Origin of the sequence: Streptomyces sp. NPDC058240 (genome assembly GCF_042882135.1) — a bacterium.
Classification (GTDB): Bacteria; Actinomycetota; Actinomycetes; order Streptomycetales; family Streptomycetaceae; genus Streptomyces.
This window is the reverse complement of record NZ_JBHVWT010000014.1, coordinates 1-57,153: the sequence shown is the minus strand read 5'-3', so window position 1 is coordinate 57,153 and position 57,153 is coordinate 1. Positions and strand designations below refer to the sequence as shown.

50 protein-coding genes, 1 tRNA gene and 1 pseudogene (1 of these 52 only partly in view) are annotated in these 57,153 nt (G+C 70.3%); 22 read left to right on the top strand and 30 right to left on the bottom strand.

The features are described from left to right. From ACFVX4_RS22445 to ACFVX4_RS22340, 22 genes are all read right to left on the bottom strand, one after another. Positions 1-703, bottom strand: partial view of a F0F1 ATP synthase subunit gamma gene (locus tag ACFVX4_RS22445; protein WP_317862146.1) — the 5' portion only. Its footprint begins 212 nt before the window's first position; only the first 703 of its 915 coding nucleotides appear in the window; it begins with the start codon at positions 701-703; its stop codon lies off the left edge, out of view. 3 nt (positions 704-706) lie between these two features. Continuing rightward, positions 707-2,278: a F0F1 ATP synthase subunit alpha gene (atpA, locus tag ACFVX4_RS22440; RefSeq protein WP_389980132.1), complete on the bottom strand. Its 1,572-nt coding sequence runs from the start codon at positions 2,276-2,278 to the stop codon at positions 707-709. Between the two features lie 138 nt (positions 2,279-2,416). Then, a complete protein-coding gene (locus ACFVX4_RS22435) occupies positions 2,417-3,232 on the bottom strand; it encodes a F0F1 ATP synthase subunit delta (protein WP_389980130.1) in 816 nt (271 codons plus the stop codon). Then, a complete protein-coding gene (locus ACFVX4_RS22430) occupies positions 3,229-3,774 on the bottom strand; it encodes a F0F1 ATP synthase subunit B (protein WP_389980128.1) in 546 nt (181 codons plus the stop codon). The genes ACFVX4_RS22435 and ACFVX4_RS22430 overlap by 4 nt, the downstream gene beginning before the upstream one ends. A 37-nt stretch (positions 3,775-3,811) precedes the next feature. Next, positions 3,812-4,045 (bottom strand): F0F1 ATP synthase subunit C, encoded by a 234-nt coding sequence (locus tag ACFVX4_RS22425; protein WP_389980126.1) that lies wholly within the window; start codon positions 4,043-4,045, stop codon positions 3,812-3,814. 72 nt (positions 4,046-4,117) lie between these two features. Beyond that, positions 4,118-4,954 carry a F0F1 ATP synthase subunit A gene (gene atpB, locus ACFVX4_RS22420; protein WP_389980318.1) on the bottom strand — a complete coding sequence of 279 codons (837 nt, stop codon included), beginning with the start codon at positions 4,952-4,954 and terminating at the stop codon, positions 4,118-4,120. A gap of 210 nt (positions 4,955-5,164) precedes the next feature. Then, on the bottom strand, positions 5,165-5,602 hold the full coding sequence (locus ACFVX4_RS22415; RefSeq protein WP_385551132.1) for a hypothetical protein: 438 nt from the start codon (positions 5,600-5,602) through the stop codon (positions 5,165-5,167). Positions 5,603-5,863: 261 nt separating this feature from the next. Then, positions 5,864-7,249, bottom strand: a complete 1,386-nt coding sequence (locus tag ACFVX4_RS22410) for an MraY family glycosyltransferase (RefSeq protein WP_389980124.1) — start codon at positions 7,247-7,249, stop codon at positions 5,864-5,866. A gap of 129 nt (positions 7,250-7,378) precedes the next feature. After that, entirely contained in the window at positions 7,379-8,644 is a 1,266-nt protein-coding gene (gene glyA / locus ACFVX4_RS22405; RefSeq protein WP_389980122.1) for a serine hydroxymethyltransferase, read from the bottom strand. Between the two features lie 171 nt (positions 8,645-8,815). Further along, complete coding sequence (locus ACFVX4_RS22400; protein ID WP_389980120.1) at positions 8,816-9,457, bottom strand: protein-tyrosine-phosphatase; 642 nt, start codon at positions 9,455-9,457, stop codon at positions 8,816-8,818. After that, entirely contained in the window at positions 9,454-10,101 is a 648-nt protein-coding gene (locus ACFVX4_RS22395) for an L-threonylcarbamoyladenylate synthase (protein WP_389980118.1), read from the bottom strand. Before ACFVX4_RS22395 ends, ACFVX4_RS22400 begins: the two co-directional genes overlap by 4 nt. A 64-nt stretch (positions 10,102-10,165) precedes the next feature. Next, on the bottom strand, positions 10,166-11,011 hold the full coding sequence (gene prmC / locus ACFVX4_RS22390; protein ID WP_189542181.1) for a peptide chain release factor N(5)-glutamine methyltransferase: 846 nt from the start codon (positions 11,009-11,011) through the stop codon (positions 10,166-10,168). A 40-nt stretch (positions 11,012-11,051) separates the two neighbouring features. Next, positions 11,052-12,128, bottom strand: a complete 1,077-nt coding sequence (gene prfA / locus ACFVX4_RS22385) for a peptide chain release factor 1 (protein WP_389980116.1) — start codon at positions 12,126-12,128, stop codon at positions 11,052-11,054. A gap of 155 nt (positions 12,129-12,283) precedes the next feature. Then, complete coding sequence (rpmE, locus tag ACFVX4_RS22380) at positions 12,284-12,508, bottom strand: 50S ribosomal protein L31 (protein WP_019764351.1); 225 nt, start codon at positions 12,506-12,508, stop codon at positions 12,284-12,286. Positions 12,509-12,650: 142 nt separating this feature from the next. Beyond that, complete coding sequence (locus ACFVX4_RS22375; protein WP_389980114.1) at positions 12,651-13,754, bottom strand: LCP family protein; 1,104 nt, start codon at positions 13,752-13,754, stop codon at positions 12,651-12,653. A 331-nt stretch (positions 13,755-14,085) separates the two neighbouring features. After that, positions 14,086-16,122 (bottom strand): transcription termination factor Rho, encoded by a 2,037-nt coding sequence (rho, locus tag ACFVX4_RS22370; RefSeq protein WP_389980112.1) that lies wholly within the window; start codon positions 16,120-16,122, stop codon positions 14,086-14,088. Between the two features lie 385 nt (positions 16,123-16,507). Beyond that, entirely contained in the window at positions 16,508-17,425 is a 918-nt protein-coding gene (gene thrB / locus ACFVX4_RS22365; protein ID WP_389980110.1) for a homoserine kinase, read from the bottom strand. Positions 17,426-17,747: 322 nt separating this feature from the next. Further along, entirely contained in the window at positions 17,748-18,818 is a 1,071-nt protein-coding gene (gene thrC, locus ACFVX4_RS22360; protein WP_389980108.1) for a threonine synthase, read from the bottom strand. Between the two features lie 6 nt (positions 18,819-18,824). After that, positions 18,825-20,117 (bottom strand): homoserine dehydrogenase, encoded by a 1,293-nt coding sequence (locus ACFVX4_RS22355; RefSeq protein WP_389980106.1) that lies wholly within the window; start codon positions 20,115-20,117, stop codon positions 18,825-18,827. Positions 20,118-20,212: 95 nt separating this feature from the next. Continuing rightward, entirely contained in the window at positions 20,213-21,604 is a 1,392-nt protein-coding gene (gene lysA / locus ACFVX4_RS22350; protein ID WP_389980104.1) for a diaminopimelate decarboxylase, read from the bottom strand. Positions 21,605-21,630: 26 nt separating this feature from the next. Beyond that, positions 21,631-22,629: an ArgS-related anticodon-binding protein NrtL gene (gene nrtL / locus ACFVX4_RS22345; protein WP_389980102.1), complete on the bottom strand. Its 999-nt coding sequence runs from the start codon at positions 22,627-22,629 to the stop codon at positions 21,631-21,633. 55 nt (positions 22,630-22,684) lie between these two features. After that, on the bottom strand, positions 22,685-23,098 hold the full coding sequence (locus ACFVX4_RS22340; protein ID WP_389980100.1) for a response regulator: 414 nt from the start codon (positions 23,096-23,098) through the stop codon (positions 22,685-22,687). Positions 23,099-23,337: 239 nt separating this feature from the next. Between ACFVX4_RS22340 and ACFVX4_RS22335 the strand changes: the two genes are divergently transcribed. The 5 genes from ACFVX4_RS22335 (at position 23,338) to ACFVX4_RS22315 (ending at position 27,785) form a co-directional block, all read left to right on the top strand. Beyond that, positions 23,338-23,409, top strand: a tRNA-Arg gene (locus ACFVX4_RS22335). Positions 23,410-23,536: 127 nt separating this feature from the next. Continuing rightward, positions 23,537-23,800, top strand: a complete 264-nt coding sequence (locus ACFVX4_RS22330) for a CopG family transcriptional regulator (RefSeq protein WP_389980098.1) — start codon at positions 23,537-23,539, stop codon at positions 23,798-23,800. Next, complete coding sequence (locus ACFVX4_RS22325) at positions 23,797-24,210, top strand: type II toxin-antitoxin system VapC family toxin (protein WP_389980096.1); 414 nt, start codon at positions 23,797-23,799, stop codon at positions 24,208-24,210. Before ACFVX4_RS22330 ends, ACFVX4_RS22325 begins: the two co-directional genes overlap by 4 nt. Before the next feature lie 165 nt (positions 24,211-24,375). Next, a complete protein-coding gene (locus ACFVX4_RS22320) occupies positions 24,376-26,529 on the top strand; it encodes an AAA family ATPase (protein ID WP_389980095.1) in 2,154 nt (717 codons plus the stop codon). Further along, positions 26,526-27,785 carry an McrC family protein gene (locus ACFVX4_RS22315; protein ID WP_389980093.1) on the top strand — a complete coding sequence of 420 codons (1,260 nt, stop codon included), beginning with the start codon at positions 26,526-26,528 and terminating at the stop codon, positions 27,783-27,785. The genes ACFVX4_RS22320 and ACFVX4_RS22315 overlap by 4 nt, the downstream gene beginning before the upstream one ends. Before the next feature lie 281 nt (positions 27,786-28,066). On the opposite strand, the gene ACFVX4_RS22310 is transcribed toward ACFVX4_RS22315, so the two are convergent. Next, on the bottom strand, positions 28,067-28,444 hold the full coding sequence (locus tag ACFVX4_RS22310) for a hypothetical protein (RefSeq protein WP_389980091.1): 378 nt from the start codon (positions 28,442-28,444) through the stop codon (positions 28,067-28,069). 108 nt (positions 28,445-28,552) lie between these two features. Continuing rightward, positions 28,553-29,215 carry an ATP-binding protein gene (locus tag ACFVX4_RS22305; RefSeq protein ID WP_389980089.1) on the bottom strand — a complete coding sequence of 221 codons (663 nt, stop codon included), beginning with the start codon at positions 29,213-29,215 and terminating at the stop codon, positions 28,553-28,555. Positions 29,216-29,402: 187 nt separating this feature from the next. Here ACFVX4_RS22305 and ACFVX4_RS22300 point away from each other — a divergent pair, with 187 nt between their 5' ends. The 4 genes from ACFVX4_RS22300 to ACFVX4_RS22285 all read left to right on the top strand — a co-directional run bounded on the left by ACFVX4_RS22300 (position 29,403) and on the right by ACFVX4_RS22285 (position 34,408). Next, positions 29,403-30,275, top strand: a complete 873-nt coding sequence (locus ACFVX4_RS22300; RefSeq protein ID WP_389980086.1) for a helix-turn-helix domain-containing protein — start codon at positions 29,403-29,405, stop codon at positions 30,273-30,275. Continuing rightward, positions 30,272-30,475, top strand: coding sequence for a DUF397 domain-containing protein (locus tag ACFVX4_RS22295; RefSeq protein WP_389980083.1), 204 nt, complete (start codon positions 30,272-30,274; stop codon positions 30,473-30,475). Before ACFVX4_RS22300 ends, ACFVX4_RS22295 begins: the two co-directional genes overlap by 4 nt. Before the next feature lie 283 nt (positions 30,476-30,758). Next, on the top strand, positions 30,759-32,261 hold the full coding sequence (locus tag ACFVX4_RS22290; RefSeq protein WP_389980080.1) for a hypothetical protein: 1,503 nt from the start codon (positions 30,759-30,761) through the stop codon (positions 32,259-32,261). A 185-nt stretch (positions 32,262-32,446) separates the two neighbouring features. Further along, positions 32,447-34,408, top strand: a complete 1,962-nt coding sequence (locus ACFVX4_RS22285; RefSeq protein ID WP_389980077.1) for a protease pro-enzyme activation domain-containing protein — start codon at positions 32,447-32,449, stop codon at positions 34,406-34,408. A 90-nt stretch (positions 34,409-34,498) separates the two neighbouring features. Here the strand turns inward: ACFVX4_RS22285 and ACFVX4_RS22280 are convergent, their stop codons facing one another. Next, positions 34,499-35,569 carry a Ku protein gene (locus ACFVX4_RS22280; RefSeq protein ID WP_389980074.1) on the bottom strand — a complete coding sequence of 357 codons (1,071 nt, stop codon included), beginning with the start codon at positions 35,567-35,569 and terminating at the stop codon, positions 34,499-34,501. 61 nt (positions 35,570-35,630) lie between these two features. Here ACFVX4_RS22280 and ligD point away from each other — a divergent pair, with 61 nt between their 5' ends. The 8 genes from ligD to ACFVX4_RS22240 all read left to right on the top strand — a co-directional run bounded on the left by ligD (position 35,631) and on the right by ACFVX4_RS22240 (position 45,458). Beyond that, positions 35,631-36,527: a non-homologous end-joining DNA ligase gene (ligD, locus tag ACFVX4_RS22275; RefSeq protein ID WP_389980071.1), complete on the top strand. Its 897-nt coding sequence runs from the start codon at positions 35,631-35,633 to the stop codon at positions 36,525-36,527. 202 nt (positions 36,528-36,729) lie between these two features. Beyond that, entirely contained in the window at positions 36,730-38,895 is a 2,166-nt protein-coding gene (locus ACFVX4_RS22270) for a HEAT repeat domain-containing protein (RefSeq protein ID WP_389980068.1), read from the top strand. After that, complete coding sequence (locus tag ACFVX4_RS22265; protein WP_385329537.1) at positions 38,892-39,215, top strand: zinc-ribbon domain-containing protein; 324 nt, start codon at positions 38,892-38,894, stop codon at positions 39,213-39,215. The genes ACFVX4_RS22270 and ACFVX4_RS22265 overlap by 4 nt, the downstream gene beginning before the upstream one ends. Before the next feature lie 111 nt (positions 39,216-39,326). Then, positions 39,327-40,097, top strand: a complete 771-nt coding sequence (locus ACFVX4_RS22260; protein ID WP_389980065.1) for a hypothetical protein — start codon at positions 39,327-39,329, stop codon at positions 40,095-40,097. Further along, complete coding sequence (locus ACFVX4_RS22255; protein WP_389980063.1) at positions 40,094-41,452, top strand: ATP-binding protein; 1,359 nt, start codon at positions 40,094-40,096, stop codon at positions 41,450-41,452. The genes ACFVX4_RS22260 and ACFVX4_RS22255 overlap by 4 nt, the downstream gene beginning before the upstream one ends. A gap of 100 nt (positions 41,453-41,552) precedes the next feature. Beyond that, entirely contained in the window at positions 41,553-42,932 is a 1,380-nt protein-coding gene (locus tag ACFVX4_RS22250; RefSeq protein ID WP_389980061.1) for an FtsW/RodA/SpoVE family cell cycle protein, read from the top strand. Continuing rightward, positions 42,929-44,386: a penicillin-binding transpeptidase domain-containing protein gene (locus ACFVX4_RS22245; protein ID WP_389980059.1), complete on the top strand. Its 1,458-nt coding sequence runs from the start codon at positions 42,929-42,931 to the stop codon at positions 44,384-44,386. Before ACFVX4_RS22250 ends, ACFVX4_RS22245 begins: the two co-directional genes overlap by 4 nt. A 4-nt stretch (positions 44,387-44,390) precedes the next feature. Further along, positions 44,391-45,458 carry an amidase family protein gene (locus tag ACFVX4_RS22240; protein ID WP_389980057.1) on the top strand — a complete coding sequence of 356 codons (1,068 nt, stop codon included), beginning with the start codon at positions 44,391-44,393 and terminating at the stop codon, positions 45,456-45,458. 86 nt (positions 45,459-45,544) lie between these two features. Here the strand turns inward: ACFVX4_RS22240 and ACFVX4_RS22235 are convergent, their stop codons facing one another. Then, positions 45,545-46,447 (bottom strand): ADP-ribosylglycohydrolase family protein, encoded by a 903-nt coding sequence (locus tag ACFVX4_RS22235; protein ID WP_389980055.1) that lies wholly within the window; start codon positions 46,445-46,447, stop codon positions 45,545-45,547. A 67-nt stretch (positions 46,448-46,514) separates the two neighbouring features. Continuing rightward, positions 46,515-47,624 carry a ferritin-like domain-containing protein gene (locus ACFVX4_RS22230; protein WP_389980052.1) on the bottom strand — a complete coding sequence of 370 codons (1,110 nt, stop codon included), beginning with the start codon at positions 47,622-47,624 and terminating at the stop codon, positions 46,515-46,517. Between the two features lie 178 nt (positions 47,625-47,802). Between ACFVX4_RS22230 and ACFVX4_RS22225 the strand changes: the two genes are divergently transcribed. The 4 genes from ACFVX4_RS22225 to ACFVX4_RS22210 all read left to right on the top strand — a co-directional run bounded on the left by ACFVX4_RS22225 (position 47,803) and on the right by ACFVX4_RS22210 (position 52,452). Continuing rightward, positions 47,803-48,738, top strand: a complete 936-nt coding sequence (locus ACFVX4_RS22225) for a diiron oxygenase (RefSeq protein ID WP_389980049.1) — start codon at positions 47,803-47,805, stop codon at positions 48,736-48,738. A gap of 33 nt (positions 48,739-48,771) precedes the next feature. Then, the gene (locus ACFVX4_RS22220; protein WP_389980046.1) at positions 48,772-49,524 is read left to right on the top strand and encodes a TetR/AcrR family transcriptional regulator; all 753 of its coding nucleotides are present in this window, start codon (positions 48,772-48,774) and stop codon (positions 49,522-49,524) included. A gap of 17 nt (positions 49,525-49,541) precedes the next feature. Beyond that, complete coding sequence (locus ACFVX4_RS22215) at positions 49,542-49,808, top strand: hypothetical protein (RefSeq protein ID WP_389980043.1); 267 nt, start codon at positions 49,542-49,544, stop codon at positions 49,806-49,808. Between the two features lie 85 nt (positions 49,809-49,893). Next, on the top strand, positions 49,894-52,452 hold the full coding sequence (locus ACFVX4_RS22210; protein ID WP_389980041.1) for a PQQ-binding-like beta-propeller repeat protein: 2,559 nt from the start codon (positions 49,894-49,896) through the stop codon (positions 52,450-52,452). On the opposite strand, the gene ACFVX4_RS22205 is transcribed toward ACFVX4_RS22210, so the two are convergent. Continuing rightward, the gene (locus ACFVX4_RS22205; RefSeq protein WP_389980038.1) at positions 52,431-53,522 is read right to left on the bottom strand and encodes a Dyp-type peroxidase; all 1,092 of its coding nucleotides are present in this window, start codon (positions 53,520-53,522) and stop codon (positions 52,431-52,433) included. The two genes, ACFVX4_RS22210 and ACFVX4_RS22205, sit on opposite strands and share 22 nt — an antisense overlap. Before the next feature lie 218 nt (positions 53,523-53,740). Between ACFVX4_RS22205 and ACFVX4_RS22200 the strand changes: the two are divergent. Beyond that, a pseudogene (locus ACFVX4_RS22200) lies at positions 53,741-54,136 on the top strand (tyrosine-type recombinase/integrase); the annotation flags it as partial. Positions 54,137-54,165: 29 nt separating this feature from the next. On the opposite strand, the gene ACFVX4_RS22195 reads toward ACFVX4_RS22200, so the two are convergent. Both ACFVX4_RS22195 and ACFVX4_RS22190 read right to left on the bottom strand, forming a co-directional pair. After that, positions 54,166-54,519, bottom strand: a complete 354-nt coding sequence (locus ACFVX4_RS22195; RefSeq protein WP_389980035.1) for a hypothetical protein — start codon at positions 54,517-54,519, stop codon at positions 54,166-54,168. Between the two features lie 841 nt (positions 54,520-55,360). After that, complete coding sequence (locus ACFVX4_RS22190) at positions 55,361-56,596, bottom strand: helix-turn-helix domain-containing protein (protein ID WP_389980032.1); 1,236 nt, start codon at positions 56,594-56,596, stop codon at positions 55,361-55,363. Positions 56,597-57,153 lie beyond the last annotated feature (557 nt).

Sequence of the window (57,153 nt, the reverse complement as noted above, 5' to 3'; positions counted from 1 at the left end):
GGCTCTCGACGTACCGCGGAAGCAGGGCGTCGAGGACGTCCTCCGCCGACGGCTCGAAGTCGAACAGCGGCAGGATCTCGCCCTTGCCGTCCTCGTCCTTCGTGGCATCGAGACTGAGCGGCAGCATCCGGTCGTCGACCGGGTTCTGCGTCATCATCGACACGAACTCCGTGAAGACGATGTGCAGCTCGTCCACGCCGCCCTCGGCGGTCTCCTGGGTGACCGCCTCGATCAGCGGGGCCGCAGCCCGCTTCGCATCCGCGTACGTCGGGCTGTCGGTGAAGCCCGTCCACGAATCCGCGAGCTTGCGCTCACGGAAGCCGTAGTAGGCGACACCCTTGCGGCCGATCACATACGTGACGACCTCCTTGCCCTCACCGCGGAGCCGCTCGGTCAGTCGCTCCGCGGCCTTGATGGCGTTGGAGGAGTAACCGCCGGCCAGACCGCGGTCGCTCGTGATGAGCAGGATCGCGGCCCGTGCCGGAGTCTCGGCCTCGGTGGTCAGCGGGTGCTTGGTGGTGGAGCCGGTCGCCACCGCGGTCACCGCACGGGTGAGCTCGGTCGCGTACGGCGTCGACGCCGCCACCTGGCGCTGCGCCTTGACGATGCGCGAAGCGGCGATCATCTCCATCGCCTTGGTGATCTTCTTCGTGGCGGTGACGGAGCGAATGCGGCGCTTGTAAACGCGAAGCTGAGCGCCCATCGATCAGCCCTCGCCCAGGAGCTTGCCGTCCGAGGTCTCGAACTGCTGCTTGAAGGCGGCGACCGCGTCGGCGACCGACTGCAGCGTGTCGTCGGACATCTTGGCGCCCTCGGCGATGCTGGTCAGGAGGTCCTTGCGCTCACGGCGCAGGTACTCCAGCAGCTCGCTCTCGAAGCGACGGATGTCCTCGACCGGGACGTCGTCCATCTTGCCGGTGGTACCGGCCCAGATGGAGACGACCTGCTCCTCGACCGGGTACGGAGAGTACTGCGGCTGCTTCAGCAGCTCGACCATGCGCTTACCGCGCTCCAGCGACGCCTTCGAGGCCGCGTCCAGGTCGGAACCGAAGGCGGCGAACGCCTCCAGCTCGCGGTACTGGGCGAGGTCGACACGGAGACGGCCGGAGACCTGGCGCATCGCCTTGTGCTGGGCGGAGCCACCGACGCGGGAGACCGAGATACCGACGTTCAGGGCCGGACGCTGGCCGGCGTTGAACAGGTCGGACTCCAGGAAGCACTGGCCGTCGGTGATGGAGATGACGTTGGTCGGGATGAACGCCGACACGTCGTTCGCCTTGGTCTCGACGATCGGGAGGCCCGTCATCGAACCGGCGCCCATCGCGTCGGAGAGCTTCGCGCAGCGCTCCAGCAGACGCGAGTGGAGGTAGAACACGTCGCCCGGGTAGGCCTCACGGCCCGGCGGACGGCGCAGCAGAAGCGACACGGCGCGGTAGGCGTCGGCCTGCTTCGAGAGGTCGTCGAAGATGATCAGGACGTGCTTGCCCTGGTACATCCAGTGCTGGCCGATGGCCGAACCGGTGTACGGCGCCAGGTACTTGAAGCCGGCCGGGTCGGACGCCGGGGCGGCGACGATGGTCGTGTACTCGAGCGCGCCGGCCTCTTCGAGGGCACCGCGCACGGAGGCGATGGTGGAGCCCTTCTGGCCGATGGCGACGTAGATGCAGCGCACCTGCTTGTTCACGTCGCCCGAGCGCCAGTTGTCGCGCTGGTTGATGATCGTGTCGACGGCCAGAGCGGTCTTACCCGTCTGACGGTCACCAATGATCAGCTGACGCTGGCCGCGGCCGATCGGCACCATGGCGTCGACGGCCTTGTAGCCGGTCTGCATCGGCTCGTGCACCGACTTACGGACCATGACGCCAGGGGCCTGCAGCTCGAGGGCGCGGCGGCTGTCGGTCGCGATCTCGCCGAGACCGTCGATCGGGTTGCCGAGCGGGTCGACGACGCGGCCGAGGTAACCCTCGCCGACGCCGACGGAGAGCACCTCACCGGTGCGCTGCACCGGCTGGCCCTCTTCGATGCCGCTGAACTCGCCGAGGACGATCGCACCGATCTCGCGCTCCTCGAGGTTGAGGGCGAGACCGAGGGTGCCGTCCTCGAACTTCAGCAGCTCGTTCGCCATGGCCGAGGGAAGACCCTCGACCTTCGCGATGCCGTCGCCGGCAACGCTGACCGTACCGACCTCCTCGCGCGAGGCCGCGTCCGGCTTGTACGACTGGACAAAGTTCTCCAGCGCGTCCCGGATCTCCTCCGGCCGGATCGTGAGCTCCGCCATCTGGGTTCCCTGCTCTCCTTGTTGGGCCCGAAGTTTCTTAAGGGGGTCTGGGGGCCGACCCCCAGGAATCTTCTGCAATTTCTGCACGGCCCAACCGGGCCGCTGGTCTTGCTCTGTTCTGTTGCTGCTCGGCGCTGGTCAGCCGGCCATGCGACGGGACGCCTCTTCGAGGCGCTCCGAGATGGTGCCGTTGATGACCTCGTCACCGACCCGCACCACGATCCCGCCGAGGACCATGGGGTCCACATCGAGATTCAGGTGCATCGGGCGGCCGTAGATCTTCGCCAGTGCGTCGCCGAGACGCTGCTTCTGCCGATCGCTCAGCGGAACCGCCGAGGTGACCACGGCGACCATGCGCTCCCGGCGCTCCGCGGCCAGCTTGGAGAGGGACTCGAGTCCCTCTTCCAGGCTACGTCCACGCGGCTGGGTGACAAGCCGCGTGACGACGCGCTCGGTGGCGGGCTGCGCCTTGCCGCCGAGCAGGCTGTGCAGCAGCTGCCCCTTGGCGGACGCGGACGCGGACCGGTTGGTGAGCGCGGCGCGCAGCTCCTTGTCGGAGGCGACGATCCGGCCGAACCGGAACAGCTCGTCCTCGACGTCGTCGAGGTCTCCGCTGTGCTGGGCGGCGGTGAGGTCTGCGGTGTTCGCCAGTTCCTCGGCCGAGTCGACCAGGTCACGCGACTGCGACCAGCGGGAGCGGACCATGCCGGAGATCAGGTCGACGGTCTCGCCGCCCACCTGGCCGCGCAGCAGTCGTCCGGCCAGCTCCGCCCTGGCCTCGCCGGGCTGCGACGGGTCGGTCAGGACCCGCCGCAGTGAGACCTCGCGCTGGAGCAGCGCCGTTACGGCGGCCAGCTCCTCGGCGAGCTTCGCCGCGTCGACCGACGTGTTGTCGGTCAGCGCGTCGAGGGACTCACGTGCGGTAGCCAGTGCCTCGCGGCTCGCGCCGTTCATCGGACAGCCTCGGCCTTCGCCTCGAGCTCGTCGAGGAAACGGTCGACGGTGCCGCTCTGCCGGGCGTGGTCCTCGAGGGACTCGCCGACGAGCTTGCCGGCCAGGTCGGTGGCGAGCTTGCCCACGTCCTGACGCAGCGCGGAGGCCGCGGCCTTGCGGTCGGCCTCGATCTGGGTGTGGCCGGCAGCGATGATCTCCTCGCGCTGCCGCTGGCCTTCCGCCCGCATCTCCTGCAGGATCACAACGCCCTGCTCTTGCGCCTCCTGGCGCAGGCGCGCGGCTTCGTGGCGGGCTTCGGCGAGCTGAGCCTTGTACTGCTCAAGCACGCTCTGGGCCTCGGTCTGGGCCGCATCGGCCTTCTCGATACCGCCTTCGATGGCCTCGCGGCGCTCTTCCAGAACCTTGTTGATGTTCGGGAGGAGCTTCTTGGCGAGGAAGCCGAAGACGATGACAAAGGCGATGAAGCCAATGACGAGCTCAGGGATCGGCGGGACGAGCGGGTTTTCCGGCTTCTCCGCCGCGAGCTGAACCAGAGGGTTCACGTCAGTGCCTTCCGTCGAATGGTCTGTTCCCGACCAGTCAGGAGGTCGGGTAGACGAACGGCATGACCAGACCGATCAGGGCGAGCGCCTCACAGAAGGCGAAGCCGAGGATCTGGTTGGCGCGGATCAGGCCGGCAGCCTCGGGCTGACGGGCGAGAGCCTGGGTGCCGTTACCGAAGATGATGCCGACGCCGACGCCGGGGCCGATGGCGGACAGGCCATAACCGACGGAGCTGAGGGAACCGGAGACGGCGGCAAGGGTCTGGGACATGCCAGTTCTTCCTTCTCTTTCACGGACCGGCGGGGGTTGGCCACCGGACGACTGGGGGTATGGGAGGCGCGATCAGTGGTGCTCGGCGACAGCGCCCTGGATGAAGGTGCACGCCAGGAGCACGAAGACGTACGCCTGAACAGCCTGGATGAAGAGCTCGAAGGCCGTCATCACGAGGACCATCACGAACGAGACGCCCGCGTAGGCGATACCGATGCCGTTCAGCAGGTACCAGCTGGCGATGGTGAAGAGCAGCAGCAGCGTGTGACCGGCGAACATGTTCGCGAAGAGTCGGACCGCGTGCGTGAAGGGCCGGACCAGGACGTTCGAGAAGAACTCGATGACCATGATCAGCGGGAGAACCGGGCCGAGCGACTTGTCGTAGCCGGTCAGGTTCTTGAAGCCGCCGACGAAGCCATGCCGCTTGAAGGTGATGCTCATCCAGAGGACGTAGACGGTCAGCGCCAGAGCGGCCGGGTACGCGATGATCGATGTCACCGGGAACTGGGCGAGCGGAATGATCGACCAGAGGTTCATCATCCACACGAAGAAGAAGAGCGAGACCATCAGCGGGACGTACTTCTCGCCCTCGCGCTTGCCGAGCGTCTCGTAGACGATGCCGCGGCGGACGAAGTCGTATCCGGCCTCGGCGACCATCTGCAGCTTGCCCGGAACGACCTTCGGCTTACGGAAGGCGGCCCAGAAGAAGCCGACGATGATGACCGTACCGAGGAGCGCCAGCAGCATCGTCTTGTTGAAGTAGATGTTGCTGTCCGCGTCACCGAAGATCGGCTCGAACAGGAAAGAGTGCAAGCCAGGACCCGGGAAACCACAACCGGAGAAGATGTGGCAATCGGTCTCGAAGGCGAGCACCTGTGTCGGGTCAGCACTCACCGCGGGCTCCTTCAGCGTGGCGCATAGGTACGGCAACCTCGTTGTGTCGGCGCGGCGCGCAGCCGCGGTTCGGCACTGGACTGGTGTTACGGATGTGTGAGCGGCAGTCAGGCATTGAGCCTCGCGATCGAGCAGGCGTCAGCTCACATGCCCGCGCCCGCAGTGCCGCAGTTGGAACCGGACGATAGCAGGGTCTCGAACCTGCACTTATCCCGCCCCTACCCTTCACGACTTCGAGCCCGTGTTCTTGGGCTTTTCCGCCTTGTCGGACTCGGGTTCGACGTAAAGGATCTTGGCCTTCATGTGTGCACGCGTCTGTGCGCCGATCCACACGAGAGTCGTAGCGACCAGCGTGATCGCGAAAGCCCTCGGGTTGAACATCGTCGTGTTCTTGAACGCGGCGACGAAGATGAACATCAGGAGAAGCTGAGCCGCATAGAGCATCAGCCCCATCGCCTGGAACAGGTGGGGCAGGGACCGCGCGGTGCGCTGCAGGACCACGAGTCCGATCCCCATGAAGACGATCACCACGATCGTCGCAACGCCCGCGCCCACGGCTCCCTTGCCGCCGGCTACGCCAGCGCTGACGGCGGTGGCAACAGCACCGGCGACAGCGGTGGGTACGGCGGCTTGAAGGAGAGTCCGGGCGTCGTTGGACGGCATGGCGGCAGCTCCGCTTGCAGGGGGTGGGCAGTGTGTCGTCATGGACGAGCGTAGGCCCGGTTTGAGTCGATGCCTCACGCCAATGGACCGTGCTACTCAGGTCCTTCGGCTCCGTCACCGGGCTTCGTGAACGGTATCACAAACTATTTGATGAGGTCTTTACCAAGAAAGTGTGCTCACCGTCACACGTGAGAGTGAATTCGCGCATGTGAGCAAGGCAACTCAATGCGTTGTCTGGTAATGCCCCTTGATGCCCGGTTCTCAGCGTGCGGATTCAGCCCTGTCTCTGTCCGAAAAACGCGAACGAGGGCCGATGGCAGTCGCCCCGTTGACGCCGGAGACTCCCACGACGACCGGGCTGCGCTCCTGCGACTCGGGCTCCGTCTGCCCCATCCGGCTTTCCAGCGGCCCCTGTTGGGCCCCGGGCGCCGATGAGGCTGCCGCCTCGGGAGCCTCACCCTTGCCACGCCTACGGCGGTAGCGGGGCGGTACGAAGCGTTCCGCCCAGTACGGCGCCCGGGGGGTGAAGCGGGGCATCAGCAGCAGTACGAGACCCAGCGTGCTCATCCCCATGATCACCAGCACGATCCACAGGGACGCCGAGTGCACGGAGTAGCCGACCGCCCCGAAGGCGATCAGAGCCGACCAGAAGTACATGATCAGCACGGACCTGCTGTGCGAATGGCCGATCTCCAGCAGCCGGTGGTGCAGATGGCCGCGGTCCGCCGCGAACGGCGACTGGCCGTTCCACGTACGGCGCACGATCGCCAGCACCAGGTCCGCGGCCGGGATCGCGATGATCGTCAGCGGCAGCAGCAGCGGGATGAAGACCGGCAGCATCGCGTGGGTGGCCTCGCGCTCGCTGCCCGCGAAGAGCGTCATCGTGTCCGGGTCGACCCGGCCCGTCACGGAGATCGCCCCGGCCGCGAGCACCAGGCCGATCAGCATCGAGCCCGAGTCGCCCATGAAGATGCGCGCGGGATGCATGTTGTGCGGCAGGAAGCCCAGGCACATGCCCATCAGGATCGCCGTGAAGAGCGTCGCCGGGGCCGCCGCCTCGATCATGTGCCCGTACCAGAGCCGGTACGTGTAGAGGAAGAACGCGGCGGAGGCGATGCACACCATGCCCGCCGCGAGACCGTCCAGACCGTCGACGAAGTTGACCGCGTTGATGGTGATGACGACCAGGGCGACCGTGAGCAGCGTGCCCTGCCACTGGGTGAGCGCGACGGTGCCGACACCGGGGATCGGCAGCCACAGGATCGTCAGACCCTGGATGACCATGACCGCGGCGGCGATCATCTGCCCGCCGAGCTTGATCAGGGCGTCGATCTCGAACTTGTCGTCCAGGACACCGATCAGCCAGATCAGCGCAGCGCCGGAGAGCAGTGCCCGCGGCTCGGTGGAGAGCTGGAAGACCCAGTCGAGGTTGTGGAGATGGGCCGCGACGATCAGTCCGGCGCACAGCCCGCCGAACATGGCGATGCCACCGAGCCTCGGTGTCGGTTCTCGGTGGACGTCACGCGCACGGATCGCGGGCATCGCCCCGATCGCGATGGCGAACTTACGCACCGGACCGGTCAGCAGATAGGTCACCGCGGCCGTGACACAGAGCGTCAGCAGGTAATCACGCACGGGCTGCCCCATAGATTTCGCCGGCCATCTCAGCCCACACCTTAAACCGTCCGGCAGTCAGGGACGGCCGCGCTGCGCAGGCCTCATGACCGAAGACACAGTGAGCGGGCCGATCGGTTCCGCACCGGACGCCCGGGGCCGCTACCCCGGGTAGGGCGGATACTTCTCCGCCAGCTCCCGCACCTGCGCGCGGATGTCGTCCTCCTCACGCACCGCCGTCCCGAAGAGCACCGCCAGCCGGGCCATGTCGCCGTCGTCCATGCCCTGGGTGGTGACGGCCGCGGTACCGAGCCTGATGCCCCGGGCGTCCCCGTACGGCAGTGCGCAGGTGTCCAGCACCAGGCCCGCCGCCGCCAGCCGGGCGCGGGCGGTCCGTCCGTCGACGCCCAGCGGGGCCGGGTCCGCGACGATGAGGTGGGTGTCCGTGCCGCCCGTGGTGACCTCGAAGCCCTCCGCCTCCAGGCCCGCCGCCAGCACCCGGGCGTGGGCGACCACCCGGTGCGCGTACGTCGTGAACGCCGGGGTGGCCGCCTCCCCGAACGCGACGGCCTTCGCGGCGACCGTGTGCATCTGCGCGCCGCCCTGGGTGAACGGGAAGACCGCCCGGTCGATCCGCTCCGCCAGCTCCGCACCGCACAGGATCATCCCGCCGCGCGGACCGCGCAGCACCTTGTGCGTGGTCGCGCAGACCACGTCGGCGTACGGCACCGGGCTCGGCGCCGCTCCCCCGGCGATCAGCCCCATCGGGTGCGCGGAATCGGCGATGAGATACGCGCCCACCTCGTCGGCGATCTCCCGGAACAGCTCGTAGTCAGGGTGGCGGGGGTACGAGATGGAGCCGCTCACGATCGCCTTGGGGCGGTGGGCACGGGCCAGGGCGCGCACCTGTTCGTAGTCGATGAGGCCGCTCTCGGAGTCCACCCCGTAGCCGACGAACTCGAACCAGCGGCCGGAGAAGTTGGCGGGCGAACCGTGGGTGAGATGTCCCCCGTACGGAAGTCCCATCGCGAGCACCGTGTCGCCGGGGCGGAGCAGGGCGGCGTACGCGGCGAGGACAGCGGAGGAGCCGGAGTGCGCCTGGACGTTGGCGTGTTCGGCGCCGAAGAGCGAGGTGGCGCGGCGGCAGGCGATGCGTTCGGCGGCGTCGGCCTGCTCGCAGCCGCCGTGGTGGCGGGCACCGGGGTAGCCCTCGGCGTACTTGTTCGCGAGGGGTGAGCCGAGGGCGGCGAGGACCGCGGGCGAGGTGAAGTTCTCGGCGGCGGTCAGCTGCAGGGTGCTGGACTGGCGGTGCAGCTCCCCCAGCAGCACGGCGGCGATCTCCGGATCCTCCCGGAGCAGGGCGTCGAAGTCCTGCGGCAGGGCGGACCCGGGGGCGGAGGGCGGTGCGGCTGGGGTGGTGACCGGCATCGATGGGCTCCGGGCCTGGGGAGGGGTGCGCTGGCGTCAGCTCCAATGTAGGCCCGCGAAGGGCCTCCTGCCTGCTGTGCGGCGCCGTGGTGCACCCGTTGGGCCCTGGGGTGCCCGGCCGGTGCGTACGCCGGTCGGAGTGGCGCGGACGCGATGGCGCGGGGGCGCCCGTCAGTGCGGTGCGGGTACGCCGGTCAGGGCCGTGACGACCGGGTCGAGGGCCTGGTTGATCTCGTCACCGACGGAGCGGAAGAACGTGATCGGGGCACCGTACGGGTCGTACACCTCGTCCGCCTCGGCGGTGGGGGCCAGCAGCCAGCCGCGCAGCGCCGCCGCGGCGCGGACCAGTGCGCGGGCGCGCTCGACGACGCCCTCGTCCCGCGGGTCGGGCAGCGTGGCGGGGTCTATCGCCCGGACCAGCCGGGTGAATTCCTTGAGGGTGAAGGTCCGCAGGCCGGCCGAGTGCCCCATCGAGATCACCTGCGCGCGGTGGTCACGGGTGGCCGTGAGCACCAGGTCGGCGCGGATCACGTGCTCGTCGAGCAGTTCCCGGCCGACGAAGCCGGTGGTGTCGGCGCCGAAGTCGGCGAGGACGGTCTCGGCGTTGGCCTCCATGGGGGCGCCCTCGTGGCCCCAGGTGCCCGCGCTCTCCACGATCAGTCCGCCGCCGAGCGGATCGCCGAGGCGGTCCACCAGGGCATGGCGGGTCAGCCGCTCGGTGATCGGTGAGCGGCAGACGTTGCCGGTGCTGACGTGGAGGATGCGGAAAGAGTCGGCCCGCCCCGCTATGCCACGCCCCTCAGGGGCGGTCAATTGGCCACCTCGAGGTCGGGTACCACCTTGCGGAGCTCCTCCACGGAGAGCGCACCGGCGCGCAGCAGCAGGGGGACCTTGCCGGTCACGTCGACGATCGACGAGGGCACGATGCCGGGCGTCGGGCCGCCGTCCAGGTAGACGGAGACGGAGTCGCCGAGCATCTCCTGGGCGGCGTCGCAGTCCTCGGGAGCCGGGTGGCCGGTGAGGTTGGCGCTGGAGACGGCCATCGGGCCGACCTCCGTGAGCAGCTCGATGGCGACCGGGTGCAGCGGCATCCGGATGGCGACGGTGCCGCGGGTGTCCCCGAGGTCCCACTGGAGCGACGGCTGGTGCTTGGCGACGAGCGTGAGGGCGCCGGGCCAGAAGGCGTCGACGAGCTCCCAGGCCTGCTCGGAGAAGTCGGTGACCAGGCCGTGCAGGGTGTTCGGGGAGCCGATCAGGACGGGGGTCGGCATGTTGCGACCGCGGCCCTTGGCGTCCAGCAGATCGGTGACGCCCTCGGAACTGAAGGCGTCCGCACCGAGGCCGTACACGGTGTCGGTGGGCAGCACGACCAGTTCGCCGCGGCGGACGGCCGACGCGGCCTCACGCAGACCCGTCGTGCGGTCGGTCGCGTCGTTGCAGTCGTATCGCCGTGCCATCAGCCGGCCTCCTCAAGCGTGTACGGGTATGACGGGTACGGGTCGTGCGCGTGGTGGCCGTCGGTCACGGCATGGCCTTGCGGGCCGTGGCGAACCGCGGCCGGTTGTTCAGGTCCGGGTGGTCGGCCGCGTCCGCCCAGCCGCGCTCCTCGGTGAAGATCCACGGCACCTGGCCGCCCTGGGTGTCGGCGTGCTCGATGACGACGAGGCCGCCGGGGCGCAGCAGGCGGTGTGCGGTGCGTTCGATACCGCGGATGGTGTCGAGGCCGTCCTCGCCGGAGAAGAGGGCCATCTCCGGGTCGTGGTCGCGGGCCTCGGGTGCCACGTACTCCCATTCGGTGAGCGGGATGTACGGCGGGTTGGAGATGACCAGGTCGACCTGGCCGTCCAGCTCGGGGAGGGCGGTCAGCGCGTCTCCCTGGTGGACGGTGACCCTGGATCCGTCGGCGTTCTTGCGGGTCCACTCGATGGCGTCGTCGGAGAGCTCGACCGCGTGCACGCGCGAGCGCGGCACCTCCTGGGCCATGGCCAGGGCGATGGCGCCCGATCCGCTGCACAGGTCGACGACGACCGGCTCGACGACATCCATCGCGCGCACGGCGTCTATCGCCCAGCCGACGACCGATTCGGTCTCCGGGCGGGGGACGAAGACACCGGGTCCGACCTGGAGCTCCAGGTAGCGGAAGAAGGCGCGGCCGGTGATGTGCTGGAGCGGCTCGCGGGCCTCGCGGCGGGCGATGGCCTCCCAGTAGCGGGCGTCGAAGTCCGCGTCCGGCACCCGGTGCAGCTCGCCCCGCTTGACGCCGTGCACGAACGCGGCGAGTTCCTCCGCGTCGAATCGCGGCGAGGGCACACCGGCGTCGGCCAGCCGCTGGGTGGCCTGGGCCACCTCGGCGAGCAGCAGGTTCATCGCGGTTCTCCGTACGGTTTACGGGCTGGGCGGGCTTTGCTTACGCGGCGGCGAGCTTGGCGGCGGAGTCGGCGTCGACGCACGCCTGGATCACGGAATCCAGGTCGCCGTCGAGCACCTGGTCCAAGTTGTACGCCTTGAAGCCGACGCGGTGGTCCGAGATCCGGTTTTCCGGGAAGTTGTACGTACGGATCTTCTCGGAACGGTCGACCGTGCGCACCTGGCTGCGCCGTACGTCCGAGGCCTCCTGCTCGGCGGCCTCCTGGGCGGCGGCGAGCAGTCGCGAACGCAGGATGCGCATGGCCTGCTCCTTGTTCTGGAGCTGGCTCTTCTCGTTCTGGCAGGACGCGACGACGCCGGTCGGCAGATGGGTGATGCGGACCGCCGAGTCCGTGGTGTTGACGGACTGGCCGCCGGGACCCGAGGAGCGGTAGACGTCGATACGGAGGTCGTTGGCGTGGATCTCGACTTCGACCTCCTCGGCCTCGGGCGTGACGAGCACACCGGCGGCGGAGGTGTGGATGCGGCCCTGCGACTCGGTTGACGGCACCCGCTGCACGCGGTGCACCCCGCCCTCGTACTTCAGCCGGGCCCACACGCCCTGGCCGGGCTCGGTGGCGCCGTTGCCGCCCTTGGTCTTCACGGCGACCTGGACGTCCTTGTAGCCGCCGAGCTCGGACTCGGTGGAGTCGATGATCTCGGTCTTCCAGCCGACGCGCTCGGCGTAGCGCAGATACATGCGCAGCAGATCGCCGGCGAACAGGGCGGACTCGTCGCCGCCCGCGCCCGCCTTGATCTCCAGGAGCACGTCCTTGTCGTCGCTGGGGTCGCGCGGGACCAGGAGGAGGCGGAGCTTCTCGGTGAGCGCTTCGCGCTGCTTCTCCAGCTCCTTGACCTCGGCGGCGAAGTCGGGGTCGTCGGCGGCGAACTCGCGGGCCGTCTCGATGTCGTCCCCGGTCTGCTTCCAGGAGCGGTACGTCGCGACGATCGGGGTCAGCTCGGCGTAGCGCTTGTTGAGCTTGCGCGCGTTGGCCTGGTCGGCGTGGACCGCCGGGTCCGCGAGCTTCTTCTCCAGATCGGTCTGTTCGCCGATCAGTTCCTCGACCGCCTCGAACATCTTCGGGCTCCTGGTTTCTTCACTCGGGCGTGCCTGCTGGACGGCGTGATGCCGGCCGGGCGGGGATACGGAACGGGGTCGCGTACCCCCGGCCGGAAAAAACGCCGGTCCCGACGCCCCCGGAAGAGGGCGCCAGGAACCGGCGCAGTGGCTCGCTACTTGCTGGCGGAGCCGGCGGCCTTGCCGAAGCGGGCCTCGAAGCGGGCCACACGGCCACCGGTGTCGAGGATCTTCTGCTTGCCCGTGTAGAACGGGTGGCACTCGGAGCAGACGTCCGCGCGGATGGTGCCGCCGTCGATGGTGCTCCGGGTGGTGAACGACGCGCCACAGGTGCAGCTGACCTGCGTCTCGACGTACTCGGGGTGGATGTCGCGCTTCAAGGGTTTCTCCTAGGTTCGGGAGGGCGCCGGGTCGTACGCGCGGATTGCGCGTCCGTGAACCGGGGCCGACGTACCAGTCTGCCAGGACCGGCCGTATCTCCCAAAACCGGGGGCGGGCCGCAACTATTCCCGGCCCGCCCGGTCACCGTACGACGCTGCCCGCGTCGCCCTTGTCGCCGGCCGACTTCTCGGTGGCGGAGGCGGGGATGGCCTTGTCCTGGGCGAGCGCGGTCCACACCTGCCGGGCAGCGGCGTCCAGCGGTACGACGCGGTTCGGGTCGGCCGGGTCGTACTGCACGGGCAGGGTGACCATGTGGACGTTCTTCGAGCCGAGCCCCTTGAGACCGTTCGCGAAGGACGTGAGTTCCGTGACCGAGCCCAGGTCGGAGTCGGTGGTGATGGTCTTGGTGGCCGTGTCCGCGAGGTCGTACAGGGTTTTCGGGTTCGAGAACACCCCGACGCTCTTGGCCTGTTCCATCAGTGCCTTGATGAACGCCTGCTGGAGCTGGATACGGCCGAGGTCGCTGCCGTCTCCGACGCTCTTGCGGGTACGGACGAGGCCCAGCGACTGCTCCCCGTCGAGGGTGTGGGTGCCGGGTTCGAGCTTCAGATGGCTCTTCGGGTCGTCGATCGCCTCGGTGGTGGTGATCTTCACGCCGCCCAGCTCGTCGATGAGCTTCTTGAAGCCGGTGAAGTCGACTTCGAGGTAATGGTCCATGCGAATGCCGGACATGGCCTCGACGGTCTTGACCGCGCAGGCCGGTCCGCCGACCTCGTACGCCGTGTTGAACATCGCGCGCTGCTGGCCCGCGACGGTCTGCCCGTTCGTGTCGCTGGTGCAGTCGGGGCGGGTGATGAGGGTGTCTCGCGGGATGGAGACGACGGAGGCCGTCCTGTGGCCCTTGTTGACGTGCAGGACCATCGCGGTGTCGGAGCGGGCCGCGCCCTCGTCGGCGCCGTACTCGGAGTTCGCGCCGGACCGGGAGTCCGAGCCGAGCACCAGGATGTCCTGGGAGCCGTTGTCGACGTTGTCGGGGCGGTTCTTGCCGAGTGCGGCGTTGATGTCGACGGCCTTGAGATTGCCGTTGAGCTTGACGTAGGCGTATCCCAGTCCGGCACCGCCGACGACCACGACACCGGCCACGGTCCAGGCGGCGATCACCGTCGCCCTGCGGCGACGGGAGGGCTTCTTCCGGCGCTTGCCGGTGGGGCGTATTCGGCCGCCGCTCCCGTTCTGCTCGGTCATGGATCTCCTTCGGTCGTCAGCTTCCCCGGCTACCCCCAGCAGCGGTGTTCGGGCACTGGATCGTCGATTTGTCGGTACTTCGTACGACGCCGTGACACGAAGAAGGGTTGCACAGCCACCTGTTGTTTCCGTGTGAGGACGAAACGGACATCCGGCCTTGGTGGACAGCCGGTGATTCCCCGCTCACCTGCGGTTTCTTGTCCGGTACAGGCATCGCGACGGGGCCCGGTGGCACGTCCGGCATGTGGCAAAGGTCTCGGATCGACCACGGCGACCGGGTCGGCTGCGTCACATGCGCACGGCCCTGTGGTTCAGCCGATCCGGTACGACGTCAGTCGTTGCCGTTGCCCGGGGACGGCGTCGTCTTCTGGATCTGGAGCAGGAACTCCGCGTTGGACTGGGTCTTCTTCATCCGGTCCAGGAGGAGCTCGATCGCCTGCTGCTGGTCGAGCGCGTGCAGCACCCGGCGCAGCTTCCAGACGATCGCCAACTCGTCGCTGCCGAGCAGGATTTCTTCCTTGCGGGTGCTGGACGCGTCGACGTCCACCGCCGGGAAGATGCGCTTGTCCGAGAGCTTCCGGTCGAGCTTGAGCTCCATGTTGCCGGTGCCCTTGAACTCCTCGAAGATCACCTCGTCCATGCGCGAGCCGGTCTCGACCAGCGCGGTGGCCAGGATGGTCAGCGAACCGCCGTCCTCGATGTTGCGCGCGGCACCGAAGAAGCGCTTCGGCGGGTACAGCGCGGTCGAGTCGACACCACCGGACAGGATGCGGCCGGAGGCGGGGGCCGCGAGGTTGTACGCACGGCCGAGACGGGTGATGGAGTCCAGCAGGACGACCACGTCGTGACCCAGCTCGACGAGACGCTTGGCGCGCTCGATGGCCAGCTCGGCGACGGTGGTGTGGTCCTCGGCGGGACGGTCGAAGGTCGAGGAGATGACCTCGCCCTTCACCGACCGCTGCATGTCGGTGACCTCTTCCGGACGCTCGTCGACCAGGACGACCATCAGGTGGCACTCGGGGCTGTTGACGGTGATCGCGTTGGCGATCGCCTGCAGGATCATGGTCTTGCCGGTCTTCGGCGGGGCCACGATCAGGCCTCGCTGGCCCTTGCCGATGGGGGCGACCAGGTCGATGATCCGCGTCGTCAGGACGTTGGAGTCGGTCTCCAGACGGAGCCGGTCCTGCGGGTAGAGCGGGGTCAGCTTCTGGAACTCCGGGCGGCCGCGGCCGGTTTCGGGCGCCATGCCGTTCACCGAGTCGAGGCGGACCAGGGCGTTGAACTTCTCCCGGCGCTCGCCGTCCTTGGGCTGGCGCACCGCACCGGTGACGTGGTCACCCTTGCGCAGGCCGTTCTTGCGGACCTGGGCGAGCGAGACGTACACGTCGTTCGGGCCCGGCAGGTAGCCGGAGGTCCGGATGAACGCGTAGTTGTCGAGGATGTCCAGGATGCCCGCGACGGGGATCAGGACGTCGTCGTCGGAGACCGGGACCTCGTTGGCGAACTCCTCGCGGCCACGGCGGCCACGGCGGTCGCGGTAGCGGCCGCGACGGCCGCGACGGCCGCCCTCGTCGTCGTACCCGTCGTCCTGCGGGCCGCCGCCCTGCTGGCCCTGGCTCTGGCGCTGCTGACGCTGGCCGCCCTGCTGGCCCTGGCCACCGCCCTGCTCGTCGCCCTTGCCCCTGCGGTCGCGCTGACGGTCGCGGCGCTCCCCGCGCTCGCCGCGGTCCTGGCGGTCGCCCCGGTCGCCGCGCTGACCGCGGTCCTGGCGGTCGCCGCGGCGGCCCTCGGCCGTGTCGGCGGCGGCTTCGGCCTTGGCGTCGGCGCGGTCGTCGCCCTTGGGCTCGGCCTGCGTCTCCGTCTTGGCCTCGGCGGACTTGCTCTCCGCCTTGCTCTCCGCCTTGCTCTCCGGGCTGCCCGCCTGCGCGGTCGCACGGCGCCGACGGCGCTCGCCCGTGGGCTGGTCGTCGCTGGCCGGCTGGCCGGGGATGTCGATCTGCTGCTGGGCCGCGGCCTTCTCGGCGGGCGCGGCAGCCGCGGACTCGTCCCCGGTGCGCGCCTTGGAGGTGGCACGGCGCTTCGGCTTGGTCTCGGTCGCCGCGGCGGGCGCGGCGGCCTTGGGCGCAGCGGAGCTACCGGCCTGCGCCTCCTTGATGACCTCGATCAGCTGGCCCTTGCGCATCCGCGCAGTGCCCTTGATGCCGAGGCCGGACGCGACCTGCTGCAGCTCGGCCAGGACCATGCCGTCAAGGCCGGTGCCGGAGCGGCGGCGCCGTGCGGTGGTGCCAGTGGCAGCACCTTCGGCGGGCGCGGCGCTGTCGACGCTCTTGTCGGCAGTCACGCCCATCAGATCGGTGGTGTCGCTCACGAAGGGTCCTTCCCTGGAGCGGACGTCGGCCTTCTGGCTCGGCGACCGGTTGTGCTGTCCGACTGCGGTCTTTTTCTTGCGGACCGTGCCGGGGCGGTGGTCCGCCGGGTACGGCGGAGAGATGAAGGTGTGCAAGGGCCCGGCGCGAGCATCCCCCTGCTCGGCCCACTCCTGGACAAGCGAGGGGTGTCGTGCCGGTTCCGGAGCGTGCACGAAACTGCTCAGGCAGGCTGCTCAGGCAGTTGGGGAGGCTCCCGGAAGAATTGGTGGTCCCGGAAAGGGACACGAAGCAACGCGCCACATAGACGTCGGTTGCAGACTTGAGGTTAACACTACCGGCTCCAACAAACATTCCCCCTCTCACTCACCGGCAATCTCTTCTCGGCTACGGGGCGAGCGGCAGCACACTCGCCCCCGGGGCGTCGAGAGCGAGGCGATTGGCCGCCCATCCCACGCCCGCCAGCTGTGCGACCTTGTCGGCCGCACCGTCCTCGGCCAGTGCGAGCACGGTCGGCCCGGCACCGGAGATGACCGCGGGGACGCCGTCCGCGCGCAGTCGGTTGACGAGTTCCACGCTCTCGGGCATCGCCGGGGTGCGGTACTCCTGGTGCAGCCGGTCCTCGGTGGCGGTGAGCAGCAGCTCGGGGCGCCTGGTCAGCGCCTCGACGAGGAGTGCGGCACGGCCGGCGTTGAAGGCGGCGTCGACATGCGGGACCGTGCGCGGGAGCAGTCCGCGGGCGGTCTCGGTGAGGACCGGCTTGCTGGGTACGAAAACCACCGGAACGATGGATCCTGCGGGGTCCATCCTGATCGCGCGCGCCGATCCGCCGTCCATCCAGGCCAGTGTGAAGCCGCCGAGCAGGCAGGCCGCGACGTTGTCGGGGTGGCCCTCGATCTCGGTGGCGAGTTCCAGCAGCGCCGCGTCGTCGAGCCGGGCGTCACCGCCGGTCGTCACGGCGCGGGCGGCGACGATGCCGGCGCAGATGGCGGCGGAGGAGGAACCGAGACCGCGTCCGTGCGGGATGCGGTTGGCGCAGACGATCTCCAGACCGCGGGGCTGTCCGCCGAGCAGGTCGAAGGCCGTGCGCAGGGAGCGTACGAGGAGGTGGCGCTCGTCGCGGGGCAGCGTGTCGGCACCCTCACCCGCGATGTCGATGTGCAGTCCGGAGTCGGCGACTCGGACGACGACGTCGTCGTACAGCCCCAGCGACAGGCCGAAGGCGTCGAAACCCGGGCCCAGGTTGGCGCTGGTCGCGGGGACGCGCACCCGGACGGCGGCGGCTCGGAAGGCGGGACCGGCCATCGGTTGGACGACTCTCCTTGTGTGGCAGCGGGGGGTGGTGAAGCGTTTTCTCCGTGGTGGCGGGAGGTCGTGGTGACGGGGATGGGAATTCCGAGGGACCCGACGGCCACAACGGCCCATGCACCGCGGCAGATGCGGCGGGGCGGGTTGAGTACAGCTTATCGAAGGAAGGTTCTGTGGCGACATAGGGCGCACGGGAGGCGCACGATGCGTGTCGCACGCCTCCTATGCGCTCTCCGCCCCGAAAAGGGGCGGTTCAGCTGGGTTCTTGCCTGATCCGCCGGCCAGGCCGTAGATCCTGTCCGGCGAGTCGGGGTCGGACCTAGACGAGGCCCAGCTTCTGGGCGGCGGTGGCCGCGTCGACGGGGACGGTGACCGGCTGCGGTGCGCCCGCGACGGCCCAGTCGGGGTCCTTGAGGCCGTTACCGGTGACCGTGCAGACGATCTTCTGGCCGCGGTTGACCTTGCCCTCCTCGGCGGCCTTCAGCAGGCCGGCGACGGAGGCGGCCGAGGCGGGCTCGACGAAGACGCCTTCCTGGGAGGCCAACAGCCGGTAGGCGGCCAGGATCTGGCGGTCCGTCACCTCATCGATGAAACCGCCCGATTCGTCCCGGGCGTCCAGCGCGTACTGCCAGGAGGCCGGGTTGCCGATCCGGATCGCGGTGGCGATGGTCGACGGGTCCTTGACGATCTCGCCGCGGACGATGGGCGCGGAGCCGGAGGCCTGGAAGCCCCACATGCGCGGGGTGTGCGTGGACATGCTGTCCCCCGCGTACTCCTTGTAGCCCTTCCAGTACGCGGTGATGTTGCCCGCGTTGCCGACCGGGAGGACGTGGATGTCCGGGGCGTCGCCGAGCGCGTCGACGATCTCGAACGCGGCGGTCTTCTGGCCCTCGATACGGACCGGGTTGACCGAATTGACCAGCGCCACCGGGTAGTTGTCCGAGAGCGAGCGGGCCAGCGTCAGGCAGTCGTCGAAGTTGCCGTCGACCTGGAGGATCTTGGCGCCGTGCACCAGCGCCTGGCCCATCTTGCCGAGCGCGATCTTGCCCTGCGGCACGAGGACGGCGCAGACCATGCCCGCCCGCACCGCGTACGCGGCGGCGGAGGCGGAGGTGTTGCCGGTGGAGGCGCAGATGACGGCCTTCGCACCCTCCTCCTTGGCCCGGGTGATGGCCATCGTCATGCCGCGGTCCTTGAAGGAACCGGTGGGATTGGCGCCCTCGACCTTGAGGTGCACCTCGCAGCCCGTGCGCTCGGAGAGGACCTGAGCGGGGACGAGCGGTGTACCGCCCTCACGAAGCGTGACGACCGGCGTCGTGCTCGTGACCGGAAGGCGGTCCCGGTACTCCTCGATGATGCCGCGCCACTGGTGGGTGCCCTTGCTGGTCATGGGTCCTTACTCCCCTTCAACACGCATGATGCTGGCGACACCGCGCACGGTGTCGAGCTTGCGCAGCGCCTCGACGGTCGCCGAGAGGGCGGCGTCGGACGCGCGGTGGGTGACGACGACGAGGGACGCCTCGCCATCCTTGCCCTGCTGGCGGACCGTATCGATCGATACGCCCTGTTCGGCGAAGACCGTCGCGACCTGGGCGAGCACGCCAGGCTTGTCGGCCACGTCGAGACTGATGTGGTACCGCGTGACCACGTCGCCCATGGGGCTGACCGGCAGACGCGTGTACGCGGACTCACCGGGGCCGGTGGCCTCGTTGAGCTTGTTGCGGCACACCGCTACGAGGTCGCCGAGGACCGCGGACGCGGTCGGCGAGCCACCGGCGCCGGGGCCGTAGAACATGAGCTGTCCGGCCGCCTCCGCCTCGACGAAGACCGCGTTGTACGCCTCGCGGACGGAGGCCAGCGGATGGCTCAGCGGGATCATCGCGGGGTGCACCCGCGCGGTGACCGACTGCCCGTCGGCGGCGCGCTCGCAGATGGCGAGGAGCTTGACGGTGCAGCCCATGCGGCGGGCGGACGCGATGTCGGCGGCGGTGACCTCGGTGATGCCCTCGCGGTGCACGTCGCCGATCCTCACCCGGGTGTGGAAGGCGATGCCGGCGAGGATGGCGGCCTTGGCGGCGGCGTCGAAGCCCTCGACGTCGGCGGTCGGGTCGGCCTCGGCGTATCCGAGGGCGGTGGCCTCGTCGAGCGCCTCGGAGTACCCGGCTCCGCTGGTGTCCATCTTGTCGAGGATGAAGTTGGTCGTGCCGTTCACGATGCCGAGGACCCGGTTGACCTTGTCACCGGCGAGGGACTCGCGCAGCGGCCGTACGAGCGGGATGGCACCGGCCACGGCGGCCTCGTAGTAGAGGTCCCGGCCGTGCTGCTCGGCGGCGGCGTGCAGGGCGGCGCCGTCCTCGGCCAGCAGCGCCTTGTTGGCGGAGACGACGCTCGCGCCGTGCTCGAAGGCGGTGGTGATGAGCGTGCGGGCGGGCTCGATGCCCCCGATGACCTCGATGACGACGTCGATGTCGCCCCGTTTGACCAGGGCCGTCGCATCGGTGGTGATCAGCGCGGGGTCGATGCCCTCGCGCACCTTGGAGGGCCGGCGCACGGCGACACCGGCGAGCTCGACCGGCGCACCGATGCGCGCGGCGAGGTCGTCGGCGTGCGTCGTCATGATGCGCGCCACCTCTGAGCCGACCACTCCACAGCCCAGCAGCGCCACCTTCAGCGGACGCGTACGCATCATCCGACCTCGTTTCCTTTACATCTGATGTGTGGACCAGTCTCACTCACCGGACGGGAGTTTCTGCCACCCGTCCGGATCCTGAGACATGTATTTCATCAGCCGACATCGAGACGCAGGAGATCTTCCTCCGTCTCGCGCCTGACGATGACACGCGCCTCTCCGTCGCGCACGGCGACGACCGGCGGACGCAGGGCGTGGTTGTAGTTGCTCGCCATGGAACGGCAGTACGCGCCGGTGGCGGGCACGGCGATCAGATCGCCGGGGGCGAGGTCGGACGGCAGGAACGCGTCCTTGACCACGATGTCGCCGCTCTCGCAGTGCTTGCCGACGACGCGGACGAGCATCGGCTCGGCGTCGGAGGTGCGCGAGGCGAGCGCGACGGTGTACTCGGCGTCGTACAGCGCGGTGCGGATGTTGTCCGACATGCCGCCGTCGACGCTGACGTACGTACGCAGCCCCTCCAGGGGCTTGATGGTGCCGACCTCGTACAGCGTGAAGGCGGTCGGGCCGACGATGGCGCGCCCCGGCTCGACGGAGATCCGCGGGGTGGCGAGCCCGGCCGCCTCGCACTCGCGGGTCACGATGTCGCCGAGCGCCTTGGCGATCTCGTGCGGCTCGCGCGGGTCGTCCTCGGAGGTGTACGCGATGCCGAGCCCGCCGCCCAGGTCGATCTCGGGGAGCTCCACCCCGTGCTCGTCGCGCACCTCGGCGAGCAGCTGCACCACGCGCCGGGCGGAGACCTCGAAGCCGGCCATGTCGAAGATCTGCGAGCCGATGTGCGAGTGGATGCCGATGAGCTCAAGACCGTCGAGGGTGAGCGCCCGGCGCACCGCCTCGGCGGCCTGTCCCCCGGCCAGCGCGATCCCGAACTTCTGGTCCTCGTGCGCGGTGGCGATGAACTCGTGGGTGTGTGCCTCGACACCGACGGTCACCCGGATCTGTACGCGCTGGCGCTTGCCGAGCTGCTGCGCGATGTGGGCGACCCGGGCGATCTCCTGGAAGGAGTCGAGCACGATGCGGCCGACACCGGCCTGGACGGCGCGCTCGATCTCGGCGACGGTCTTGTTGTTGCCGTGGAAGGCGATGCGCTCGGCGGGCATCCCGGCGTCCAGCGCGGTGGTCAGCTCGCCACCGGAGCAGACGTCGAGGTTGAGCCCCTCCTCCTGGAGCCAGCGCACGACGGCGCGCGACAGGAAGGCCTTTCCGGCGTAGAACACGTCGGCATCGCGCCCGAAGGCGTCGGCCCAGGCGCGGCAGCGGGCCCGGAAGTCGCTCTCGTCGAGGAAGTAGGCGGGGGTGCCGAACTCCTCGGCCAGCCGCGTCACTTCGATCCCGCCGACGGTGACCGCACCGGCCTCGTCGCGGGTGACGGTACGGGCCCAGACCTTCTCGTCCAGGGCGTTGAGATCGGCGGGCGGGGCGGTGTAGTGCCCCTCCGTCATGACGTCGGCGTGACGGGGCCCGGCGGGGTGTGCGGATCGGCTCATGGCGTTGCTCTGCTCTCTCGGATCTCTCAGAGGACTTCGGGTGCGCTGATGCCGAGCAGGGACAGGCCGCCTGCGAGCACCGTCCCGGCGGCTTCGGCAAGGGCGAGCCGGGAGCGGTGGGCGGCCGAGGGTTTCTCGTCACCGACGGGAAGCGGCGAAGCGCTGTCATGGAAGTCGAAGAAGGCCTGCGCGAGGGCTTCCAACTGCCGGGCGACCCGGTCGGGCTCACGGTGCCGGGCGGCGGCGGCGAGCACCCCGGGGTGGTCGGCGAGCAGCGCGCCGAGCACGGGCGCGTCCACGCTCTCCTCGTACGCCGCTGCGAACCCGAGCTGCCGGGCGTTGTGGCCCAGCGCCCGGATCCGGGCGTGCGCGTACCGCACCCGGAACAGCGGATTGCTCTCCTGCTGCACGAGGAGTTCCTCGCTCCCGGTGCCCCGGGGCCGGTCGTGCGGGGCGGCCCGCAGCAGCGACCAGCGCGCGGCGTCGCTCCCGAGCCGCTCGAAGAGATCGCGGTGGGCGGCCGGCACCGGCATCACGTGCAGCGCCTCCCCGCCCGCCGTTCGCTCCCCGACCTCGGCGCCCTGGGCCCGGAGCAGCCGCTCGACGGTCCCGGTGACGACCCGGGCGCGGAGCTCCTCGACGGGGACGAACGAGACCGCCGGGCCGGCGAGGGCGTCGCCGTGCCCGTAGGCCGTGCCGTGCGCGTCGACGGTCCGCACCAGTTCGTCGAGGCCGCGCGCACCGGCTCGCAGCGTGAAGTTCAGAAATCCCGGCCCGGTGACCTCGACGTCCCCGATGCCCGGCGCCTCAAGCACCCGTTCCCGGAGGATCTCGGCCACGTCCCTGGCCGGCAGCGCGGCGGGCCCGGCCAGCTGGAGGGCGACGGCGCAGGCGTACTCCCCGCGCCCGCCGGGCCGGGTCCTCTCCACCCGCACGCGCGTGGGCACGGGCGCGCGCAGGGCGTCCTCGTCGACCGCGCGGCGCACGGCGTGCAGCACGGTCATGGAGAGATCGGCGGGGGTCACAGGACAAGCGTATGGGAGGAAGGGGGGAACCCCGCGACCCGGTTTCGCCATGCGGTCACCCCGCAGCGCGCTCCGCGGTCCCGGCACCCCGTCTGCCGTCGAGCGACGGCGGCTCCTCCCGCTCCATCAACTGCCGTACGAGCCGCACCAACTCGGTCGGCTCGAAGGGCTTCGCGAGAAAGGCGTCGACCCCTGCGGCGACCCCGCTGTCCACCTCGTACGGCGTACAGGCACTGATGATCGCCACGGGCAGATGTCTGGTCCGCGGATCGGAACGCAGTCTGGCGGCGGTCTGCACACCGTCCAGTCCGGGCATGACGACATCGAGCGTGATCACATCGGGACGGACCCGATGCACCAGATCCAGACACTCGACACCATCGGCCGCGGTCACGACCTCGAAGCCCTCAAGCTCGAGATTGACCCTGATCAACTGCCGGATGACCTTGTTGTCGTCGACAACAAGCACGCGGCCACACGCCCCTGACACACTTCGAGGGTAGGGCGGACGTAGGGGCTGCGTCCGGGTTTTGCCTATTTCCGTCCCCGGACGAGTGGCGCGAGGGGTGGCCGGATACATCCGGAACGCATCGCACGCCCCCCTCCGCCTGGCCCGCGTCACCCCTCCGACGACCCGGAAATACCTGTTCACGGGCACCCCGCGGAAGCTGGTAGTGTTTCACCCGTCGCCGAGCCACACAGCGATACGCCCTCGTAGCTCAGGGGATAGAGCATCGGCCTCCGGAGCCGTGTGCGCAGGTTCGAATCCTGCCGAGGGCACTTCAGGATAGACCTTCTGACCAGCGGAAACGCTGAGCAGAGGGTCTATTTTTTTATGCCCGCCGGGAGCTACGGAGTGGGGGTCGCTGCCCTTCGCTTCGGGAGGACCAGAGGTAGGATAGGTAGCATGAGCGAGCCTACCGGGAAGTACTCGATCACCATGCCGCGCGACATCGCCGAAGCCGCCAAGGCCCGCAGTGGCCCCTCCGGCCTGTCCGCCTACGTGGCCGCTGCCGTCGCCCGCCAGATCGAGCGCGACAACCTCAACGAGCTCATCCAGGTCGCCGAGGCCGAACACGGACCCATCACCGAGGACGAGATCCAGGCCCTCCGCGACCATCTCCACCAGGCGCGCCAGCAGCAGGCCCACAACGAGGCGAACGCGGCGTGACGCGCTCCCCCGCCGCCCCGGGCGGCACACTCGTCCTCGACAGCGAAGGGCTGGCCAAGGCCGTGCTGCGCGATCGCACAGTCACCGTCTGGCTCGCCCTTGCCCGCGCCGACGACCTGCGCGTGATCACGTCCGCCGCCACCTTGGTGGAAGTGGCCCACCCTCGCATCAACCGTCCGGCCCTGGAGTGGACCCTTTCCCGCCTCGTCATCGAACCGATCACCGAGTCGATCGCACGCCACGCTTCCACCCTCCTCGCCGACGCCGGCCTGCACGGCCACAAGTACGCCATCGACGCCATGCTCGGCGCGACCGCTCTGGCCTCACCCGGCCCTGTCACCGTGCTCACCTCCGATCCGGAAGACCTCACCGCGCTGTGCGGCGACCGAATCACCGCCATCAAGGTCTGACACTTCATATTTCAGGAGACATCGTTCGGGACCCACGCCTGACAGTCATTCGTCGCCCACCTGCGGTAGGACGCGGCGGAAAGTGATCTACCGGACGGTGTACAGGGGCTGCCTATTCTGGGCGGCAACTGCCCACCCGCCCCCGGAGTCACGGAGCCCTGCCTCATGCCCACCCGCCAGGCCCGTACCAAGCCGCGCACGCGCAGGTCCATGGAGATCCTCGCCGAGCAGTCCGGAGACATGCACCATGCGGAGCTGTGGAAGCGGGTGAGGGAGGAGCTGCCACCGGCCGCTGAGGACGCCGAGACGTACGACAACGGGCAGGAGAAGGCCGAGAACGCCTGGCGCTGGCGGACGTCCGATCTCGTCATCGCGGGCTGGCTGCGCAAGAACAACGGGCTGTGGCGAATCACCAACCTCGGCCGGGCCGCGCTGCGCAACCATGCCGAGGCGGCTTCCTTCTCCGACACGGCCCAGATGGCCTTCTCTTACTGGAAGCGTCACAAGCACGGTTTCGAGTACGCGAGCCGCCTTGTCGGCGCCATTCCGGCCGGCCGATGGCTGGCGCTCGACGACCTGTCCACTGCCACCGGCTGCGACCGCGAGCCGCTCAGCCATTGGCTCTGGGGCGTTCGTCCGTCCAACGCACACCGGGTGCTGGACTCCGACGGCCGACCCGCTCCCGAGGTCCTGCCCGACGCGGCGGAGACCGAGGCCGTGCTGCGGGAGATCGCCGAGGAGCAGGGACGTACGGACGCCACGGCGGCCGGGCCGGATGCCCGTATCGATGTCGTCGGCCTCCAGCCCTACCTCCTCCCCCAGGAGCCCCGGGGGTCGGAGTCCGCCAGCGCCTGGCTGGTACGGGGTGGCGCCGGCGAGCAGGGCAGGAACGTGGTGGCCCAGTGGCTGGAGGAGGGCTACTGCTCGCTGGCCGCGTCCCGGCTCGGCCAGGTGGCCACGTCCATCACCCGGGAGGAGCTGCGGCTGCGGGTCGAGGACCGGTACGCCCACCTCTCGTACAACAAGCGGGGGGAGTTGGCCGCAGAACTCGACCTGTTCCTCAACCGGATGCACGAGGACGATCTCGTGTGTGCCACCAGCGGTGGAAGGCTGTTCCTCGGCCGGGTCACCGGCGGGCCGGAGTGGGGGTCGAGCCCTGACGAGCGCGCCGGTCTGCGCCGTGCCGTCGAGTGGAGCGGTCTGGAGATCGCCTACGAGGAGCTGCCGGAGGAGCTGCACGGGCGGCTGCAGAGCCAGCACGATGTAGTGGACCTGACTGGCGCGATCGGCCTCATCCGCGAGCTGTCCAGCGCGCGCCAGGATTCCGCGGCCCCGGAGGTACCCGAGGACGAATCGGCTCTGCTGCCCCCGAGCACCACTTCTGCGACCACACGCTCCGGTGCCGAACTGCCGCTGCCGGCTCCCGAGCTGGCCGCGAAGCTGCTGGTCGGCGAGAAGTGGCTGCGCGAGGTGCGTGACCTGCTTCAGGACCGACAGCAACTGATCTTCTACGGGCCGCCCGGCACCGGGAAGACCTACCTGGCGCAGCACATCGCCGCGCACTTCGCCGGTGATCCGCGCGCGGTCAAGCTGGTCCAGTTCCATCCCTCCTACGCCTACGAGGACTTCTTCGAAGGCTTCCGGCCGGTCGTGCAGGACGGCAACGGGGCGGGCGCGCTGGCCTTCGACTTGCGGTCGGGGCCGTTCCGGCAGCTGGTCGACCTCGCGGACGAGGATCCGGACACGCCGTATTTCCTGATCATCGACGAGATCAACCGGGCCAACCTGGCCAAGGTGTTCGGCGAGCTGTACTTCGTCCTGGAGTACCGCGACAGCACGATCGACCTGCAGTACTCGGGCGAGTTCCGGCTGCCCCGGAATGTCTTCATCATCGGGACGATGAACACCGCCGACCGTTCCATCGCCCTGGTCGACGCGGCCATGCGGCGGCGCTTCGCCTTCCTGGCGCTCCATCCCGACGAGGAGCCGACCCAGGACCTGCTGGCGCGGTGGGTCGAGAAGAAGGAAGAAGCCGGGGAGATCAGCCCGAGCGAGGACGTACCCGCGCTGCACCGCGAGCTCAACCGGCGGATCGAGGACAAGGACTTCAAGGTCGGACCGTCGTACCTGATGCGGACGTCCGTCTACGACGAGGGGGGCTTGGAGCGGGTGTGGAAGACGGCCGTCCTGCCGCTGCTCGAAGAGCACCACTACGGCGACGACCTGGTCGACGTACAGGGCCGGTACGGGCTGCCCGCCCTGCGGAGGGTCGTCAGCCGGCCGTCCCAGTCCGCCGAGCCCCCGGCCCCGGCGCCGTGACCGAGGACCGCCCGGTCCGGCGCATCGACCTGGTGGAGCACGGTCCGTGGACCGAGGTGCGGCTCGCGCCCGAGGCCGGCCGGGCGCTGTCCGGGTCCGGTGTCGTGGACGCGCGGCCCGACCCGTACTCCGCCGGCACCGGAACCGCCTGGCAGCTGCGAGGACTGGGCAAGGTCGGTGCGGTCCGGCTGGAGGGGGTGGAGGTGCACATCGCGCCCAAGCTGCCTGTCCGTCGGCTGTTCTTCCTGCTCGGCTACGCGGCTGATCCCGTGAAGCACTGGTGGGACGACCCCGGGGAGGTGCAGGTGGGCGACGAGCACGAGCTGCTGCCCGCGCTGGCCGCCGCTTTCGTACGGCAGGCCGAACGCGCACTGCGCCAGGGCCTGCTGCAGGGCTACCGCACCACAGACAGCGCCCTGACCGTTGTACGCGGACGGATCCGCGAGGGTGACCAGATACGGCGGCGCTTCGGGATACCCCTGCCTGTGGAGGTCACGTACGACGAGTACACGACAGACATCGCCGAGAACCAGCTGCTGCTGGCGGCGAGCGCACGCCTGCTCCGGCTCCCGGGCGTGCCGCGCCCCGTCCGCCTCGGGCTGTCCCGGGTGCGGGCCCGGCTGGCGGAGGTCTCCACGCTCTTCCCTGGTCGTCAACTGCCGAGGTGGCGTCCGTCCAGACTGAACGCCCGCTACCACTCCGCACTACGCCTGGCCGAGTTGATCCTGACCAACCGCTCTGCCGAACAGCAGGGCGCGGGAACCCGGTTGGACGGCTTCGTCCTGGATCTGGCCACGGTCTTCGAGGACTTCGTCTGCACCGCGCTGTCCCGGGCTCTGCTCCCCTACGGGGGACGCTCGGTCGCCCAGGCACGCCACCACCTGGACGAGGCCGACGGGGTCCTGATCAAGCCGGACCTGGTCTGGTACGACGAGATGAGGCGACCACTGGGGGTCGCGGACGCCAAGTACAAGGCGGAGAAGCGGGAGGGATTCCCCGGCTCGGATCTCTACCAGATGCTGGCCTACTGCACCGTGCTCGGGCTTCCACAAGGCCATCTCGTCTACGCGAAGGGCAACGAGCCACAACAGCGACACGTGGTCCGTAGGGCGGGCACGGTACTCACCCAGCATGCGCTCGACCTGGACCAGGAGCCGGAGGCTGTCCTGAAGGGCATGTCCGCGATCGCCGCGGTCATCGCCGGAGACCCGGCCCGCGGGCTCACAACTGGCAGGACAACGGGCGACACACACTGATATCAATTCCTGATCGCGCTCAAAATACTAATATTTCTTCCTCGTGGGCCGGCATATCTGACGAGCCATCAGTCATGCTTCCGACCTGTGGGGACTTCTGGGAACGGCCCGGCCTCCGGAGCCGGGTGCGCAGGTTCGAATCCTGCCGAGGACACCTTGAAAAGGTGTCGTACAGGCCCTCCGATCAGGCATTGCGCCAGATCGGAGGGCTTGTTGTCGTATTCGGTCGCGCCCGTTCGCGGTGGAGTGCCCGACCGGCCGCCGGGGTCGGTTCGTGCGGCCTACGCCCCCGCGTCGTCCGGCCCGTCGGAGCCGATCTGTTCGGCCCGCAGTGCCAGGTCCTGGAGCACATCGGCGGAGGTCACGTCCGTCTGCCCGGAGTCGTGCACCTGGGCCAGCATCGCGAAGGCCAGGGTGAACGCGCCGACCAGCTGCTCCACCGCACCGCCGACCTCCCGGCCGACCAGCGTGGCGACCTCTTCGATCGAGGCGTCCTCGGGGACGGCGATCCGGGGCATCGTCTCGTTCAGGAGCACGGTCACCACGCTGGGATCGGTGTCCAGGTCGTCGCGGTCGACATTCTCTTCGAGCAGCCGACGGATTTCGCCCGCCTCCGTGAGGATGCCCACCACCCGCTTCACCACTTCGCTCTGCTCCATCCGGCGAGCATAGGCGCGCAGTCGTGCCGCCGGTGATCAATCGGAGTTCCTGCCGCCATCGTGATGTGTCGGCGCCGGTCTCCCGGCCGGTTCGGGCCGGCCACGCGCTCAGCACGGGAACACCCGGCCCGGGTGCGTCGCCGCCCCGTCCTCGGCCCGCACGGTCACGGGCTCCGACGCGGGCAGCCGCAGGACCGGATCGTCCTCCAGACCGATGACGACCGCCAGGCCGCCGGACGGGTACCGCTCGCTGCGCACGCTCCGGACGGTGTGCCAGGCGCCCCATGCCCGCACCGACTGCCCCGGCCGTACGGTCACCGCCGAGGTACTCGCCCCGGCGGAACGGGGCACGGGAGCGGCCCCCGGGGCCAGCAGCTCCGCCCAGACGGTCTTCCCGATACCGGGCCGCCTCTCGTCCACGCCCCACCGGTCCGCCAGCGCGTCGACGAGTTGGAGGCCGCGTCCGGTCGTTTCGAGCGCGCCGGGGCGCCGCATGCGTGGCCGCCCCTCCCCTGCGTCGCTCACCTCCAGGCGAAGCAGTGCCCCGCGCTCCCGGCAGACGATGCGTACGCCGACCATCCGGTCACCGGGCGCGGGTGCGTACAGGGCGTTGGTGACCAGCTCGGAGAGAACCAACTCGCCGGACTCAGCGGTGTCTTGACGTGCCCGCCATTCGCCGAGTCTGGCGCGGAGGACGGCTCGGGCCCGGGGGACGCTGCCACGATGACGAGGCAGCCGGAAGGCGGCTTGGTAGAGGGAAGGGTGCGACATGGCTCTCCCGGAAAACAGAAAGTCTCGGTCCAAATGGCCTGGCGATGCAGCGACTTCGCGGTCCAGGCAGCACGAGCGTGCCGAGAAACGACCACTGGCGCAACGTTGAATCGATACTACGAGGAAGGATTCATCCTTTCGAGAGAATCGGCAGCCGCCGCCCTCTGGACTCTGATAGGAGGTAGCTATGCCAAACGTGAAGCCATCAACTGTGCTCGGGCGCCAACTCGGCGATGAGCTCCGGCGATTCCGCGAAGCCGCCGGCCTCACCACCGCCATCGCGGCGGAGGCCCTGGACTGCACGAAGGGCAAGATCAGCCGCATAGAGAATGGCCATGTTCCCGTCCGTACGCCCGATCTTGTTGCACTGATGAAGGCCTACGGAGTGACGGACCAAGCTGCCCGTGAGCGCCTGGAGGCGCTGGCGCGCAGGGCCAACCGGCGTCGGCGCGACGGCTGGTGGCATCAGTACGCCGATGTGCTCAGCGACACCTACCGGGATCAGATCGAGATGGAAGCGATCTGCGACGGCATTCGCACGTATCAGGTGCAGCTGATCCCGGGGCTCCTCCAGACAGCCGAGTACGGACGCGCGGTGACGGTGGCGTCACGGGCCTGGCAGACACCCCAGGAGATCGACCAATTCGTGGAGGTCCGGCTCGCCAGGCAGCGGCGGCTCACCGACGACGCGCCCATGGAGTTGTGGGCAGTGCTTGCCGAAGGGGTACTTCGACAACGGGTGGGCGGGGCTGCCGTGATGCACGCCCAGCTGGAGCACCTGGCCGTCATGGCCGAGCTCCCCAACGTCACCGTCCAGGTCCTGCCATTCGAACGCGGGGCGCATTCAGGTATGTTCGGTCCGTACCTGCTGCTCAGCTTTCCGCAGGTTTCCTCCCTCGACCTGGCACTGTCGGAGACTCCGACCGGCAACATCTGGACGGAACGGGAGCCCGAAGTCGCCCGCTACCGCGCCCTTTTCGACGACGCGCGCACCGCAGCACTGCCGCAGACGGAATCGCTCGCATTGATCCATCGCATCGCCAAGGAGCATCAGCAATGACACCTGCCATAGGTCCAGCGCCTGACCTGACCCAGGCGGCGTGGCGCACAAGCAGCTACAGCGGCGGCCAGGGCGACTGCGTCGAGGCCGCCACCAACCTCCCCCACCTCGTCCCCGTCCGCGACAGCAAGCGCCCCGCCGGGCCCGTGATCGGGTTCGGGCGGGGCGCGTGGCAGGCGTTCGTGAGGGATCTCGGGTAGTCCTCGCTTTATCGGGTACGGGGTCGCTCCGCCTCGGCAGGGCGTCCGGATTGACTCTGTTCGGGGCTTCATGGATGGTAATCCGACCGGGTTCGCATCGAAGTCCGGATTGCTCAACGGCTGGGGGGCTGACGTGAGTTGGGACGATCAGAGTTTTGATGGCGGGGCCGGTTCCGCTTCACCGCCGCCCGGATTCGCTTCACCGCCAAACGGATTCGCTTCACCTCCTCCCCCGCCTCCGGCGCAGCCGCCCGTGGTCGGGCCGCCGCCGCCCGGGGGTGGGATGCGGTCCGTGGCCGTGGCGTTGCTCAATCTGAGCGGGTTCGGGCTCGGTTATGCGCTGATGCGGTGCTGGGTCCGGGTGGCGTTGTGCTGGGTCGCGACCGGTGCGCTGTTGTGGGCCGTGCTGCCGGCCGATCCCGACGGGGCCGCCGGTGGGGTGGTCGTCGCGTATCTCGTCGCACTGGTCCTGGCGGCCGTGGACGGGGCGCGGCTCGCTCGGCGTCGGGCGGTCGGCGGGTCGTGGCGGCCGGTGGTGGCGGCGGGGGCCGGTCTGGTGCTGCTGGCGGTGCCCGCCGGGGGTGTGGTGACCTACGGCTCCGCGCAGGACGAGGCCGTGGAGCAGATGCTGCTCGACCGGCTGGACCGGGGCGACCGGAGTGTCGAGGCCGCTTCCGGCAAGCCCTTCGCCGCCGCGCGGGGCGACTACCGGGCGGCGCTCGACATCTACCGGGGGCTCGGCGAGAAGCATGCCGGGTCGCGGGCCGGGAGGCTCGTGCCGCAGCGGCTCGACGTGTACTACAAGGCGGTCTCGGCGCCGTACCGGCAGAAGAAGCACTGCGAGGCCATCGAGCCGCTGACCTACCTGCGGACCGTGCCCCGGTCGATCGACCCGAAGCTGCTGGGCGATCTCGCCGGTTACCCCGACGGGCCGCTCGCCACCTCGCTGTACGAGTGCGGGGTGTCGAAGCTGGGCGCCGTGCCGACCGGTGGCAGGGAGAGCGACGAACTGGGCGAGCTGCTGCGTACGTTCCCCGAATCGGCGCAGGCCAAGCAGGTGGCGCCCGCCGTCTCCAGGAAGATCTCGGAGCAGAACCGGGCCGTGCGCGGGAGCGACCCCTGCTCCGCCAGGGACGCGCTGCGCCGGCTCCGTACGACCGCCCTCTCGATGCCGGACAAGTCCGTCTCGGCGCTGGCGCCGAAGGCCGGCGGCGGCATCCAGAACGGCGAATACGCCTGCGGGGTCGCCCAGTTCGAGGCCAAGCGGTTCAGCGAGGCAAAGCTGACGCTGACGGAGTTCGCCGCCTCGTACAAGAAGGACAAGCGCGGGGCGCGGGCCCGGGACATCGCCATCGCCGCCGAGATCGCCGACACCCGGGCGGCGGCCGGCAAGCACCTGCCGCCCTCGGGCCGGCCCGGCGGGGCCCGGATGCAGCTGGTCATCAGCAACGACGCCCCGGACGGGGTCGAGATCCTGTACACCGGGCCGGTCACCGGGAAGACCAGCATCAAGGGGTGCGGCAGCTGTGAGACGCACTCCGGGCTGACCGCCTCCCTGTCGGCCTGCAAGGCCAAGGGGAAGAGCTATCCGCAGGTGACGCTCTGGCTGCCCGCGGGCGAGTACCACTTCCTGTACAAGCACCGGGGCGGCTCGTCCCGCACGGTTGTCAGCAGTTACGCGGACGGGTCGAAGATCCAGCCCGGGTATCGGTACACCGGCTGTACGTATGTGACCAGTTCGCCCTCGTTCGGCGTCGGCCCGGCGGACTCGGTCTCGAACACCTGAGGGTTCGACAAGGGCATAATTCCGCAGATTCTCAGCGAACTTCCCTGGGCGGTAGCGCACTTGGTCGATTCTTGGTCAGTACATGCCCCTTAGATGAGGCGTTCCTCGCCAGAGTGGCGCATTACATGTGCACACCATCCGGCACATGTAATCCACACGCGTAGACCCACATCGCAGGGGGTTATATGAGAACCAGCCGCGCGAGAAGTCGCGCCGCGCTGAGCTTGGCAGCGACACTGCCACTGCTGGCCGGTGCGCTCGCCCTCGGGATACCGAACGCCAGCGCGGACTCCGCGCCGAGCGGGCGAGACGCGCTGCAGGGCACCAAGCCCGCCTGGGCGACAGCCGGGGCGGACCGGGGGGCCACCTCCGACAACGGCAAGGTCAGCGTCCGGGTCCATCTGGCCGGGCGGGACGCGAAGGGGCTGGCCGCCTACGCCGCCGCCGTGTCCGACCCGCAGTCCGCTTCGTACGGGAAGTACCTGAGCGCCGAGCAGGCGCAGGCCCGGTTCGGTGCGACCCAGGAGCAGATCGACCAGGTCGGCACGTGGCTGAAGTCGAACGGGCTGACCGTCACCGGCGCCAACCGGCACTACGTCTCGGCCACCGGTGATGTCGCTGCCGCCGAGAAGACGTTCGGCACCCAGCTGCGCAACTACCGCAAGGGCAGCCGGACCTACCGCGCCCCGGCCTCCACCGCCTCCGTGCCCGCCGCGCTGAGCGACGCCGTTCTCGCTGTCTCCGGCCTGGACAACGCGCCGCACAAGTCGAGCCACGACGAGGCGCTGCCGCCGCCGGACGCGGTGTTCCGCAACTCCGGCCCCTTCTCCTCGTACTACGGCTCGAAGACCGCGTCGACGCTGCCGAGCGCCTACGGGGCGAAGGCGACGTACGCCGTCAAGGGGTACACCGGCAAGCAGCTGCGCGCCGCCTACGGTGCGGGACGCCGGACCGGGAAGGGCGTCACCGTCGCGATCACCGACGCGTACGCCTCGCCGACCATCGCGAAGGACGCCGCCGAGTACGCCAGGCGCAACGGCGACGCGCCCTACCGTCGCGGGCAGTTCAGCCAGGTGCTGCCGGACGACTACACGAAGACCGAGGAGTGCGGGGCCTCCGGCTGGTACGGCGAGGAGACCCTCGACGTGGAGGCCGTGCACGCGGTCGCGCCCGCCGCCGACATCGTGTACGTGGGCGGCGCCTCCTGCTACGACGCCGATCTGCTGGACTCGCTGAACAAGGTCGTCGACCACCGGCTCGCCGACATCGTCTCCAACTCCTGGGGCGACGTCGAGGCCAATGAGACGCCGGACGTCGCGGCCGCGTACGACCAGGTCTTCAAGATGGGCGCGATCGAGGGCATCGGCTTCTACTTCTCCTCCGGCGACGACGGCGACAACGTCGCGTCGACGGGCACGAAGCAGATCGACGTACCGTCCAACTCCGCCTGGGTGACCTCCGTCGGCGGCACCGCGCTGGCGGTCGGCAAGCACGACAAGTACCAGTGGGAGACCGGCTGGGGCACGCTCAAGTCGAGCCTCTCCGAGGACGGGAAGAGCTGGGACGGCTTCCCGGGCGCGTACACCTCCGGCGCGGGCGGCGGCACCAGCTCGTCCGTGAAGCAGCCGTTCTACCAGCGCGGTATCGTGCCCGACTCGCTCGCGCGGGCGAACGGGAAGCAGCGGATGCGCACGGCCCCGGACATCGCGGCCGTCGCCGACCCGAACACCGGCTTCCTGGTCGGCCAGACCCAGACGCTGCCCGACGGCTCACTCGGCTACGACGAGTACCGCATCGGCGGTACGTCCCTGGCCGCGCCGGTCATCGCCGGTGTCCAGGCGCTCGCCCAGCAGGCCAGGCACGGGCTGCCGATCGGCTTCGCCAACCCGGCGATCTACGCCCGGTACGACTCGAAGGCGTACCACGACGTCACCGACCACCCGCTGGGCCCGAACCGTGATCTCGCGGTGGTCCGGGTCGACTTCGCCAACGGCGTGGACGCGGCGGACGGCCTGCTGTCGTCGCTGCGCGGCCTCGGCAAGGACGCCTCGCTGAAGGCGGTCAAGGGGTACGACGACGTGACGGGTGTCGGGACTCCGGCGGCCGGTTATGTGGACTCGTACCGCTTCCCGTTCCGCAGGCACTGAGCCACCGGTCCGGTGTCGACGGCCGCCCCGGGGCCTGGCCCCCGGGGCGGCCGTCGGCCGTGTGCGCGCCCGCCGAGGAGGCGTCCCGCCTCAGGCCGAGGCGCGCTTGCGGGGGGCCGACTTCTTCGTCGCCTGCTTCGGGTCCGACTTACCGGTGGTCTTCTTCGCCGACGTCCTGGCGGCCGACTTCTTCGTCGAACGTGCGGCGGTCTTCTTGGCGGGTGCCCGGCTCGACGCGGACTTCTTCGTGGCGGCGGCCGTCTTCTTGCCGGCCGCCGCGGCCTTCTTCTTCGCCCCCGTTCCGCCGGACTTCTTGCGGCCGGCGAGGGAGGTGACCTCGGCCCCGGGGCTGTCCGTCGGCTCCTCCTCGGCACCCGGCTCCTCGCCCCGGGCCTCCTTCGCCGCCCGGACGCTGCTCTCCAGGGCCGCGATCAGGTCGATGACCTTGCCACCCGAGTCGTCCGCCTCCGCCGGCTCCAGGGTCCGGCCCTCCGCCTTCGCCGCGATGAGTTCCTCGACCGCTTCGCGGTAGTCGTCGTGGAGCGAGTCCATGTCGACCTCGCCGAGGGTGTCCATCAGCGCGTCGGCCAGGTCGAGTTCGGTGTCGCGGACCGTGACCTCGGTCTCCGGGGCGACGCCCTCGGGGCTGCGGATCTCGTCCGGCCAGAGCAGACCGTGCATGGCGATCACATCGTCGACCACCCGCAGCATGCCGAGCCGTTCGCGACCGCGCAGCGCGTACTTCGCCACGGCGACCTTCCGGCTCCGCTTCAGCGCCTCACGGAGCAGGGTGTACGGCTTGGCCGCCGGGACCCCGTTGGCGGAGAGGTAGTACGCCGCGTCCATCTGGAGCGGGTCGATCGAGGCGGCCGGCACGAAGGCCACGATCTCGATCGTCTTGGCCGTGGGCAGGGGGAGCGCGCCGAGGTCCTCGTCGGTGATCGGGATCATCGAACCGTCGGCCTCCTCGTACGCCTTTCCGATCTCGGCGGCGGTGACCTCCTGCTCGTCGATCTCGCAGACCTTCCGGTAGCGGATCCGGCCGCCGTCGGCGAGGTGGATCTGACGGAAGGAGATCGAGTGGTTCTCGGTGGCGTTGACCAGCTTGATGGGGATGCTGACCAGCCCGAAGGAGATGGCGCCGTTCCATATGGACCTCACCGTTCACCCCTTGTGTCCGTACAGATACCTGTAGGTCCGTAAATCATGTGATTCTTATCGTATGACGCCGATCACGGAGGTGGAGGGGCGGCGGCTGGCGCTCAGCAATCTCGACAAGGTGCTGTATCCGGCCACCGGAACCACCAAGGGCGAGGTGCTGCACTACTACGCGGCCACTGCCGCGGGGCCCCTGCTGACCCATCTGGACAACCGGCCCGTGTCCTTTCTGCGCTATCCGGACGGGCCGGACGGGCAGCGTTTCTTCACCAAGAATCCGCCGCCGGGTACGCCGTCCTGGGTACGGACCACCCCGGTGCCACACCACGAGGACAGGAAGGCCAGACAGGTGGTCGTGCGGGATCTGGCCTCGCTGATGTGGGCGGCCAATCTGGTGGTGGAGTTCCACACCCCGCAGTGGCGGGCCGACGCGCCCGGGATCGCCGACCGGATGGTGTTCGACCTGGACCCGGGCGCGCCCGCGACCGTCGTGGAGTGCTGTGCGGTGGCGGTGTGGCTGCGCGAGCGGCTGGCGGCGGACGGGCTCCGCGCGTACGGGAAGACGTCCGGGTCGAAGGGGCTGCATCTGCTCGTACCGCTGGAGCCGACCCCCGCCGATCGGGTGTCGGCCTACGCGAAGGGGCTGGCCGTCCAGGCGGAACGGGAACTCCCGGACCTGGTCGTGCACCGGATGAAGCGGGCACTGCGGCCGGGGAAGGTGTTCGTCGACTTCAGCCAGAACGCGGCGGCGAAGACCACCGCCACCCCCTACACGCTCCGCGCCCGGCCCGAGCCGACCGTCTCCGCGCCGGTCACCTGGGCGGAGATCGAGGAGTGCCGGACCCCCGGGGAGCTGGTCTTCCTGGCCGACGGGATGGGCGCGCGACTGGAGCGGTACGGGGATCTGCTCGGGCCACTGGCCGATCCGGACGAGGCCGGACGCCTGCCGGACGCGCGGTAGGCCGGCTACAGGGCTGCCCGGGATCTTTTCTGTCGCTCCGTCACCGGACGTGACCGTTTCGCGTCGGTCCACCGATAGCGTATGACAAGGTCCTTTGTCATGCTCGCCAGGAAAAGACCGCATGTGGAGGGCGGATCGTCCGACCTGTGGTGCACACTCCTCGCAGACACTGCTTCGTTGAAATGCGTGGGGAGGCGATGGGGTGTTCGCAGGGATCGATGAGGTCGACTGGGCCTCGATGGAGCACGCCTACGGGCCGGCCGGTGATGTGCCTGCGATGCTGCGGGGTCTCGCGTCCGCCGATACGGCGGAGCGCGAGGCGGCGCTGGACGGGATGTACGGGGCGGTTCACCACCAGGGTGACGTGTACGCCTGCACGCTGGCCAGCATTCCTTTTCTCTTCGAGCTGGTCGCGGATCCGGGGATCCAGGACCGGGGCAGCATCGTCGAGCTGCTCACCAGCATCGGTGGTATCGATCTGGACGAGGACGACGAGGACGAGATCGACGAGGACGAGATCGAGGGCGCGGCCAACTACGCGATGGCGGCGACCGCCGTCACCGCGGGCGCCGGGGTGTTCTTCGAGCTGATGGCCGACGAGGACCCGGGGGTACGGCTCTGCGCGCCCCTGGCGCTCGCCGCGCTCCACAGCCATCCGGAGCGGGTTCTCGCGCTGCTGCGGGAACGCCTGCCGATCGAGCCGGACGAGGAGGTGCGGCTCGCCCTGGTCGAGGCCGCGGGGCGGGTCGCCCTGCGCCACCGGATGCTGGCCGGGCAGGCGGCGGCGTGGCTGAGCCGGCTGGCCGGCGAAGGCTTCCCGCCGGGGCTGCGGCTGGCCGCGCTGGCCCAGCTGGCGCGGTGCGCACCGGACGCGCTGCCCGGCGATGTGGTGCGGGTGGTGACGGGGCTGCTGCGGCAGCTGCGTTCGATACCCGCGCGCAGGTCGGGGGCGGCACCGGCGGTGGACGCCCAGGCCGAGGCGGTCGCGGCCGTCGAGGCGTACCCGGACGCGGCCGGGGAGCCGCCCGCCGAGGAGCGGGTCGCGCCGGTGACCCTGGTGGGCCAGTTGCGGGCGCTGTCCGACGAGGAGGTCCCGGCGCCCGCGGCCCCGTGGACGGCGGATCTGCTGCGCACCCTGCACGTCGGGCTCGACGACCGGGTCGCCGAGCGGACGGCACTGCTGACGGATCAGCTGCGCAGCCCGGACCGCCGGCAGCGGATCGACGCGCTCCGGATGAGCAGCGGGCTGATCCGGGCCTGGCGTGGCTCGTACGAGGAGCTCGTCCGGCTGGTCGGTGAGCAGCTCGCCACCCCTGATCCACGGCTGGCCGAGGCGGCCTCGCACGTGCTGGAGGAGCTCTTCGGGCTCGCCGCGCCCGCCGCCGACGCGCTGGCGGCGCGGGTGGCGGCGGATCCCGGGGCCTGGGTGCAGGACTGGCCGAGCGGGCCGCCGGCGCTGGGCAGTGCGGTGAAGGCGCTGGCCCGGCTGGGCGACGCCCGTGCCGTGCCCGCGCTGGCCGCCGCGCTGGAGCGGCCCGAGGTGCCGCACGACGTGGGGTTCGCCATCGGCTATCTGGGGGCGGCGGCGGCCCCGCTGGCCGAGGTGCTTCGCCGCAGGCTGGGCGAGGTCCCGCTCGACGAGCGGGCGCACGACCGGGCGGGCCCGCTGCTCACCGGCCTGGCCGTGCTGCGGGCCGACGAGGCGCTGCCGGAGGTGCTGCGGGTGCTGCGCGGCGCACCGGAGCACCGGGGCGAGTGGCTGCGTACGGCGGCATTGCGGGCGCTCGGTTCGTTCGGGCCCGCGGCGCGCGGCGCCATACCGGAGCTGCGGGCGCTGCTGCGCAGTCCCGGGGCCACCTCGGTGACCGAGGTGGCGAAGGCCCTGTGGGCGGTCGAGGGGGATGCCGGCGCCGTGCTGCCGGTACTGATCGAGGGTCTGGGGGCGGAGCGTGTCCATGAGGTCCGGTCCGCGGTGAACGCGCTGGGCGGGCTCGGGGCGCGGGCCGCGGTGGTCGCGCCCCGGCTGCGGGCGCTGCTGGGGCACGAGGAGCAGTGGCTGCGGGTGGACGCGGCGGTCGCGCTGTGGGAGGTGTCCGGGCGGGCCGACGAGTCCGTGCCGGTGCTCCTGGCGGAGTGGGAGAAGAGTCGTCATGTGCGCGTCCGGGTGGCGGAAGGCCTGGCGCGGATGGGTGCCGCTGGTGCAGGGTCGGATGCGGCACGCGCGCTGCGCGCCGAACTCACCTCCGTACGCCGTCACAACGCGATGGACGGTGTGTTCGGCAGCCACGACGCATACGAGGACGAAAAGCTGCTGGCGCTCTGCCGGCAAGCGCTTCTGTGGAATACGGGGAAGGGACCCGCAACATGATCATTTTCGGTACGCGAGGTTATCTGTACCAACTGGCCATACTGACGCTGGTCTGCGGCTGGTGCGGCAATCCGGCCGCGCACACCCTGCGCAAGAGGGTCACCAAGTTCACACTGTTCTTCGTGCCGCTCTTCCCGTTCTCGACGAAGTTCGCGACCCAGTGCACGTTCTGCGGCGGGGAGCAGCAGATCCCGAAGGAGCAGGCCGAACAGCTGCTGGCCCAGCACGCGGCCTCGCAGCAGGGCAACCCGTACGGGCAGCCGCAGGGGCAGGCGGGGTACGCGCCGAACGGGCAGGGACAGAACCCCTACCAGAGCTGATCAGCGCCCCTGTCGATACCGAAACGAAAACTCTTATCCATACAAAATAGGCATAACAGACTTCCTTCCGAATAGGGTCGTGGGACCTGGACCTCCGGAAGGGAGGGAGTCATGCGTCCGCGTCGCCGGGTGCGGTGCCGCGCGGCGGCGGCCCTCGGGGCCGTCGTCGGCGTGGCGCTGCTGACCGGCTGCGGGAACGGCGGCGGGCTGCGGAGCGCCGGACCGACCCCCACCGCCGTCGGGCCCGCCCGGCTCTGGCCCGAGCTGCCGCCCGCCTCCGCCGCGCCGTACGACTACGGCGAGGGCGAGACCGCGCGCATCCCGGGGATCGAGGTGCCGGACGGCGATGTGCACCGGCTCGATCCGGTGGCGGTGGTGCGGGCCGGTCTGGCGGCCCGGCCCAACCGGTCCAGCGGCACGGCCGATCTCCCCGCCGACACCGTGAAGAAGATCAACGCCTGCCGGACCGAACCGGCTTCCTGTCCCGTGCTCCGGCCGTACTTCCGCGATCTGACGGGCGACGGCAGGGACGATCTGGTGCTCGGCATCCGGCTGGCCGACCACCAGCTCTCCGTGCGGGTCTACATGCCGGAGGCGGGCGGACTGACCCGGATCCTGTCCACCTCGGACGCCGTGATCAGCGTCGAGCTGGCCGGCCGGGACCTGATCATGCGGGTGCCGTCGGCGATCACGGGATACGAGTACCGCACCGCCTGGTCCTGGGACGCCCGGCAGCGCGCGATGCTGCCCACCCAGGACGAGATCCAGCGGATTCCGCCGTCCAGGGCGCCGCGCCCGCAGCTGACGAGCGCCCGGCCGACCGCCGCGCCCACCGGCCCCACCGCGACACCCTCCGCCGGGATCTCCGCGGAGCGCCGATGAGCCCGCCCGGCGCGGGCAGGCGCGGAACGGGGCGGCGCAGGCCGCGGATGCCTTCCTGGGCCGCGACGCTCACCTGGAAGTCGACCGTCTTCATCACCGTGATGTGCTGTGCGCTCGCCGCGCTGCTGGGCGTGCTGGTCCACACCAAGGTGACCCGCCAGACCGTCGGCCAGGCCCGCGAGAAGGCCCTGTCCCGGCTGGCGGACGTCACCACCGCGTACGAGACGGGCGAGGCGTTGCCGCCGGGTTCCGGGATCGATCCCCCGGGGCTGCCCGCCGCCCTGCGCGCCCTGGCCACGAGCGGCGAACGCGGCACGCTCGTCGGCGAGCACGACGGGCGCCCGGCCATGTGGGCGGCGGCTCCGGCCGACGGCCGCGCGCTGGCCACACAGGTGGACTACAGCCAGAGCGCCCGCACCATCGACAGTCTCGACGGGGCGATCGTCGGCTCCTCCCTGCTGGCCATCGGCGCCACCCTGCTGGTCGGCGCCTTCGCGGTCACCCGGGTCACCCGGCGGCTGCACCAGACGGCCCGGGTGGCCCGCCGGATCAGCGCGGGCGACCTCGACGCCCGCGTCCGCGACCCGCGTACGGCGGACCCCTCGCGCCCGCAGGACGAGGTCGCGATCGTCGCCGGCGCGCTGGACACGATGGCGTCCACGCTCCAGCGCAAACTCCAGACGGAGCAGCGTTTCACCGCCGATGTGGCGCACGAGCTCCGCACCCCGCTGACCGGTCTCTCGGCCGCCGCCGAACTGCTGCCCCCGGGGCGGCCGTCCGAGCTGGTGCGGGACCGGGTCCGGACCATGCGGGCGCTGACGGAGGATCTGCTGGAGATCTCCCGGCTCGACGCCCGCACGGAAGCGGTCGACCTCGATGTGTACGAACTGGTGCCGCTCGTCGAGCGGGTGGTGCGCGCGTCCGGGACCGGCACCACGATCCGGGTCGGGGAACCGGCGAGAGCCGCACACGTACGCGTCGAGACCGACCTGCGGCGCCTGGAGCGGGTGCTGGGCAATCTGATCACCAATGCGCACAGGCACGGCCGGCCTCCGGTGGTGCTGACGGTCGACGGCCCGGTGGTGACCGTACGCGACCACGGCCCGGGATTCCCGGACTATCTGCTGGACAACGGCCCGCAGCGCTTCCGTACCGAGGGCAGCGGCAAGGGGCACGGTCTCGGGCTCACCATCGCCGCCGGGCAGGCCGCGGTGATCGGCGCCGGCCTGGTGTTCCGCAACGCCCCGGACGGCGGGGCGGTGGCCCGGGTCACGCTGCCCGAGTACCCGGCACCGGACGGCGGGGCGCCGGAAACCCGGAGCGCCCCGAAGTCCGGTCCGCATCACCGGGAGTGAGGGGACGTCGGACGCCGGGTGGACGTCCGGCATCATGCCGTCGGACATACCTGCTACGACATAAGGGAAATACACACCAGCTCTTGCTACGTTGCCTGGCATGACCGCAACGACGGCGGACGCACCCCCGCCCGATCTACGTCTGCCCAAGCGGCGCGGAGTCGAGCTGCTGCTCCTCATCGGGGCCGTCCTCATCTCCGTCTACGGCTACGCCGCCGTCGGCCTGGCCAAGAACGGCGCGGTCCCGCCCGATGTGGCCGGTTACGGCGCGGGCCTGGGGCTGCTGGCCCTCCTCGCGCATCTCGCGGTCCGCCTCCGCGCCCCGTACGCCGATCCGCTGCTGCTGCCCATCGCCGTACTGCTCAACGGGCTCGGCCTGGTGCTGATCTACCGACTCGACCTGGAGACCCCGAAGGACCAGGCGGCTCCCGCCCAGCTGGTCTGGTCCACGCTCGGTGTGGCGCTGTTCATCGCAGTGGTCGTCCTCCTGCGCGACCACCGGGTGCTCCAGCGGTACGCGTACCTCTCGGTCGCCACCGCACTGGTCCTGATGATCGTGCCGATCTTCTTCCCCGCGGTGAACGGCGCCAAGATCTGGATCCGGGTCGGCGGATTCTCCTTCCAGCCGGGCGAGTTCGCCAAGATCCTGCTCGCCGTGTTCTTCGCCGCGTATCTCGCCGCGAACCGCAACGCGCTCGCCTACACCGGCCGCCGGTTCTGGAAGCTCCAGCTGCCCACCGGCCGGGTGCTCGGTCCGATCGTGGCGATCTGGCTGCTCAGCGTCGGCGTGCTGGTCCTGGAACGCGATCTGGGCACCTCGCTGCTCTTCTTCGGCCTCTTCGTGATCATGCTGTACGTGGCCACCGGCCGGACCGGATGGATCGCGGTGGGCCTGCTGCTCGCCGCGGTCGGCGCGTTCGTCGTCGGCTCCTTCGAACCGCATGTGCACAGCCGGGTCCAGGACTGGCTCGACCCGTTCGCCTCCATCGACGCCGGTCAGGGCCCCGGCCAGCTGGCCCAGTCGCTGTTCGCGTTCGCCGCGGGCGGGATGCTCGGCGCGGGGCTCGGCCTCGGCCACTCCATCCTCATCGGTTTCGCCGCCAAGTCGGACTTCATCCTGGCGACGGCGGGCGAGGAGCTCGGGCTGGCCGGGCTGACCGCGATCTTCCTGCTGTACGCGCTGCTGGTGGCCCGCGGCTACCGGGCCGGCCTCGCCCTGCGCGACCCCTTCGGGCGGTTGCTCTCGATCGGTCTCGCCTCGATCCTGGCGCTGCAGGTGTTCGTGATCGCGGGCGGGGTGATGGGGCTGATCCCGCTGACCGGCATGGCGATGCCGTTCCTCGCCCAGGGCGGTTCGTCCGTCGTCACCAACTGGATCATCGTGGCGCTGCTGATCCGGGTCAGCGACCAGGCCCGCAGACCGCAGCCGGGCCAGGTGGAGACCGGGATCATCGCGCCGATCACGGAGGCCGAGCAGTGATCCGCTACATCCGCCGGGCCGCGGCGCTCTGTCTGGTGCTGCTCGTGGCGCTGCTGCTGAACGCCGCCCGCATCCAGGTCTTCGAGGCCGACAGCCTGGACAGGAATCCCGCCAACCGCCGTCTGACGATCGCCCGCTACGACCAGCCGCGCGGCAACATCCTGGTCGGCGGCAAGTCCGTGACCGGTTCGAAGGACACCGGCGAGCAGCTCACGTACGAGCGCACGTACCGCGAAGGCCCGCTGTACGCGCCGGTGACGGGCTACGCCTCGCAGACGTACGGCACGACCCTGATCGAGAACGCCGAGGACGGCATTCTCTCCGGCACCGACTCCATGCTCGCCCCGCTCCCGCTGTGGAACGAGATCACCCGTGGTCGGCAGCCCGGCGGCAATGTCGTCACGACCGTCAAGGACTCGATGCAGCGCGCCGCCTACGAAGGGCTCGGCGGGCGAAGGGGTGCGGTCGCCGCCGTCGAACCGTCCACCGGGAAGATCCTGGCGCTGGTCTCGACCCCCTCGTACGATCCCGGGCAGCTCTCGGGCACCGGTTCGTCCGTCACCGACGCGTGGGCGCGGCTGAACGCGTCGAAGAGCCAGCCGATGCTCAACCGGGCGATCCGGCAGACCTATCCGCCGGGCTCCACCTTCAAGATCGTGACGGCGGCGGCGGCGCTCGACGCGGAGGTCGTCACCGATCCCGACGCGGACACCGGCACCCCGTCCCCGTACGTGCTGCCGGGTACGTCGACCACGCTGCCCAATGAGGCGCGGGGCTGCGAGCAGGCCTCACTCGCCGAGGCGATCCGGGTCTCCTGCAACACCGTGATGGCGGACCTGGGGGTGCGGGTCGGGCTCGACGGCATGGTGGACGCGGTGCGGAAGTTCGGCTTCAACGACACCGGGCTGAAGATCCCCTCGGGGGTCGCGAAGAGCAACTTCGACACCGAGATGACCAAGGACCAGCTGGCGCTGTCGTCGATCGGGCAGTTCGACACGACGGCGACACCGCTCCAGATGGCGATGGTGGCGTCCGCCGTGGCCAACGGGGGCGACCTCAAGTACCCGTATCTGGTGGACCGTACGACCACGCACAACGGCTCGACCGTCCACCAGAACGGCTCGCACACCTACCACCGGGCGATGAACCCGCGGACGGCGACGCAGCTGCGGGAGATGATGGTCGACGTCGTGGAGAACGGCACCGGGTCCAACGCCGCGATCGACGGGGTGACGGTCGGCGGCAAGACCGGCACCGCGCAGCACGGCATCGACAACTCGGGCCGGCCGTACGCCTGGTTCATCTCCTGGGCCCGGTCGCCCCGCTCGGGACAGCCGGCCGTCGCGGTCGCCGTGGTCGTCGAGGACGCCGCGGCGAACCGGGCGGACATCAGCGGCGGCGGCAGCGCGGCCCCGATCGCCCGTTCCGTCATGGCGGCGGCCCTGCAAGACTGACCGGATGGCTGACGCGGGCGGGGTGGGCCGGGCGCTGGAACGCATCGGGCGGGAGGACCCCCGCCTGTGCGCGTTCGTCGAGGTGTGGCACGGGCGGGCGCTCGCCGACGCCGGCCGGGCCGGTGGGCTCCCGCTGGCCGGGATGCCGTTCGCGGTCAAGGGGCGTACCGGCATCCGTTCGTACGCGGCCCGGCGGCTGATCGCGGCCGGTGGGGTCGCGGTCGGCTCGACATCGGTGCCCGGCCCCGGCACGTCCTGGCAGACCTGGGGGCTGGGCACCCACGGCCGTACGGTCAACCCGTGGCGCCCCGACCGCACCCCGGGCGGCTCCTCCGCGGGCTCGGCGGTCGCCGTCGCGGCGGACCTCGTGGGGCTGGCGACCGGCAGCGACGGGGCGGGTTCGGTACGGATTCCGGCGGCGTGGTGCGGGGTGTTCGGCCTGAAGACGACGAACGGCCTGCTGCCCTCCCCCGACCGCACCGGGCTGGCGTCCGCCGGGGTGCTGACCCGGTCGGCCGCCGGGGCCGGGACGTACCTGCGCTCCGCCCTGGACGCCTACGAGCCGGTGCCGGCCGTCCTTCCCGTACCGGCCGTCTTCAGCCCCGATCTGGGGTACGCCGAGGTCGACCCGGAGGTCGCGGCGGTCGTCCGGCGGGCGGTGGGGCGGCTGGTGGCGGCCGGGGTGGTGCGGCTCGTGGACCGCACGTGCGGGCTGCTCGACCCGCGCGAGGCGTGGCAGGCGGTCCGGGCCGGGTCGCCGTCCCCGCGCGCCGCGGAGATCCGGCGCGCGAACGACGCCGCACTCGACGCCCTGTTCACCCGTACCCCGCTGCTGCTCACGCCGACCACCCCCAACCGCCCGCACGGCCACGACGGTCCGGGCGAGCTGTTCTCGACCGCGCTGACCTGGGCGTTCAACCTGAGTGGGCACCCCGCCGCCAGTGTGCCCGCCGGACTCACGGCGGACGGCTGCCCGGTCGGGCTCCAGCTGGTCGCGGAGCGCGGGGCCGATGTCTCGCTGCTCGCGACGGCCTGTGCGGTGGAGGAGGCACTGCCCGCCGTGCGGCCGTGACCCCGACGGTGCCGCAAGCGGACCGCGGGGGCCGTGGGGGCCGTGGGGGCCGTGGGGGCCGTGGGGGCCGTGGGGACCACCCCGCCTCAGTCCAGCGGCTCGCGGCGTCGTAGCCACTGCTCGGGCACCCCGCCGACCCCGGTGGCCGCGCCGACGACGCCGCCGGTGATGGCACAGGTCGTGTCGACGTCGCCGAGGCCCTCGGCCGTCGCCCAGAGCGCCGCCTCCAGGTCGTCCGGGTGCCGGGCCGCCGTCCACAGGGCGAACGGGACCGTGTCGTCGGCGCGGATCCGCTGCCCGTTGCCCAGCAGATCGGCCGCCTTCCACGGTTCGGTGGCGAAGGGTACGTCCACGGCCCGGCGCAGCCCGTCCCGTACCAGCCCTTCCGGGGTCCGGTCGGCGACCGCGGCCAGGGTGAACTCGCCGCGGACGGAGAGCGCCGCCGCGACCGCGACCGCCACCGCGCCCGCGATCCCCTCCGGGTGCGCATGGGTGACGGCCGCCTGCAGCGCGGCCTGCCCGGCGGTGAGTTCGAGGTCCTGGTGGAAGCGGGCGCCGAGCGGCGCGACCCGCATCGCGGCCCCGTTGCCGAGGCTGCCGCCCTCGAAGAGCTCGGGGGCCAGGGTGCGCCAGTCGGCCGGTGAGGCCAGCAGTTCGGGCAGCAGGATGTGCATGCCGTGGCCGTAGCCGCGGGCCGGGTCCGCCTCGAAGGCGAGGGCGAAGCAGAGCGCGAGACGGTCCTGCTCGACGCGGCCGTGCTCGTCGAGGACCCGCAGCAGGGCACGGGCGAGGGCGGTGTCGTCGGTCCAGTGCCAGACCGGCTCCTCGGGGGTGCGGCGCGCCTTGATCTCGTCGAACGCCCGGCGGGGCTCGCGGAAGAGCGGGAACCATCGCTCACCGAACGCGTCGCCCAGGGACAGCCCTTCGAGGCTTCGGCGGGCGGCCGCGGGACCTGCGGCGAGGGGCGGGGTCGGGATCGGGATCGTCATACCCGCCATACTCCCCGCGCCGGCCGACGGCGTACATCCGTTGTGGCCCGCGAAGGCGCCGCTTCCCTCACTCTCCCGGTGCGCCCTGCGCGATGGCCTCCTCGACCTCGGCGACCCTGGCCTGTTCCTCCGCCTCGAAACGGTCCCGGTCGAGCTGTTCGGCTATCTCCTCGTCCTGGGCCATGAGCAGGTCCAGGTTGGAGTCGCCGAGCTCGAAGACGCCCATGTCGACGTAGGCCTTCTGGAGCCGTTCGCCCCACAGGCCGATGTCCTTGACGCACGGCACTATCCGGCTGAACAGCAGCTTTCGGAAGAGCTGGAGGAACTCCGAGTGCTCGGAGAGGTCTTTGGCCTCCTGCTTGCCGATGCCGAAGTTCTCCAGCACCTCGACGCCGCTGAGCCGGTCCCGCATCAGGTAGCAGCCCTCGATGACGAACTCCTCGCGCTCGCGCAGTTCGGCGTCGCTCAGCTGCTTGTAGTAGTCGCGCAGCGCCATCCGCCCGAACGCGACGTGCCGGGCCTCGTCCTGCATGACGTACGCGAGGATCTGCTTGGGCAGCGGTTTGGTCGTCGTGTCGCGGATCATGCCGAACGCGGCCAGCGCGAGCCCCTCTATGAGGACCTGCATGCCGAGGTAGGGCATGTCCCAGCGGGAGTCGCGCAGGGTGTCGCCGAGCAGTCCCTGGAGGTTGTCGTTGATCGGGTAGAGCATCCCGACCTTCTCGTGCAGGAACCGGCCGTATATCTCCGCGTGCCGGGCCTCGTCCATGGTCTGGGTCGCGGAGTAGAACTTCGCGTCCAGGTCGGGGACGGACTCCACGATCCTGGCCGCGCAGACCATGGCGCCCTGCTCGCCGTGGAGGAACTGGCTGAACTGCCAGGAGGTGTAGTGCTTGCGCAGCTCGCCCCGGTCCTTCTCGGTCATCTTCGCCCAGTGCGGGGTGCCGTACAGGGTGAGGGCCTCGTCAGGGGTGCCGAGCGGGTCGGCGGGGTCGACCTCCAGGGACCAGTCGATGCGCCTGTTGCCGTCCCACTGCTTGTCCTTGCCCTTCTGGTAGAGGGCGAGCAGGCGTTCGCGGCCGTCGTCGTAGTCCCAGCTGAAGCGGGCGGCGCCGGAGGCGGGTACCTGCCACAACGGCGCTTCGGGGGCGGTGGTGTAGAGGTCGTGTGTCGACACGGACGGCTCCTTCGCCTGGCATGTTTCGGCAATTCCCTTGGCGGTTGCTCCAGTTGGCAGGTTCACACGTTGGTAGACGCCGGGTCAACAAGTCGTGCGCAAGGGATTGACGGCCTTACTGACGAGGAGTCTCATAAGAGGTGACCGCCGGTAACCCCATGTGCGAGGTGCCTCCAGCATGACCACAGTGAGCGAACGCGACGTCCAGCTGCTTCGCGACGCACTCGGCCCGCTCCGGGACCGCGAGCAGATCGCCGAGCGGCTGCTCGCCTCCTCGGCCAAGCATTCCTTCGACCCGGACAAGGAGCTCGACTGGGACGCGGCGATCGAGGACGGCAAGTGGTTCTGGCCGCCCGAGCTGGTCTCGCTCTACGACACCCCGCTGTGGCGGAAGATGTCCGAGGAACAGCGGATGGACCTGTCCCGGCACGAGGCGGCGTCGCTCGCCTCGCTGGGCATCTGGTTCGAGATCATCCTGATGCAGCTGCTGGTCCGGCACATCTACGACCGGCCGGTGACCAGCAATCACGTCCGCTACGCGCTCACCGAGATAGCCGACGAGTGCCGGCACTCGATGATGTTCGGCCGCATGATCAAGTGGGGCGGGTCGCCCGACTACCCCGTGCCGCGCGTCTATCACAACCTCGCACGGGTGCTGAAGACCATCTCCACCACCCCCGGTTCGTTCGCCGCGACCCTGCTCGGCGAGGAGATCCTCGACTGGATGCAGCGGCTGACCTTCCCGGACGAGCGCGTCCAGACGCTGGTGCGGGGCGTGACCCGCATCCATGTGGTCGAGGAGGCGCGGCACGTCCGCTACGCCCGAGAGGAGCTGCGCCGCCAGATGGTGACCGCCCCGCGCTGGGAGCGCGAACTGACCCGGCTGAGCTGCGGCGAGGCGGCCCGCGTCTTCTCCGTCTGCTTCGTCAACCCGCAGGTGTACGAGAACGTCGGCCTGGACCGCCACGAGGCCGTCGCCCAGGTGAAGGCGAGCGGCCACCGGGCGGAGGTCATGCAGTCGGGCGCGAAGCGGCTGACGGACTTCTTCGACGACATCGGGGTGCTGAACGGGGTGGGACGTCGGCTGTGGAAGCGCTCCGGCCTGCTGGCCTGAGCCGGCCGCCCCGCAGGCCCTAGGCTTCGACGTATGACCTCTGCTGCCGCCTCCGCGCCGCCGGCCCGCGCGTACCGAAGGCTCGGCGTCGAGGAGCGCCGCGCCCAGCTCCTCGGTGCGGCCCTCACCCTCTTCGCCCACCGGGCCCCCGACGAGGTCTCGCTCGACGAGGTCGCGACCGTCGCCGGGGTGTCCCGCCCGCTCGTCTACCGCTACTTCCCCGGAGGACGGCAGCAGTTGTACGAGGCGGCGCTGAGGTCCGCCGCCGAGCAGCTGATCCTGTGCTTCGGCGAACCGCCCGGGGGACCGCCCACCGAGCGGGTCACGCGGGTGCTCGACCGCTATCTCGCCTTCGTCGACGAGCACGACACCGGTTTCAGCGCGCTGCTGCGCGGCGGCAGCGTCGTCGAGACCTCCCGTACGTCGGCGATCGTCGACGAGGTGCGGCGGGCGGCGGCCGAGCAGATCCTGCTGCACCTGGGCAGCGGCGAGGCGGCCGGCCCGAGGCTGCGGATGATGGTGCGCACCTGGATCGCGGCCGTCGAGGCGGCGTCCCTGATCTGGCTGGACGAGGGGAAGCAGCCCGCCGCGGCCGAGCTGCGCGACTGGCTGGTCGACCAGTTGATCGTGCTGCTGGCCGCCACGGCTGCGACGGATCCGGAGACCGCGGCGGCGGTGGCGGCGCTGCTGCCGCTGGAGACCGCCGCGGGTCCGGCCGGACGGCTGGCACAGCTGCTGGTCCCGGTGCTCGGCGAGGCGGCCCATCTGCTGCCCCAGGACGGCTGATCGGTCAGACTGGGGAGGTGAGAAGCGAGAGCACCGCCTTCACCGGCGGGCCCCTGGACGGGCGGGTACTGCCCGTCCTCGTCGGCCCGACCGGCCATCCGCCCAAGTGGTACACGGTCCCGGTACCGGCCGCCGACGGCGGTCCCGCGACCGTGTACGCGTACCGCAGGGTGCCGGCCGGCCACTCCAAGCGGCTGGGGCTCCCGCGCGGCTGGGTGTACGAGTACGCTCCCGGGGGCCGCGAGCGGCACAGTCCCAAGTGGCCCTGGTCGAAGCCGGACTGAGGGTACGGGGCCCGATGGAGCGAGGGGCGGTCGGTCTAAGATCGACGCTCTGGTGCCCAGGCACGGTCAGCGAGGGGGGTGCGCCATGGAGGCGCTGCGTCAGGACGATCCACGCCGCTTCGGCCCGTACACCGTGCTGGCGCGGTTGCGCGGGACCGCGAGCAGTGTGCAGTACCTCGCGCGCGACGCGGCCTCCGAGGACGCGGTGGTGATCACCGCCGCCCGCCCCGAACTCGCCGCACTGCCCGCGTTCCGGCGCCGATTCCAGGCGGAGGCCCGCACCGCGGACCGGCTGACCGGAGGCTGGGTCCAGCCCCAGCTGGGCGGCCCGGACGACGCCCCGGACGAAGAGCTGCTGTGGACGGCGGGCCCGTACGTACCCGCGCTGACGCTCTCCGAGGCGATCGACGCCACCGGACCGCTTCCCGAGCGTGCCGTGCGGATACTGGGCGCGGGCCTCGCCGAGACCCTCTCCCGGGTGCACGCCACCGGAGCCGTGCTCCAGGGTCTGGCTCCCCGGACGGTGCTGCTGGCCGAGGACGGGCCGCGGCTCACCGCGTTCGGCCCGCTGGGCGCCGCGGCCGCCGCGGAGGCCCGGCCCGGCGGGCAGTTGTCCGTACGGCTTGGCTATCTCACCCCGGAGCAGGTCGAGGGCGAGGAGCCCGGACCGGCCTCCGATCTCTTCGTGCTGGGCCTGCTGCTGGCCTACGCGGCGACCGGCACGACCCCGCTCGCCGACGGCCCGGCCGCCGAGGCCGCCGAGCGGATCGCCCGCACCGCCCCCGAACTCGGCGCGGTCCCGGAGGAGTTGCGCGACCTGATCGCCCGCTGCCTGGAGAAGGACCCGGCCGACCGGCCGAGCGCCGGGACAGTGGCGGCCGAGCTGGCCCTGGAGGGGGCGGCGGGCCTGGCGAAGGGCGGCTGGCTGCCGGAGCGGTTGGCCGCCGCGGTGGCGGAGCAGGGGGTGCGCGCACGGGAGACGGTCACGGCCGGTGAGCCGGCCGACGCGGTGGCCGGTGGTTCGGCCGGTGCGCCGGCCGACGCGGTGGTACCCGTCCCCGTCCCGGCCCCCGCCCCGGCCCCGGACACGCAGACCGCTCAGCTCGGGGACATCGGGCGCCATGTCCCGAGGACCGACCGGCCGACGACCCAGCTGTCCGTCCCGCCCGAGCTCACCGGCCGCCCGGCCGGTCCTGCTCCGGCCCTGTCCGCCGGACCCACTCCGGCTCTGCCCGGCGGGGTGCCCGCCGTACCTCCGCCCATGGTCCCGGTGGTCCCCCGCCCCCTCCCGGCCCCCACGAGTCGCGCCGCAGCCTCCTCCCCCGCCGTGGACCGGCGCGGTCTGCTGATCGGGCTCGCCGCCGGGGCCGCCGGGCTGGCCGTCGGTGGCGGTGGTGTGCTCGCGCTGGGAGGCAGTGACGGAGGGGACACGGACGACCCCAAGCCCGCGCCGAGCCGCAGCGGTCCCGCCGTCGCGGGGCTGCCGCCGCAACCCCGCTGGGTGTACACGCACCCGGCGGCGGAACCGGCACCGCTCACCGCCGCCGTCTGGAACGAGCGGCTGCTGGTGCTCACCGGCAAGAACGGCGCGACCGGCGTGGACCTGCGCACCGGACGCCGGGTCTGGCAGAACACGGACGCCGCCGGAGGGCGGGCCGCCCTCCCCGCCGGCCAGGACCTCTGCTTCGTCGCCGCCCCCTCCGGGTTCCTCTGGCTGTCGCCGAAGGACGGAAAGACCGTGCACCGGGCGGATCACGCGGACCTGTCCGCCGAGACGCCGAAGCTCTCGGCGCCGGAGTTCGTCGGCTCGTCCGGGCCGGTGATCTGGTTCACCGGGTCCGAGAAGGCCACCGTCAAGGCGCCGCCGCCGAAGAAGGGCAAGAAGCGCGGCAAGGACAAGCAGGTCGTAAGGGCCTATCTCTTCGCGTACGACATCGTGCGGCGCGAGCAACTGTGGCGTACCCCCGTACCCGCCGGACGCGGCCCCGCCACCCCCGTCCACCGGCTGATCGCGGTCCGGCAGAACCACCTGGTCGTACGTCAGAACCCGGCCACGCTCACCCCCGGCGACGTCAGGGCCGCCAAGGGCAAGGCCGTCTTCCGGAGCTTCGACCGCAAGACCGGCAAGGCGCTGTGGAGCAAGCAGTTCGGCACGGTCGCCCCGGACGCGGCGGCCATGGGCGACGACCGGGGCCTGCTGTACGCGGCGGTGGGCGACGACCTCCAGGCGTTCGAAACCCCGGCAGGCAAGCCGAAGTGGACGCTGAACGGCAGCGGCGGGACCCCGTACGGCACCCCCGTCGTCACCGGGACCGTGCTGCACACCACCAACCGCAACCAGGAAGTGGGCGCGGTCGAGCGGGAGACCGGGCGGCTGCGCTGGCGGCGCTCGACGGAAGCGGCGATCGGCACCGCCGCCCCCGCCGTCACCCTCAGCACGACCGGCCGCACACTGCTGGCCGCGGACGGCTCCCAGGTCACCGCGTTCGCCGCCGACGACGGGCGGCGACTGTGGAAGTTCCAGGACATCGGCACCCAGGACCCGAAGGGCCCCACGGTCACCGCCCCGTACCGGGTGCTGGCGGCCGGCCGCACGGCCGTCGTGCAACGCGACCGGATCTTCTACGCGTTCCCGGTCGCCTGAGCGAACAGCGCGTCGATCCAGGCGTCCCCGGGTGGCGGCACGAAGAAGTACCCGCCGCCGGTGGTGAGGATGTACTTGGCCATGGCCTCACCCCCCAGGCGCTTCTGCACAGCCTCGAACCCATTGGCCAGGTCCCGCTGGAAGCTGGAGAAGATCAGCCCGCTGTCGCCGCTGCCACGGTCGTAGTTGTAGCTGCGGCGCACCAGGGGCGGCGGGTTGCGCCGATCGGGGGCGGCGAGCCGCACATGCGAATCCAGCGGTGTGGCCCTGCCGTTGGGGTCTGCAGCGAAGCTGGGCTGCTCGCCGGTCGGGGTACCGTCGAGCCATCGGCCGTCGCGCCGACGCCCGATGACGCGCTCCTGCTCGCGGACGGAATCCTTGTCCCACAACTCGGTCGCGAACCGCACGATCCGAACTACTTGATAGCTGCCGCCCACGGCCCAGTCCGGTTCGCCCTGCCCGCTGCGCACAACGGCCCGATCGGCCACCTCGCGCTCGGTGCCCGGATTCCCGAACCCTTCGGTGAAATGGAACGGATTACGGGAAAGCCCCTTGCCGGCCTCGACCCGGTTCTCATCCCGGAACCCGTCGACCTGCCATCGCACACGCCACCCGGGAGCCTGCCTCACCACTTGCTCGGCAGCCTCCTGCACTGCCCTCTTGCCGGCTCCGGTCACCTGTACGAGCACGTCCCCGTGCGACTGTTCCGGGTCGAGCAGATCCCCAGCAGAGGCTGGCATTTCCTTCAGTTGGCGAGGACGTTGCGCCCCTCCGGGCACCCCTCCGGCAAAAACACGGCTCCCCAACGCAAGCCAGGCGTCTACGCCGTCTCTGTCAGCCGCCACAACCGACTGCTGCAACCGGGTCAAGGCGGCCTTCAACGCTTGGGGCTTCTGACCGGACAGATCACCAGACAGATCAAGGGCCATGACTCGCGCACAAGCGGCAGGCAGCGAGCCTCGCAGAGAAGCCAACGAGCGCATGGAATCACCGGGTGACGTCTGGAAGGGCGAGGCATTCGTCGCGATCACGCCGGCCCCGCCTGCGGCCACCACGGTCGCGCCCAGCAATATGCCTCTTCTGCTTCTCACGCCCACATCCCCACCCCAGGGCCGACCTTGAGGGCCAGGACCCAGAACATCGCGACACGTTCACGCCGAACCGCAAATCTATAGGGGATATCCAACTGCCGACGGGCCTCCAGCCGGCTCGGATGACCTTGGGGTGGTCGGTGACGATGCGCCTGAACAGGTCATGGCCGGTGCGTCCGGCATGGACAAGCGCCCAAGGCTGGAAGGACAGCGGCCTCGTCTTCACCACACCAGCAGGAGGGCCGATCGATCCAGCGAACCTCAATCGCAGATTCCGCGCCCTCCTCGATCGGGCCGGGCTCCGCCGCATCCGCTTCCACGACCTACGGCACTCCACCGCCACCCTGCTCCTGGAGCAGGGCGTTGACCTCGTCGTGATCAAGGAGCTGCTGAATCACGCCCACATCGGCGTCACCGCTGGCGTCTACGCCCACGTACGACTCCGGCTCCAACGCCAAGCCATCGACGCCCTCGGCAACGCACTGGATGCGACCGACGACGAAGCTGGCGACCCACCGCCACAGCCGTCGTCCGCTGATGTTGCCGTCAACTACTGCCGTCACCCACCCCAGAAGCCCTGCCAGGGCGCCTGACGGGGCTTCTAGTTTGCTGTCGATATCACTCAGCGAGGCAGCTGAGACAGCATCTGTGCGAGGTCGTCCGGAAACTCCGACATGTGCGATTCGGCGCAGTAACTCACGGCGCAGGCCGCAGAGACCAACTCCATCGCCGAATACTCGCCGCTCGACAGCATCCTGGCACACATTCCCAGAGGGACCACAAAGTCCGCTTGAGCTTCGTCCGTTAGCGAATCGAGCAAATCAGATTCCTCCGAGAGAACCAGCTCCACGATCGAACTCAAGACTCCTGCCAGTTCAGAGGCGTCCACTTCACGAGAGAGTTCGACCATGTCTTCGTATTCGGCGAAGCCGAATCGATTGACCCGGAGATGTTCCCTGCTCACGTCAATTCCCATCGAAGCTGATTCCTTGATTCCGCAGCCTGGGCTGGCAAACCGTTGGGCAAGGAATGGCGGGGGTGCCGTGTGCACCACCGGGCGGCGAATTCAATCCCTTCGCCTTTACCACTTCGAACGATCCCCCTCGAACTCCAGCTGCACCCTCGGCCGCCTCGACCTGGACGAGACACATTGTCTCGGCGCACCCCGCATGGTAACGACCACCCCCCGGCGTAAACTGCCGAACAAGGGAACCCACCTCTCCACCGGGGGTTGGCGTCAGATCATGACCCGAGTGACCAAAGTACGCCCGACCTGACGGGGACGTATATTTCGCCGCAAAGAAGGGGCCATCAACCTTGTTGAAGCCGGGACGCAGGCAATCGGCACAGTCCGCAATGTTGCAGTTGTGAACAAGAACCGGAGTTACCCTCGCCCGCACATAGTACGTGCGCTACGCGACCCCTCTCTATCTGCGTATTCGCAGATCAGCGGCGGTTTCGGGTTCCGCTGGTGTCCGTGGTTGTGCGGGGGAATCCGTGGGTGTTGCCGTCGCTACTGCCGTCAGGGGTGCGGGGTGCACGGTGGTGCTGCCGCTGGGGGGTGTCGGCACAGGGGGGTCTTCCCCTCCGGACTGATCCACGGAAGCAAGCGGGGACCTCCCGCACCCGACGCAGCGTCGTACAACTCTCTGCGCCGCATGCGGTCGGCGTCACTCCTGGGGTGGCTCACTGGGCACCCCCGGCCTGGGTCACGGATGGCGGACGCATCGACCGTAGGCACTGACTGACTGTCACCCCACATAAGAGCCATGACAGTTCGCGACTCTTGGTTCACGAATTGCCACGCTGCGTGGCAGCTACCCGACAACGCCCAGGTAGTCGGCCATTTCGCGCATCTCCGTGGTGAGGGTGCGCTTGCGTTTACCGAGGATCTCCTGCATGGTCTCGGCGGCCCCGTTCTGGTGCCGCAGCCACTGCGGGGCGGCTTCCCGGGCGCGGGTCAACTCGTCCATGGCCGCGGGCAGGTCGCCGGTCCGGGTGTGGGCGCGCGCCACATCGAGGGTGAAACGGTTCCCGTCGTTGGTGCTGGGCCTACCCAAACGCTTCCACGCCTTGGTCGACAACTCCTCCTGCTCGCCGACCTTGCGTACTACCGCGCGGGCGTCGCCGATGACCAGGGAGTCTTCGAGTGCCTTGACAGCGACGGTGACCGGCCCGAAGACGGACCAGTGCCGGGAGACGTTGCGATGCGCCGTCCCGACAGCGGTTGCCGCGACCCGGGCGGCTTGACGGTACTCCTTCGCTTCGTCGGGACGGTTGTTCCTCGCGGCCGCGGCGGCGGCCTCCATCGCCAGGCCGCCCCACACCGCGTAGTGGTCCGGCTCGGCCCCAGTGATCTTCGGCTCCACCGCGTCCATGCTCTGGGCGGCGACCTGTTCCGCCTCGTCCAACCTTCCCTGCCTCACCAGCAGCCAGCACATGCAGCCGACACCTGAGCCCGCCGCAAGCATGTCTCCGGCCCGGCGGGCGTCCATGATGGCGCCACGCACAGCGGCATATGCGATGTCGTACTGCCGTACCTGGGTGAGGTAGGTGCCGGCCAGACGCAGCGCCTCGGCGCGGGCCAACAGGGCCTGCCGGTGCTCGTCCCCGCTGTCGTAGCAGGCGACGGCTTGTGCGGCATCACGCAGCAGACCCGGCAGTTGAGCCGCGACGCTCTTGTAGCTGTCGGAGAAGTACAGCACCCGTGCGACTTGCAGCGTCCGCCGGAAGATGCGCAGGTTCGGTTCCTCGGCCACGGCCTCGGCGTCCTGGTCCACGAGCCCAACGGCCGGGGTGAGCGCGGCGCGGAGCTGGATCAGGTTGACCCGGTTCGGCTCCTCGGCCCGCCCCACGGGCTCCGGTGCATCCGAGGCCATCAGCGCGGCCGTGGTCACCCCCAGCGCGCGGGCAAGTGTGTGCAAGGTCTCCATGCGGACGGTGCCGCCCTGCTCGGCCTTGCGCACGGTGCCCGGCGACACGCCTGCGGCGTGGGCCAGTTCCTCCTGGCTCATCCCCACGCGACGCCGGTACTTGCGGACGTTGTCAGCCAACTCCGTAATCATCAACTCACCACCTCCCACTCCACGGTACGCCCGGCCGGCACATCAGCCGGGGGTGATCCGGCAGACACCCACCCGCAGGCGTGCCCCACCACCTGGTGGGCCGGAACTCCGGCAGGATCGGGGCCTGAGCGGGAGGGGGTTCCTCGTCGGTCGGGCAGCTTCGCCGTACCAGGGTTCCCCGGGGGTTCCTGGTACGCCTCCGGTGACCGGGCGGCGAGGGACCCCTCTCGCGACCCGCGACCACCCACCACAACGGAGCCGCACCCGTACTCACCCCCCTGCCACTCGGAGAGAGGGCCGGGGTCTGGGGCAGAGCCTCAGGATGGTTCGCTGTGTTGCCTACTGCGCGCCCGGAGCGGCGGGGAAGTCGCCAGCGGGGCGGAGACAGGAGCGGGCGGCGGCCCCGCCGGGCCGGAGCGCGCGCGGGCCGCGCCAGCGGGCCGCCTTGAACGGGTCTGTCAAACGAGCGGTGTAACTCAGGTTGTTGGAGTTACTGGCGTGCTGCGGAGAGCCGGCCGTCGAAGGTGATGTCGAAGGCGTTGAGT

Excerpts from the sequence above, each read along its gene's own strand:
- atpA (WP_389980132.1), bottom strand. The coding sequence starts at position 2,278 with ATGGCGGAGCTCACGATCCGGCCGGAGGAGATCCGGGACGCGCTGGAG.
- ACFVX4_RS22330 (WP_389980098.1), top strand. The coding sequence starts at position 23,537 with ATGAGCGAGCCTACCGGGAAGTACTCGATCACCATGCCGCGCGACATC.
- ACFVX4_RS22255 (WP_389980063.1), top strand. The coding sequence starts at position 40,094 with ATGAGCCCGCCCGGCGCGGGCAGGCGCGGAACGGGGCGGCGCAGGCCG.
- prfA (WP_389980116.1), bottom strand. The coding sequence starts at position 12,128 with ATGTTCGAGGCGGTCGAGGAACTGATCGGCGAACAGACCGATCTGGAG.
- ACFVX4_RS22265 (WP_385329537.1), top strand. The coding sequence starts at position 38,892 with ATGATCATTTTCGGTACGCGAGGTTATCTGTACCAACTGGCCATACTG.
- ACFVX4_RS22425 (WP_389980126.1), bottom strand. The coding sequence starts at position 4,045 with ATGTCCCAGACCCTTGCCGCCGTCTCCGGTTCCCTCAGCTCCGTCGGT.
- ACFVX4_RS22300 (WP_389980086.1), top strand. The coding sequence starts at position 29,403 with ATGCCAAACGTGAAGCCATCAACTGTGCTCGGGCGCCAACTCGGCGAT.
- ACFVX4_RS22355 (WP_389980106.1), bottom strand. The coding sequence starts at position 20,117 with ATGATGCGTACGCGTCCGCTGAAGGTGGCGCTGCTGGGCTGTGGAGTG.
- thrB (WP_389980110.1), bottom strand. The coding sequence starts at position 17,425 with ATGGCCGGTCCCGCCTTCCGAGCCGCCGCCGTCCGGGTGCGCGTCCCC.
- prmC (WP_189542181.1), bottom strand. The coding sequence starts at position 11,011 with ATGAACCTGCTGCTCGCCGAGGTGGCCCAGGCCACCCAGCGGCTGGCC.
- ACFVX4_RS22415 (WP_385551132.1), bottom strand. The coding sequence starts at position 5,602 with ATGCCGTCCAACGACGCCCGGACTCTCCTTCAAGCCGCCGTACCCACC.
- ACFVX4_RS22210 (WP_389980041.1), top strand. The coding sequence starts at position 49,894 with ATGGAGGCGCTGCGTCAGGACGATCCACGCCGCTTCGGCCCGTACACC.
- ACFVX4_RS22410 (WP_389980124.1), bottom strand. The coding sequence starts at position 7,249 with ATGGGGCAGCCCGTGCGTGATTACCTGCTGACGCTCTGTGTCACGGCC.
- ACFVX4_RS22250 (WP_389980061.1), top strand. The coding sequence starts at position 41,553 with ATGACCGCAACGACGGCGGACGCACCCCCGCCCGATCTACGTCTGCCC.
- ACFVX4_RS22290 (WP_389980080.1), top strand. The coding sequence starts at position 30,759 with ATGCGGTCCGTGGCCGTGGCGTTGCTCAATCTGAGCGGGTTCGGGCTC.
- glyA (WP_389980122.1), bottom strand. The coding sequence starts at position 8,644 with ATGCCGGTCACCACCCCAGCCGCACCGCCCTCCGCCCCCGGGTCCGCC.
- ACFVX4_RS22320 (WP_389980095.1), top strand. The coding sequence starts at position 24,376 with ATGCCCACCCGCCAGGCCCGTACCAAGCCGCGCACGCGCAGGTCCATG.
- thrC (WP_389980108.1), bottom strand. The coding sequence starts at position 18,818 with ATGACCAGCAAGGGCACCCACCAGTGGCGCGGCATCATCGAGGAGTAC.
- ACFVX4_RS22225 (WP_389980049.1), top strand. The coding sequence starts at position 47,803 with ATGACCACAGTGAGCGAACGCGACGTCCAGCTGCTTCGCGACGCACTC.
- ACFVX4_RS22435 (WP_389980130.1), bottom strand. The coding sequence starts at position 3,232 with ATGAACGGCGCGAGCCGCGAGGCACTGGCTACCGCACGTGAGTCCCTC.
- ACFVX4_RS22220 (WP_389980046.1), top strand. The coding sequence starts at position 48,772 with ATGACCTCTGCTGCCGCCTCCGCGCCGCCGGCCCGCGCGTACCGAAGG.
- ACFVX4_RS22375 (WP_389980114.1), bottom strand. The coding sequence starts at position 13,754 with ATGACCGAGCAGAACGGGAGCGGCGGCCGAATACGCCCCACCGGCAAG.
- ACFVX4_RS22310 (WP_389980091.1), bottom strand. The coding sequence starts at position 28,444 with ATGGAGCAGAGCGAAGTGGTGAAGCGGGTGGTGGGCATCCTCACGGAG.
- ACFVX4_RS22305 (WP_389980089.1), bottom strand. The coding sequence starts at position 29,215 with ATGTCGCACCCTTCCCTCTACCAAGCCGCCTTCCGGCTGCCTCGTCAT.
- ACFVX4_RS22395 (WP_389980118.1), bottom strand. The coding sequence starts at position 10,101 with ATGGCACGGCGATACGACTGCAACGACGCGACCGACCGCACGACGGGT.
- ligD (WP_389980071.1), top strand. The coding sequence starts at position 35,631 with ATGACGCCGATCACGGAGGTGGAGGGGCGGCGGCTGGCGCTCAGCAAT.
- ACFVX4_RS22235 (WP_389980055.1), bottom strand. The coding sequence starts at position 46,447 with ATGACGATCCCGATCCCGACCCCGCCCCTCGCCGCAGGTCCCGCGGCC.
- ACFVX4_RS22295 (WP_389980083.1), top strand. The coding sequence starts at position 30,272 with ATGACACCTGCCATAGGTCCAGCGCCTGACCTGACCCAGGCGGCGTGG.
- ACFVX4_RS22260 (WP_389980065.1), top strand. The coding sequence starts at position 39,327 with ATGCGTCCGCGTCGCCGGGTGCGGTGCCGCGCGGCGGCGGCCCTCGGG.
- ACFVX4_RS22195 (WP_389980035.1), bottom strand. The coding sequence starts at position 54,519 with ATGGGAATTGACGTGAGCAGGGAACATCTCCGGGTCAATCGATTCGGC.
- ACFVX4_RS22240 (WP_389980057.1), top strand. The coding sequence starts at position 44,391 with ATGGCTGACGCGGGCGGGGTGGGCCGGGCGCTGGAACGCATCGGGCGG.
- lysA (WP_389980104.1), bottom strand. The coding sequence starts at position 21,604 with ATGAGCCGATCCGCACACCCCGCCGGGCCCCGTCACGCCGACGTCATG.
- ACFVX4_RS22285 (WP_389980077.1), top strand. The coding sequence starts at position 32,447 with ATGAGAACCAGCCGCGCGAGAAGTCGCGCCGCGCTGAGCTTGGCAGCG.